Below are 57,133 nucleotides of genomic sequence, written 5' to 3' on the forward strand. Positions count from 1 at the left end.
AAGCGGGTGCGCTGCTCGCGCCGGGAGACCGAGAACCAGAACTTCACCAGCCGGATGCCGCTGTCGACGAGCATCCGCTCGAACTCCGGCGCCTGGCGCATGAAGCGCTCGTACTGCTCGTCGGTGCAGTAGCCCATCACCCGCTCGACGCCGGCGCGGTTGTACCAGGACCGGTCGAACAGGGCGATCTCCCCGGCGGCCGGCAGGTGCTGCACGTAGCGCTGGAAGTACCACTGGGTCTGCTCGCGCTCCGACGGCTTGTCCAGCGCGATCACCTTCGTGCCGCGGGGGTTGAGGTGCTCGGTGAAGCGCTTGATCGTGCCGCCCTTGCCCGCGGCGTCGCGGCCCTCGAAGAGGACGACGAGCTGCTGGCCGGTGTCCTTGACCCAGCCCTGCAGCCGCAGCAGCTGGATCTGCAGCCGGCGCTTCTCCCGCTCGTACTCCTTGCGCGGCATCCGCTCGGCGTAGGGGTAGCCCTCCCGCCAGGTCTCGATCCGCTCACCGTCGGGGCCGAACAGCTCGCCGTCGTCGTCCCAGTCCTCGTCGGAGTCGTCCTCGGGGAGGGCCTGCAACCGGTACTGGGACACGTCGATCTCGGACACGCACCGGGGGGTACCCCACCGGGCCGCTGCCATGCTGGCCGGGTGGCCGACCCGTTCGACACCGCCGGGCTGCGGCGGCGGGTGCTCGCCGCCTGGGCCGGCTCCCCGGCCCGCTTCCGCGAGGACGCCAACGCCGAGGAGGACCTCGTCCGCGGCGGCTACCGGGACCGGCTGCTGGTCGAGCTGGCGCAGAACGCCGCCGACGCCGCCGCCCGGGCCGGCGTGCCGGGCCGGCTGCGGCTCGAGCTCGCCGAGGACGGCGCCGGGGGAGAGGTGCTGCGCGCCGCCAACACCGGCGCCCCGCTCGACGCCGCCGGGGTGCAGGGCCTGGCCACGCTCCGCGCGTCGGGCAAGCGCGACGAGCCGACGTCGGTCGGGCGGTTCGGGGTCGGGTTCGCCGCGGTGCTCGCCGTCACCGACGAGCCCGCCGTGCACTCGACCACCGGCGGGGTGCGGTTCGCCGCCGACCGCACCCGCGCCGAGGTCGCCGCCCTCCCCGCGCTGGCCGACGAGGTGGCCCGCCGGGACGGCGCGGTGCCGGTGCTGCGGCTGCCCTGGCCGACAGACGGGACGCCCCCCGAGGGCTTCGCGACCGAGGTGGTGCTGCCGCTGCGCGCCGGGTCGCGGGCCGCCGTCCGGACCGCCTTGGAGGAGGTCGAGGCCGAGCTGCTGCTCGCCCTGCCCGGGCTGGCCGCGGTCGACGTCGTCCTCGACGGGGCGGTGCGGTCGCTGTCGGCGCGGTACGACAACACGGCAGAACGCCCACCCCGGGCGCAGCTGACCGACGGAGACCGGACGACGACCTGGCGGCTCCAGCGGCGCGACGGCGTGCTGCCCGAGGAGCTGCTGGCCGGCCGGCCGGTCGAGGAGCGGGAGGGCCGCGCCTGGACGCTCACCTGGGCGGTGCCACTGGACGAGGACGGGCGGCCGGCGTCCCTGCCGCTGCCGCAGCGGGTGCACGCGCCGACGCCCAGCGACGAGCCGCTGACCCTGCCCGCCCGGCTGATCGCGCCGTTCCCGCTGGGCCCCGACCGGCGGCACGTGCTGCCCGGGCCGGTCACCGACGAGCTGGTCGCCGCGGCGGCCGGCGGCTACGCCGACCTGGTCGCCGGGCTGGCCGACGACGGCGCGGTGCTCGCGCTGGTGCCGCGCATCGGGCTGGCCGGCGCCGAGCTCGACGCCGCGCTGTGCACCGCCGCGCTGGAGCGGCTGCGGGAGGCGGCGTGGCTGCCGGTGGCCGGTGCCGAGCGGGACCGGCAGACGCCGGGCCGGGCCGCGGTGCTCGCCGAGCCGACCGAGGAGCGGGTCGCCGCGCTGACCGGCGTCCTGCCCGGGCTGCTCCCGGCGGACTGGTCCGGCCGGGGCGACCAGCCCGCGCTTGCCGCGCTCGGGGTCCGCCGGGTGGGCACCGCCGAGGTCGTGGAGGCGGTGCGGGGCGTCACCCGGCCGCCGGGGTGGTGGGCGCGGCTCTACGCCGCCCTGGACGGCGCCGAGCGCGAGGAGCTGGCCGCGCTGCCGGTGCCGCTCGCCGACGGCCGCACCGCCCACGGGCCGGCCGGGGTGCTGCTGCCCGACGAGAGGCTGCCGGTGGCCCGGCTGGGGCCCCTGGGCCTGCGGGTCGCCGATCCGGACGCGGTCGCCCCGGCCACCGCCCGCCGGCTGCTGGAGCGCCTGGGCGCCCGCCCCGCGACCGCCGCCGCGGTGCTCGACGACCCAGGGGTGCGGGCGGCGGTCGAGGCCTCGGTCGACGCGGCCGACGACGACTGGAGCGCCGACCGCGACCCGGCCTCGGTCGCCGACGCCGTCCTGGCGCTCGTCGCCGCGGCCGGTCCCGGGCCGTCGGAGCTGCCGTGGCTGGCCGCGCTGGCGCTGCCCGACGCCGACGGCGGCTGGGCGCCGGCCGGCGAGCTGGTGCTGCCCGGGTCGCGGTTCGGCGCGGTGCTGGCCGAGGGTGCGCTGGGCGCCCTCGACCCCGCGTTGGACGCCGACCCGGACGTGCTGCGCGCGGTGGGCGTGCTCGACGGCTTCGCGCTGGTCGGCGCAGAGGACCCCGACGACCTCGACGTCGACGGCGCCCGGGAGTGGGCCGACGCCGTCCTCGACCGGCTGCCCGCCGACGCGCCCGCGCCGTCCTGGCCGCCGCTGACCGCCGTCCGCGACCTCGAGTTGGTCGACGACTGGGTGGGCGCGCTGCCGCTGCTGGCCGAGCTGCCCGCGGAGGCGTGGGCCGACGTCGTCCTCGGCGGGGTGCCGGTGCCCGGCTACCTGCGCTGGTGGCTGTGCACCCACCCGGTGCTCGGCGGGCGGCGTCCGGACCGGCTGCGGCACCCGGAGGCCGCGGAGTTGCAGGGACTGTACGAACCGGCCGACGCCCCGCCCGCCCTGCTCGACCTGCTGCGGCCGCCGGCCTCGGTGGCCGACGTGCTGGCCGACGTCGACGGCGCGCTGGACCTGCTCGACCGGCTCGGCGACCCGCGCCGGACCGTCGCTCCCGCGGTGCTGCGCACCGTGCACGCGCGGCTCGCCGCGGCGCTGGACGGCGTCGACGTGGAGCCGCCGGACCGGGTGCGCGTGGCCCCGGACCGCGTGGTGCCCGCCGGGGAGGCCGTCGTCCTCGACGCGCCGTGGTTACAGCCACTGGTCGACTCCCCGCTCGTGCCCGCCGGCGGGGCGCCGGGACCGGTCGCCGACCTGCTGGACCTGCCGCTGGCCGGTGAGGTGGTGCGGGCCCGCGTGGCGAGCCCTCCGGTGCGCGTCGTCCGCTGGGCCGACGTCCCGGGAGCGGGGCTGGCGGCCGCCCGGCTGGGGCTCGCGGAGCTGCCGGGTGAGGTCGCCGTCCACGAGCCGCTGCGCGCCGGCGGCCGGGCAGTGCCGTGGTGGCCGGGCGGGCGTGCGGGCCCCGACGCCGTCGACGGCACGCCGGTCGCGCTCGGGCGGGCGCTGGCCTGGCGCGCGGGGGCGTGGCCGCTGCGCCAGGCGCTGGCCGAGGCGTTCGCGCACCCCGACCAGGCCGCCGCGCTCGCCGCCGAGGACGCCGTCGGCCCGTAGTCGAAGGACTTCCTCCTCCCCACCCCTCGCGAGCTCGGGGCGGTGCCCGGGAGGAGGCCGACGCGAGGAGCAGGGGAGGGGTCCTCTCTCACTGGCCCCAGCGCGGGATGGCGTGCGCGCCCGAGGCACGACCGTGGGCGGAGTTGGGCCGTCCGCTCCGCCCGGCCGGCGCGCCGGGCACCGGGGCGTGCCCGGCCGCGGCGCAGCAGCGGTGCAGCGACAGCCACTGCTCGGCGGTCAGGTCGGCGGCCCGGGTGGTGGGTGGCAGGCCCTCCGAGCGCAGCCACCGCGCGCCGGTGGTGCCGGGCAGGACGGCGCGCAGCACGGCGCCGAGGGCGGCTCCGGGCCGGGCGAGGACGGCGTGCGCCAGCCGGTCGAGGTCGGCCGCCGCTGTCTCGGGGAGGGCGGCGCGGGCGATGGCGGCGGCGCCGTCGAGGGTGCGGTGCGGGCGTGACAAGGCGACCTCCGGGAGAGGACGGGGCTGCGCGACCGGCAGCCGGTCGGGGGAGCGGTGGGCGCGCCGGGGGGAAGCGCGGACGGCGGGGAGCAGGGCTCGACCCGCGGGGACTCGCGGAGGGATCGGTCAGGACCGCATGGCGACGACGCTACGGACGCGTCGCGGGCCCGTCGAGCGGATTACCGGCCGACCGGTCGGCCTTGCGCTGCTGGTGGGCCTCCCAGCGGGCGCGGTCGCGCGCCCGGGCGTCCTTGGTCCGCTCCCGGCGCGCCGCACGCCGACGGGCGCGGACCAGCTCGCGCTGCTCGAAGGAGGGGTGCTGCTCCCAGCCGCTGGCCAGCACCGCGACACCCCACAGGCAGAGGCCGACGATGGCCACGAACGCGGCGAGGATCGGGTCGAGCAGCAGGAAGGCCGCGACCGAGCCGGCCAGCCAGACCCCGCCCCACCCGATCAGTCGCCGCAACACGCCGACCAGTATCCCCGCCCGCGCCGCGGGCCGGTCGCCACGCCCCTCGCACCCCGCCCGCGGGCCCCGGCCACCCGGCGGACCTTGATTCCGGGGGCCCGGGTGCCTACGGTCGGGGGAGCGGTTCAACAGTCAGCCGCGGCACAGCTGCCGGACTCCGCGTCGTGCCACGGCTGACCCCGTGGTCCTCCGCACGGGTTCGCTTCCTCCAGAGAGAGGCGCACCGTGACCGCTGCCCCCATCGACGACCTGGTCTCCATCGACGTGGCCGGGTCGGCCGCCACCGGCGTCCTGCTCACCGTCACCGGTGAGGTCGACTCCTCCACCGCCCCCTCCCTGCGCGCCGCCGTCGACACGGCCTTCGCCGACGGCGTCCGGTCGCTCACCCTCGACCTCGAGGGCGTGACCTTCCTCGACTCCGCCGGCCTCTGCGTGCTGGCCGCCGCCCACCGGCGCGCGGCCGAGGACGGCGTCGTCCTCCGCGTGCACGCCTCCGGCCGGGCGGTCGTCCGGCCGCTGCAGATCACCGGGCTCTACGACCTGCTCGCCGTCGGGCAGCTGCGGCCAGGCGCCGGGGTCGCCTGAACAGGTCCCCGCTCCCCACCGACGGAGGGCCCCTCCTCCGCACCCTTCGGAGAAGGACCCCCCGCCACTCGCACGCTCGTGCCGGACCCTGCAGGGGGCCGGCGGGACCCGGGACGGGGCCGCGGTGGGCCCTATAGGGGGGCCACCGTCCCACCCCGACGGCGCCCGCCCGACCCCGCCCAGGCACCGTGAGGCCTCCGGCGAGCCGCCCACCTGCGGCGTTCCGTGCCGCTCCCGCAGCGGGTGGGGACCACACGGAACCCGCGGCCGGCGTGTGCCCCTGACACATTGCCCGTCCCCGTCTGCCCCGCTGCCGGCTCCGACGGCCGTCTCCAGATCACCTGCAGGTCACGATCCTCCGCGCCTGTGGGGGGTCGGCGCGCCGTCCCTTTACAGTTTCCGGCCATGTGCCCTGCATCACAGACCGATCCCGTTCCGCGAGAGGCGGGCCGGCGGACGCCGGCCTCCGCGCCGGGGACGACCGCGGAGCGGGCCGCGTGCTGAGCGTCGACTCGCTGCGCGTGACCTACGGCGGCGCCGTGGAGGCCGTGCGCGGCGTGACCATGGAGGTCCCCGACGGCAAGGTCGTCGCCGTCCTCGGCAGCAACGGAGCCGGGAAGTCCACGCTGCTCCGCACCATCTCGGGCACGCTGCGGCTGCACCGCGGGCGCGTCGACGAGGGCGCGGTGCACTTCGACGGCGAGGCGCTCACCGGCCGCGACCCCGGCCAGATCGTCCGGCGCGGCGTGGTCCAGGTGCCGGAGGGCCGGCGGATCTTCGGCCGGCTCACCGTCGAGGAGAACCTGCGCGCCGGCGGGATGGGCAACCGGGACCGAGCCGCCAAGGCGGCCGCGCACGCCCGGGTGCACGACCTGTTCCCCGTGCTCGCCGAGCGCAGCGGCCAGCGGGCGGGGCTGCTCTCCGGCGGTGAGCAGCAGATGCTGGCCATCGGGCGGGCGCTGATGGCCAGTCCTAAGCTGTTGCTGCTCGACGAGCCCTCGCTGGGGCTGGCCCCGCGGGTGATCGGCCAGATCGGCGAGGTGGTCGCCGAGATCAACCGGCAGGGCACCTCGGTGCTGCTGGTCGAGCAGAACGCCACCATGGCGCTGGGCGTGGCCGACCTCGCCTACGTCCTCGACGTCGGCAAGGTGTCCCTGTCCGGGCTTGCCGAGGAGCTCGCCCGCACCGACGAGGTGCAGCGGCTCTACCTCGGCCACGGCGACGCCGCGGCCACCGGGCCGGTCGGCCGCCACTCCCGGCGCACCCTCTCGCGGTGGACGGCGTGACCGCGGCCGCGGCCGACACCCGGTCCGACGTCCCTCCGGTCGAGGTCGAGCACATCAGCGTCCGCTTCGGCGCCATCCGGGCGCTCAACGACGTCTCCTTCACCGTCGCGCCCGGGACCATCCACGCGGTCATCGGGCCCAACGGCGCCGGCAAGTCGACGATGTTCAACGTCCTGTCGGGGGTCTACAAGGCCGCCGAGGGCGAGGTCCGCTTCGGCGACGCGCGGCTGGACCAGATGCGGCCGTTCCAGATCGCCGGGGTCGGCGTGGCCCGGGCGTTCCAGAACATCGCCCTCTCCGGCGCCCAGTCGGTGGCCGAGAACCTGATGCTCGGCCGCCACCACCTCACGAAGGCCGGGTTCCTCTCCTCCGGGCTGCGGCTGCCCCGGGCCACCCGCGAGGGCAAGGTGCACGGCGAGCGGATCCGGGAGATCGCCGAGTTCCTCGACCTCGGCGACAAGCTGCAGACCCCGGTCGGGGTGCTGTCCTACGGCGACCAGAAGCGGGTCGAGGTGGCCCGCGCGCTGTGCACCGAGCCGCGGCTGCTGCTGCTCGACGAGCCGGTGGCCGGCATGAACGCCGAGGAGACCGGCCGGATGGCCGAGGCGATCCGGGAGATCCGCTCGGCGCTCGGCATCTCGATCGTCCTCGTCGAGCACGACATGGGGATGGTCATGTCCCTCGCCGACCGGGTCACCGTCCTGGACTTCGGACGCCGGATCGCCGACGGGACGCCCGCCCAGGTGCAGGCCGACCCCGAGGTCATCCGCGCCTACCTCGGTTCGGGCGACGACGAGACGCCCGCCGAGGCCGCCGCACACCACACCACCGACACGCCAGGGACGTCCTCGTGACCCAGTTCCTCTCGCTCCTGCTCAACGGGCTGTCGCTCGGCGCCATCTACGCGCTGATCGCGCTCGGCTTCGTGATCATCTTCAAGGCCAGCGAGGTCGTGAGCTTCACCCACGGTTCGCTGCTGCTCCTCGGCGCGTATTCGATCGCGCGGCTGTCCGAGCCGCTGGGCTTCCTGCTCGCCGTGCTCGCCGGGCTGGCGATCACCGCGCTGGCCGCACTGCTCGTCGAGCGGTTCATCATCAACCGGCTCCGCGGCGCCCCCGTCATCAGCCTGGCGATCGTCACCATCGGCGTCGACATCATCCTGCTGACCGAGCTGATCCGGCGGATCGGCCCGGACATCCTCAACGTGCCGCACCCGTGGGGCGGGGAGTCGGTCCGCATCGGCGGCATCGGGATCACCCAGAACCGGCTGATCGCCATGATCGTCGCCGGCGTCCTCATCGCGCTGTTCTTCGTCGCGTTCAAGTACTCGAGCTGGGGCGTGGCCATGCGCGCGTCGGCCGAGGACGGCGAGACCGCGGCGCTGATGGGCATCCGGCAGGGCCGGGTCTCCGCGCTGGCCTGGGTCGTCGCCGGCGTCCTCGCCGGTGTGGCCGCCCTGTTCCTGGTGGGCAGCCCGACGCCCGGGGTCAGCTCGGCGGTGTACGCCACCGCGCTGCGGGCCTTCCCCGCGGCGATCCTCGGCGGCCTGGACTCCACCGGCGGCGCGCTGGTGGGCGGGCTGCTCATCGGGCTCGCCGAGTCCCTCGCCGCCGGCTACCAGGAGCAGCTGCTCTTCCTCGGCCGCGGCTTCGGCGAGGTCGTCCCCTACGTGGTGATGATCGCCGTCCTGCTCGTCCGGCCCTCGGGGCTCTTCGGCACCAAGGAGCTGACCCGTGTCTGAGCAGACCGTCTCGCGCCCGGCGGGGTCCTCCCGCGCAGGGTCCGACACCCCCGCCCGTTCGGGCCGGGCCGGCCGCGGTCCCGGCACCGTGGTCAAGTGGGTGCTGATCGCCGCACTGCTGGTCTTTCTGCTGGTCTTCCCGCTGTACTTCGACGAGTTCTGGCTGCGCACCGGCTTCGCGGTGTTCGGCGCGGCCATCGGCGCCATCGGGCTGAACCTGCTCGTGGGCACCACCGGCCAGCTGTCCCTGGCGCACGCCTTCTTCCTCGCCGTCGGGGCGGTCAGCTACACCTACATCTCGGGGGAGTCCGGCGGGCTCGGTACCCGGGCCGCCCTCGACGGGCTGGGCCTGCCGCCGATCGTCGGCATGGTCGTCGGCGTCCTGCTCGCCGGGCTGGCCGGGCTGGTCTTCAGCCCGATCGCGGCGCGGCTGCGGGGCATCTACCTCGGTGTCGCCTCCCTGGGGCTGGTCTTCATCGGCGTCCACGTGATCAACACCTGGACGCCGGTGACCGGTGGCTTCAACGGCCGCGCGGCGCCCGAGTTCTCGCTGTTCGGCTTCACCTTCGGCAACAGCGACCCGCAGCTGTGGGTGCTGGGCGTGCCGTTCCGGGAGGCCGAGCGGCTCTGGTACCTGGGCCTGGTCCTGGCGCTGGCCGCCTACGTGTTCGCCCGCAACCTGCTACGCAGCCGGCCCGGCCGGGCACTGCAGACGCTGCGCGACAGCGAGGTCGCCGCGTCGGTCATGGGCGTCAACGTGCAGGCCTACAAGGCCCGGGTGTTCCTGGTCAGCTCCATGTACGCCGGCCTCTCGGGAGTCCTCTACGCGCTGTCCATCGGGAGCATCGCGCCGGAGTCCTTCACCCTGGTGGTTTCGATCCAGTACCTGGCGATGATCGTCCTGGGCGGTCTCGGCTCGGTGGGCGGTGCGGCGCTGGGCGCGCTCTTCGTCACCGCGCTCCCCCTGCTCTTCCAGCAGTACGCCGACGTGCTGCCGCTGGTGAGCGCCCCGGGCCAGGGCGGCGTCTCCGCCGGCTTCGCCGCCCGGTTCCTCTACGGCGCGGCGATCATCCTCATCGTCCTGTTCGAGCCCGCCGGGCTGGCCGGCATCGCGCAGCGCCTCACCCAACGCTTCCGCCGGGGCCGTGCGCCCGCCCGCGGCGGAGTCGCCACACCACCCCCGGAGCAACCCGGCTCCGCACCGACCCCCTCCGACCGACCAGCACAAGGGAGCGACACCAGATGAGAACAGGCAAGGCTCTGCGCACGACCACCGCGGTCGCCGCGGCCGTCGTCGTGGCGACGGCCGGCTGCAGCACCAGGGCACCGGAGTCCAGCGGCGGGGGCGGAGGGGGAGAGGGCGGCTCGGGTGGCGAGGTCCTGACCGACGTCGGCGTCGAGGGGACCACGATCACCCTCGGCGTCCTCACCGACCTGACGGGCGTGTTCGCCGCGCTCGGCCAGGACATCACCAACGCCAATACGCTGTTCTGGCAGGACAACCAGGTCTGCGACACCTACACCGTCGAGCTGGACGTCCAGGACACCAACTACGTCCCGCAGAACGGCGTGCAGCTCTACAGCGGCATGGAGCCCAACATCCTGGCGATGCAGCAGACGATCGGCTCGCCGATCAACACCGCGCTGGCCCCGGAGTACGAGTCCGACCAGATCGTCAACTTCCCGTCGGCCTGGGCGCGGACGCTGACCGAGATCCCCGGCACCGGGGTCGTCGGCGCCACCTACGACGTCGAGCTGGCCAACGGGTACTCCTACCTGTTCGAGCAGGGCCTGCTGCAGGACGGCGCCACCGTCGGGCACATCTACTTCGAGGGCGAGTACGGCGAGAACGGCCTGGCCGGCAGCGAGGCGGTGGCCGAGGAGCGCGGGCTGACGATCATCCCCGCGCAGATCAAGTCGACCGACCAGGACATGACCGCGCAGATCACGCAGTTCGCCGCGGCCGGGGTCGACGCCATCGCCCTGACCGTCGCGCCGACGCAGACCGCGTCCGCGGCCGGCGTGGCGGCGGCCCAGGGGCTCAACGTGCCGATCATCGGCAGCAACCCGGTCTTCGCGCCGGGCCTGCTGCAGGGGCCGGCCGCGCAGGCGCTCAAGGACAACCTGTACGTCGCCAGCCCGGTGTCGGCCTTCGACGCCCAGCCCGAGCTGCTCGCGCAGTACCAGGAGGCCTACCCGAACGTGCAGCCGAGCCTCGGCGTGCTCGTCGGCTACGGCATGAGCGCGATCATGAAGCAGGTGCTCGACGCGGCCTGCGAGAACGGCGACCTGACCCGCGAGGGCGTGGTCACCGCCTTCTCCGAGCTGCAGGATGTCGACACCGGCGGCCTCGTCGTCCCGATCGACGGCTTCGAGACCGGCGTGTCGCCCAGCACGCAGAGCTTCATCCTGCGGCCGGCCGACGTCCCGGGCGGTGCCACCGTCGTCCAGCAGGCGTTCGAGGGCGAGTTCGCGGAGGGCCTGCGCTGACCTTCCGGTGACACCCTGGCGGCGCCCCCTCCCCGGTCGGGAGGGGGCGCCGTCGTCGTCCGTGGGCCCGCTCCTGGCTCTGGTCGGGTCGAGGAGTGGGGGCCGGAGGCCTCCGCGACGAGGCCCGGGATGGGCTCATCGCAGGTCAGGGACGGCCCCTGGCCGCGGTGTCGTCCGGAGGACGACGGTGTGACGGCCGCTCAGATCCGGCCGCGACGGGCGACCGGGACCAGGCGAAGCGCGAGCAGCGCGGTCAGCACCGCGGCCACCTGCATCGGCACCCAGGCCTGGGTCGAGCGGGCCGCGGTGGCCATGAGGAAGGGGACGGCGAAACCGAGGTAGGCGCAGGCCAGGAACACCGAGGTCAGCTCGCCCCGGCGGGTGGGCGCGGCCAGCCGGCCGGTCTCGGTGAGCCCGGCCGCCAGGCACAGCCCGCCGCCGGCACCGAGCAGCGGGGCGGCGGCCACCAGCCACGGCCAGTCGTCGGTGGCCACGAAGAGCGCCGCGCCGGCGTACCCGGCCGCACCGAGGGCGGCGCCGGTGACGGCGGTCCACGAGCCCAGCCGGCGCTGCAGGCCGGCCACGAGCGTCCCGGCGCCGAGGGTGACGCCGGCGAGGACGCCGGTGACCGCGACCCCGCCGGCCGGCAGGTCCCCGAGCAGGGGGACGGCGGAGATGACCGACGACGGGAACGCGTAGACGCAGACCGCGACCGGGGCGAGCACGGTGACCGCGAGGCCGAGGTTGCCCGGCGGCAGCAGCGGGACGGCGGGGTCGCCGGAGTTCCGCCGTCCGCCGGGCCGCGGCACGACGGTCTCCGGCAGCCGCACCGCCAGGGCCAGCCCCACGCCCACCAGAACCGTGTGCAGCAGGTAGGGCAGCACCGTGGGCGCCGGCGCGAACTGGCCGAGCAGGCCGCTGGTGAGCGGGCCGAGCGAGAAGCCCGCCGTCATCGCGACCGCGGCCCGCCGTCCCCCGGCGCCCTCCCCGGAGGCGGCCGACAGCTCGGCGACCCAGGCGCTCGCGACGCTGAACACCACGCCGCTGACCACGCCCTGCAGGAACCGAGCGGTGAACAGCAGCACCAGCGACCCGCCGGCCGCCGCGAAGGCCAGCGACGCCAGCCCGGCGAGGACGACGCCAGGGAGGGCGACGCGGCGGCGGCCCAGCCGGTCCGACAGCGGGCCGGCCAGGAACAGCGCCGGCACCAGGCCCGCGGCATAGCAGCCGAAGAGCGCGGTGAGCACCTCAGGGGAGAGGTCGAGCCGGTCTTGGTAGACCAGCAGGAGCGGTGTGGGGACGTTGGTGCCGGCCGCGACCGCGAACAACGTGAACACCGCTCGCCTCCAGGCCACCGCGGCACCCTACGGAGCCGGCGCGGACTCCGCGCGCGACGTGCGGGGAGGCCGCTGCCGCGCCGCCGTCCGCCGAGGGGCAGACTGCCTGTGCCGACGGCGACGAACGAGGAGGATCCCGTGCGCGATGCGGTCATCTGCGAGCCCCTGCGGACGCCGGTGGGCGGTTTCGGCGGCTCGCTGCGCGACGTCCCGGTGCAGGACCTGGCCTCGACGGTGATCCGGGCGCTCATGGAGCGCACCGGGCTGCCGCCGGAGTCTGTGGACGACGTGCTGCTGGGGCACTGCTACCCGACGATGGAGGCCCCGGCGCTGGGCCGGGTGGCGGCGCTGGACGCCGGGCTGCCGGTGACCGCCGCGGGCATCCAGCTCGACCGGCGCTGCGGCTCGGGGCTGCAGGCGGTGCTGTACGCGGCCATGCAGGTGCAGACCGGTGCGGCTGAGGTGGTGCTCGCCGGGGGCGCGGAGTCGATGAGCAACGCGCCGTTCTACACGCACGCCATGCGCTGGGGGGTCAAGGCCGGACCCGGGGTGCTGCTGGCCGACGGGCTGGCCCGCGGCCGGGTGACCGCCGGCGGGGAGCACCACCCGGTGCCCGGCGGGATGCTGGAGACCGCGGAGAACCTGCGCCGGGAGTACGCGATCTCCCGCGCCGAGCAGGACGAGTACGCCGTCCGCAGCCACCAGCGCGCCGCCGCCGCGGTCGAGGCCGGCCGGTTCGCCGACGAGATCGTGCCGGTGACGGTCAAGCAGCGGAAGGGCGAGACGGTGGTCGACCGCGACGAGCACATCCGCCCCGACTCCAGCGTGGAGACGCTGGCCAAGCTGCGCCCGATCATGGGCAAGGACGACCCGGAGGCCACGGTGACCGCCGGCAACGCCAGCGGGCAGAACGACGGCGCGGCGGTGTGCGTGGTCACCAGCCCGGAGAAGGCCGCCGAGCTGGGCCTGCGGCCGCTGGCGCGGCTGGTGTCGTGGGCGGTGGCCGGGGTGCCGCCGAAGACGATGGGCATCGGGCCGGTGCCGGCCACGGCCAAGGCGCTGGCCCTGGCCGACGTGAAGCTGGCCGAGGTGGACCTCATCGAGCTCAACGAGGCGTTCGCCAGCCAGGTGCTGGCCGTGACCCGGGAGTGGGGCTTCACCGACGCGGACTTCGAGCGGACCAACGTCAACGGCTCGGGCATCTCGCTGGGCCACCCGGTGGGCGCCACCGGCGGGCGGATCCTGGCCACCCTGACCCGGGAGATGGCCCGCCGCGACGCCCGCTACGGGCTGGAGACCATGTGCATCGGCGGCGGCCAGGGCCTCGCCGCCCTCTTCGGGCGCGTCTGAACAAGGACCCCCTGCCGCCACTGTGGAAGGACCCCGTCCTCCCCACCCCTCGCGAGCTCGGGGCGGAGCCCGGGACGGGGCCAGCGGCGGGACCTGCAGGGGGCCGGCCCTTGCCCCCAGCTGACAGGACCTGCCGCATGCCCACCCCCACCGACCAGCAGCGCGTCGCGATCGTCACCGGGGCGGCCCGGGGCATCGGCGCTGCCATCGCGCGGCGGCTGGCCGAGGACGGCTTCGCGGTGGCCGTGGTCGACCTCGACGAGGCCTCGACCGCCGACACCGTCCAGGCGATCGAGGCCGCCGGCGGGCGCGCGCTGGGGGTCGGCGCCGACGTGGGGGACGCCGACCGCGTGCCGGCCGCCGTCGCCCGGATCGCCGCCGAGCTCGGCCCGCCGGTCGTGCTGGTCAACAACGCCGGGGTCACCCGCGACAACCTGCTGTTCAAGATGACCGACGCCGACTGGGACGTCGTCATGCACGTGCACCTGCGCGGCTCGTTCCTCATGACCCGTGCGGTGCAGCAGCACATGGTCGCGGCCGGCTGGGGCCGGGTGGTCAACCTGTCGAGCACCTCGGCGCTGGGCAACCGCGGCCAGGCGAACTACGCCGCCGCCAAGTCCGGGCTGCAGGGCTTCACCAAGACCCTCGCCCTCGAGCTCGGCAAGTTCGGCGTCACCGCGAACGCAGTCGCCCCCGGCTTCATCCAGACCGAGATGACCCGGGCGACCGCCGAGCGCATCGGCCGCGACTGGGAGGAGTACGTGGCCGAGCGAGCCGCGGCGATCCCCGTCCAACGGGCTGGCGTCCCTGCGGACATCTCTCACACCGTCTCGTTCCTCGTCAGCGAGGGCGCCGGCTTCGTCTCCGGCCAGGTCGTCTACGTGGCCGGCGGCCCCCGCACCTGACGGCCCCCCTGCAGAAGCCCACCGCGAGCTCGCGAATGGCGGGGGCAGGGGGGTCCTTCTTCACGTCCGGAGCGGCTCCCACCGGCCGGTCAGCGCGCGCTCGACGGCGTCGGCCATCCGCCGCACGTCCTCCGCGGTCCGCCCGGCGGGCACGTCCTCGAGGGACTGGGCGGTCAGCGCCGCGCACTGAGTCCGCACCGCCTGCCGCTGCGGCTCGGTGCGTGCCTGCCAGCCCACCTCGGCCAGCAGTGCGAACAGCCGCTCGACGACGGTGGTGTCCTGCCGGCCGTAGCTGCGGACCTGGGTGACCGACAGGTCCAGCAACGCGGCGTGGTCCCACGACGGCAGCAGCAACCGCGGGACGCCGTCGTCACCGGACACGCGCCGGTGCCAGGTGTCGCGCAGGCTCAGCTGCGCCATGAGCGCCGAGACGTGCGAGAGGGCGTGGACGGCCGTCGTCGGGTCGTTGATGCCCGGCGACAGCGCGCGGGCGGCGATGTCGACGAGCTTGCGCAGCCCGTAACTCGGGTCGGCTGCGGCAGACCGCTCGACGGAGAGCTCGACGTACCGCTCCAGGGCCGTCGCTAGCTCCTCGACCGGGAGCGGCGCCACTCCGTCGTCGTCGACCCACGCCCAGGCCAGCGGCGTCCCGGCCACCACGGAGTCCCCGGGCCGGCGGTCCAGCCGCAGCACGGCACCACGCCGGGACAGCTCGGCCACCAACGGCTCCTCGGCGGTCCGGACGAGGAAGCCGCTGCGACGGGCACACACCGGCCAGGCGGACGCCGGCACGTCGGACAGCGGCTCGTCCGGGGAGTCGTCCGAGGCCAACTGCGTCCCCAGCCGCGTGATCGTGGCGGTGGCTTCGGTGGAGACGTCGCCCATCATCGTCTCGACGCGCAGTTGCCTGGTCTGGTGGGCGAGGAAGGTGACCAGCGCGGCGACCGAGGCGAGCGCGAGGACGAACCCGGCGGTCACCGACAGGCGGGGCACGAAGGCCGAGCCGCCGTCGGAGTCGCCGGCCGAGCGCACGCTGCGCAGCACGACCAGCGCGTAGACGAAGGTCCCGAGCAGCACGCCGAGGCAGACCTGCACGATGCGGTCGCGCACGAAGGTCTGCAGCAGCCGCGGGCTGTACTGACTGCTGGCCAGCTGCAGCGTCACGATGGTGAGCGAGAAGAGCAGCGTGGTCACCGAGATGACCGACCCGGCGATCGTCGAGAGGATGCCCCGCGCAGCCGACGGGCCGCCCTCGAAGACGTAGGCCAGCGGCTCCTCGCCGGAAGCCTGCAACGCCTCGTCGAGCAGTGGCAGTGCTCCGCCGAGGACGACCGCCAGCACCACGGCTGCCGCGGGCAGCGGCCAGAGGGCGCCGGTGACCGCGTCACGGACGCGGGACGGCCTGCTGGTCCGCCGCCTCACGACGACGGGTCACGGTCGGGGTAGCGGGCGCGGGCCAGGGCGTACACGCCGAAGGCGGCGAAACCGGCAGCGACCGCGCCCAGCAGCCACGGCCCGGCGCCGACCGCGGCGATGGCGGTCATCGCGCCGTCCAGCCCGGTGGCGGTGGAGACGTCGGCGGTGGTGCCCGCCCGCCACAGCAGCACGCCGACCAGCCCGAACGCGATGCCCTTGGCGACGTAGCCGATCCGCCCGACGGCCTCGATCAGCGGCTCCCACCGGTCGGGCGCGGTGGGCAGGTCGATGTCCCGCATGAAGCCGCCGGTCAGCCCGCGCACCAGCGTGTACAGCCCGACGGCGACCACCCCGGCGGCGACGGCCAGCACCAGCGCCGTGCCGCCGGGCAGCTCGAGGGTCTCGCCGGTCAGCTCGCGCAGCCGGTCGTCGGCCTGGTACTCCAAGCCCAGCGCGAACAGCAGCGCGGTTCCGCCGAGGACGGCGTAGACGGCGGCCTTGGCCAGGCACTTGGCGCAGACGACCGCCGTCCGGAGCCGGTGCTCGCGGTCGAGCAGTCCCCGCCACCACAGCAGCACCTCGCCGCCCTGCCACAGCGCGAGGGCGAGCATGCCCGCCCCGATCGACCAGAGCAGCACCGTGCCGCCGGGGGTGCCGGCGACCGCCTGCAGGGCCCCGGTCTGGTCGGCGTCGGTGCGGCTGCTGCCGCGGGCCAACTGCACCGCCAGCCAGCCGATGAGCAGGTGCAGGACGCCGTAGGCGACCAGGCCCACCCGGGCGACCGCCTCGAGCACCGGGTGGTCGGTGACCTCGCGGGCGTTCTCGACCAGCCGGTGGACGCGGTCGAGCAACGGGCGGGCGGAGGGCACGCAGACGATCGTGCGCGACGCGACTCAGGTGCGCTCGGGGTAGCGGGCGCGGACGAAGCAGTACGCACCGAACGCCGCGATGCCGATCGCGACCAGGGTGAGCAGCACCTTGCCGAAGGGGGCGTCGAGGATGGTGCGCAGGGCGCCGTCGAGGCCCGTGGCGCGGGCCGGGTCGAAGGTGGCGGCGGCGTAGACCAGCAGCCCACCGACCACCACGAGGGAGACGCCCTTGGCGGGGAAGCCCGCCTGCCCGAGGCGGGTGACCAGCCGGGTCGTCTGCGGCGAGGCCGAGCGCAGGTCGACCTCCTCGAGGAACTTCTTGGAGACGCCCTTGTTCACGAGGTAGACGCCCACGCCGATGACGACCAGGCCGATCAGCCCGACCAGCCAGCGCCCGGCCGGCCAGCCGAAGACGCCGGCCGCCTGTTGCTGACCCCCGCCGCCACCGCCGCCGGTGGCGGTGCGGACCGCCAGGACGGCCAGCGCGGCGTAGAGGACGGCCTTGGCGACCGCCTTGACGGTCTTCTCCACGGCCTTCTTCCGGGCGTCCCCGGACGACGACAGCCGGCTGCGCCAGCGCAGCACCTCGGCCGCCTGCCAGGCCGCCAGCGCGACCAGCCCGACGGCCAGCAGCCACAGCAGCGGCCGGCCCAGCGGCTGCTCGGCCAGCGTGGCCAGCGCGCCGGCCTGGTCGGCGGACTGGCCGCTGCCCCCGCCCCAGGCGAGCTGCAGCGCCAGCCAGGCGACCACCAGGTGGACCACGCCGTAGGCGATGAGGCCGATGCGCGCGAGGTGCTCGAGGGCGTCGCTGTCGCCCGCCCGGCCGGCCGCGCCCGCGGCCCGCCCCGTCGTCCCGCCCATGACCGGCTCCTCCCCGACCGCTGCACCGTCTGCCGCGGACTGATCAGCGTGGCACAGCGCGGGTCCCGCCGCTGGGGACGCCGTCCCACTGCCGCGGCGAGATCGGCGATCTCGCCGGTCACCCCTCCGCACGGACCCGCCGCGAGCCTGCGAGCGGCGGGGGGCAGCGGGGTCCTGCCTCAGCCCACCGGGTGGCGCGCGCGGGCCAGGCAGTACACCGAGAAGGCGGCCAGGCCGACCGCGACCACGACCAGGACCCAGGCGCCGTGCGGCTCGGCGGCGACCGCCCGCAGCGCGGCGTCCAGGCCGGTGGCCCGCGCCGGGTCGAAGGTCGCCGCCGCTCCGGCCACCACCGCGCCGACCAGCACGAACGCCACGCCCTTGAGCACGAACCCGGCCTGGCTGGCGCGGTGGGTGAGGGCGCACAGCGCCGGGGAGACGGTGGAGAGGTCGATCTCGTCGAGGAAGGCCGACCGCAGGCCCTTGCGCCCCTGGTAGACGCCGATGGCGACCACGACCAGGCCGACGACGACGACCAGCACCTGGCCCCCGGGCTAGGCGAGCACGCCGCGCACCGCCCGGGTGTCCTCACCCAGCCGGCCGCCGGAGCCGAGGGCGACGCGGGCCGCGGAGGACGCGAGGAAGCCGTAGACCACCGCCGTCCCGAGGGTCTTGCCCAGCTGCACGACGGCGCGGCGCCGGTCGGGGCCGGGGGCGGGGAGCCGGCGGTGGTGGCGGAGCACCTCGACGGCCTGCCAGAGGCACAGGCCGGCCAGCCCCGCGGCCAGCAGCCACAGCAGCGGACCCACGGGGGAGTCGGCGAGCAGCGCCATCGCGCCGCTCTCGTCGACGGCGGCGCCGCGGTCGGCCGGCCGCGGCCGGCCCGCTCGCCAGGCCAGCTGCACCGCCAGCCAGGCGACCAGCAGGTGCAGCAGCGCGTAGCCGACCAGGCCGACCCGGGCCACCGCGCGCAGTGTCGTGCTGTGCGCGGCTCGGTGCGCGAGCGAATCGCCCTCCGCCGGACCCGCCTCCGGTCGCCACCGCTCTCCCCGCTCCACCTGCCGCGCTGCTGCGGCACACCTCGCAGGGTGACACGGCTCGCGCCGGGACGCCGCGACGGTGGGGGACACTCTGTCCCGTGGCGAGTGGTGCAGCGGGAACGGCGGTGCAGCGGACGAGTCCGGAGCAGGCCCGGCGAGCGTGGCCCCGGTGGCTGGCCGGCGGGGTCGCGCTGCTGGTCGTCGCCGCGGTCGCCGTCGTCTGGGCCGACGGCGGAGCCCGGCTGCTGCTCGGTGTGGGCGGCGCGCTGCTGGCCTGGCGCGGTGGGCAGCTGGCGGCCGAGGGCGGCCGGCGCCGGGCGCAGGGTGCGGCGGTGGCCGGAGCCGGCGTGCTGGCCCTCGGCCTCGCCTCCGTCCCGGTGGCGCTGGCCGGCTGGGTGCTGCTGGTCGCCGTCCCGGCGGGGCTGCTGGGCGGGGCGCTGACGCTGCTGGGCCGCGGTGGGGCGGTGCGCCGCAGCGGCCAGGCCGCGCTCGTCTGGTGGGCGCTGGTCACCGGCCTGCTGGTCGTCACCGGACTGGCCGCGGGCTGGGAGCGCGCGGCCGCCGGCGCGACCGTCGTCGGGGCCCTCGGGCTGGGCCTGCTCGGCGTCGTCCTGCTGGTCGGCTCCTCGACCCTGCGCGCGATCGCCGCGCAGCCGGCACCGGTCCGGCCGGCGGCCTGCGCCGGCTGCGCCTGCGGCGCCGGAGGGTGCGGCATCCCGCGCTGACCGGCGGGGCAGCTCCGGCCGGTCCCGTACCGGTTCACCGCCCGTCCCGCGGGGCACCCCTCCGGGCGTGAGCGGACACGTCTTCGTCGTCGGGGCGGACCTCCGGCGGCTGGTGTGCGACGACGTCCTCGTGCCCACCGACCGGTCGCTGCGGGTCACCGCCGAGTGGGGCGAGCTGCTCCCCGCAGACGTCGTGCGCAGCGAGGACGACGACGGCCTCTGCCTCGGTCTCGACTGGGACGGCGACGAGCGGGTGCTCGGGGTGCCCGGCGGCCGGACGGGGGACACCGGGCGGCAGCTGTGGCTGGTCGACACCGTCGACGAGCGGGAGCGCGACCCCGAGGACGCGCTGCGCTGGCTGGTCGACGGGGCGCGGGAGGCGCTGGCCGCCGTCGCCCGTCGCAAGGTGCCGACGCCCGTGCACGGCCGGGCCCGCCGGCTGGTCGCGCTCCCGGCCCTGGGGACCGGCTGGGGCGCCGCCGCCGGGCAGCGCGGCACCCTGCTGGCCCGGCTGCTGCCCGTGCTGCACGAGGGCGCGGACGCGCACGGCTTCGACATCGCGCTGGTGCTGCGCGGCCCCAGCGACCTGGCCGCGGCGCAGCGGGTGCGCCGGGCGGAGCCCGACGGCTGGGACCTGCCCGAGCACCTCCAGCAGCTGGCCCGCGACCTCGGCGAGCGGGCCCGCCGGGGGCAGCTGGCCGCCTTCGTCGGCGCCGGCGTCAGTGCCGCCGCGGGTCTACCCACCTGGGAGCAGCTGCTCGACGAGCTGGCCGGGCGCTCCGGTCTGGACGACGGGCTGCGCGCCGGGCTGTCCCGGCTGCCGGCCCAGGACGCCGCGGCGCTGCTGGCCCGCGAGCTCGGGCGGCAGCAGCTGGAGTGCTTTGTCAAGGAGCGGTTCGGGCCGGGCCACTACGCGCTGGCGCACGCGCTGATCGCCGACCTGCCCGTGCAGGAGTTCGTGACCACCAACTACGACCCGCTGGTCGAGCTCGCCGCCGCCGACATCGGCCGCCGGCTGTCGGTGCTGCCCTTCGACGACGCCGTCCCGGGCCGGCCGTGGCTGCTCAAGCTGCACGGCGACGCCGCGCACCCGGAGAGCATCGTGCTCACCCGTGAGGAGTACCTGCAGTTCGGCGACTCGCGGGCCGCGCTGGCCGGGGTGCTGCACTCGCTGCTGCTCACCCGGCACGTGCTGTTCGTCGGCACCTCGATGCAGGACGACGACCTGATCCGCATCGCCCACCAGGTGCGCAGCGCCATCCAGGCCCCCGGCGCGGACCCGCGGCGGCGCAGCGGCACCGTGCTGGCGCTCCGCGATGACCCCGCCCGCGCCCGGCTGTGGGAGCAGGACGTGCAGACGGTGGCCATCGCGCCGGCCGACACCCCGCCTGCGGAGGCCGCCCGGGTGCTCGAGGTGCTGCTGGACTGCATCGGCTGCCTGTCCACCCCGCCGACGGGCTACCTGCTCGACCCGGCCTACCGCGGCATGCTCTCCGAGGAGGAGCGGGTCCTGGCCGCCGCGCTGGAGCAGGTGGAGCGCGCCGTGCCCGAGGAGGCGTCGTCCTCGGCGGTCGGGGAGGTCGCGGCGCTGCTGCGCCGGCTGGGCTCCCGGGCGTGCGCACCGAGCGGACTGCCGCCGGACGAGGCCAGTGACCCGCGCGACGACCGCCTGCAGCAGCAGCGCCCCGGCTGAAGCAGGACGGGGTCCTCCGTGTGAGGGGCAGGCGGCCTGGGCAACCAAGACACCCGTGCGCCGACCCCGACTCGAGAACAGCCACCTCCTGCTCGCCAGGGGCTACGGCTGGTTGCCCGACGCCCGCCGGGCGCGCGGCAGCCGCACCGTCGCCGCCCGGCTCGGCGGCCTGCCCGTGCTCGGCATCGAGGGGCCCGACGCCGCCCGGTTCCTCTACGACGAGGACCACGTGCGCCGCTCGCACGCCATCCCGGAGCCGGTGCAGGGGACGCTGTTCGGCAAGGGTGCGGTGCACACCCTCGACGGCGAGGCGCACCGCACGCGCAAGGCGCTGTTCGTGTCCCTGCTGACGGACGACGACCGGATCGCCGCCCTGGTCGACGCGGCCACCGCCGCCTGGGACGCCGCGGTCCCCGGCTGGGCGCGTCGCGGGGAGGTCGTGCTCTCCGACGAGGCCGCCGAGGTGATCACCCGCGCCGTGTGCGACTGGGCCGGAGTGCCCCTGGCCGACGACGAGGTGCCCTCGGCGGCCCGGGACCTGACCGCGATGGTCGACGGCTTCGCCACCGCCGGGCCCCGGCACTGGCGGGCCCGCCGGGCGCGCGGCCGCCGCGAGGCGTGGCTGGCCCGGCTGGTGGAGGACGTGCGCGGCGGCGCGGCTCCGGTCCCCGACGGCTCGGTGGTCGACGTCGTCGCCCGGCACCGCGACGCCGACGGGGAGCGGCTGGACCCGCGCACCGCCGCGGTGGAGGTGCTCAACGTCGTCCGCCCGACCGTGGCGATCAGCTGGTTCCTCGCCTTCTCCGGGCACGCGCTGGCGCGGTGGCCGCGGTATTGCGGGCGGCTGGCCACGGGCGAGCCCGCCTTCGCGGCGGCCTGGGCGCACGAGGTCCGCCGCTTCTACCCGTTCGCGCCGTTCATCGGCGGGCGTGCGCCGCGCGAGGTCGAGTGGGACGGCGAGCGGGTGCCGGCGAAGTCCATGGTGCTGCTGGACCTGTACGGGCAGAACCACGACCCCGAGCTGTGGGGCGACCCCTACACCTTCCGGCCCGAGCGCTTCCTCGCCCGGGAGGTCGGCGCGTTCGAGCTGGTGCCCCAGGGCGGCGGCGACCTGCGCACCGGCCACCGCTGCCCGGGCGAGCAGGTGACCGTGGCCGTCCTGTCGGCGCTGGCCGTGCGGCTGGCCCGGCTGCCGGCCGACGTCCCGGAGCAGGACCTGTCGATCTCGCTGCGGCGCATCCCGGCGAAGCCGGCCAGCGGCGTGGTGCTGCGGGTCCGCGGGACCGGCTGAACCGGGTCGGTCGCGCTGCGTCGCGGGCGCGCCGGAGGCGACGCCGGGCGTCGTCCCCGCGTGGTCTCATCGCCGCGACCGCACGGACGAGGGGGCCGACATGGGCAGGTGGCTGGCGCCGCTGGTGGGCGTGGTCGGGCTGCTGACGCTCGTCGCCGGCGTGGTCTGGGCCGAGCTGGACATGGACACCATGGGCGGCGTGCCCCTGGTCGGGGCCGGCGGCGTGCTGCTCCTGGCCGCGGCGGTCGTGGCCTACACCGTCGAGGGGACGACCCGCCGCCGCGACGCGCTGCCCCACCGCTGAGGCCCGATCGGCCCCTCTGCAGGGTCCCGCCGCGAGCTTGCGAGCGGTGGGGCAAAGGGGTCCTTCTTCAGGCGAGGCGGGTGAGCTCCGCGGGCAGGTCGCCGGGGGAGAGGACGCCGAGCCGCTGGGTGGCCCGGGTGAGCGCCACGTAGAGGTCGTTGTGCCCGCGCACCCCCTCGTCGAGGACCCGCCGCGGGTCGACGACGAGCACCGCGTCGAATTCCAGCCCCTTGGCCTCGCCGGGGGTGAGGACGACCGGACCCCGTGACGAGTCGGCCTCGGGTCCCGACGTCACGCCGTCCAGCCGGGCCGCGACCGCCGCGGCGACCTCGGCGAGCCGGCTCGCGGGGACGACCACCGCGGTGGTGCCCTCCGGCCCGGCCCACGCCTCGACCACCTCGGCCGCCCGCGCGGCCAGCCCGGCCTCGCCGGTCACCTCGGCCCAGGGCGCCGTGGTGCCGGGCCGGACCGAGCGCGGCGCGCTCGCCCGGGTGCCGCCGGCGGCGAGCACGTCGGCCGCGACGGCCATGATCTCGGCCGGCGTCCGGTAGTTGACCGTCAGCTCCTCGAGCCGCCAGGAGTCGCCGACGTGCGGCCGCAGCGTCTCGTCCCACGCGACGGCGCCGGCCAGGGTGCCGGTCTGGGCCAGGTCGCCGACGGCGGTCATCGACCGGGTCGGGCAGCGGCGCACCAGCAGCCGCCAGGCCATGGGGGAGAGCTCCTGGGCCTCGTCGACGACGACGTGCCCGAAGGTCCAGGTGCGGTCGGCGGCGGCGCGCTCCGCGGTGCTCCGGGTGTCGACGGTGCGCTGCCGCTCGGCCAGCTCCTCGGCGCCGATGAGGTCACCGGCGCTGAGCACCTCGGCCTCCAGGTGCTCGTCCTCGAGGTCGATGGACCGCGAGCCGTGCAGCACGTCGAGGGTCTCCTGCGCCTCGGCCAGCCGGCGGCGGCGGTCCCGCTCGGCGCGGGCCCGCTGCGCGCTGTCGTCGAAGCCGAGCAGCTCCTCGGCCTCCTCCAGCAGCGGGACGTCGGCCGGCGTCCACGCCGCTGGGTGGGTGGGAGAAGGACCAGGCCGGTGCAGCAGCGCGCGGGTCCCGTCGTCCCACCCCGGGGTGGCGGCGGCGACGCGGGCGGGGTCGGCGAACAGCTCGGTGAGCAGCCGCTCGGGGGTGAGCACCGGCCACAGGTCGTCGACCAGCAGCCGGACGGCGGGCTCCTCGGCGACCTCGCGGCGCAGCGCCGCGGTGTCCTCGCGGTCGAGCAGGTCGACGCCGCCGTCGATGCCCGTCCCGATGCGCTCGGCGTAGCGCCGGGTGAGCAGGTCGACCACCCGGCGGGCGAACACCGGCCGGGCCAGGTTGTGCAGCCGCTCGGCCTTGCGGGCGGCGTTCTGCGCCCGCTTCACGTCGACGGGGCGCAGCCGCAGCACGAACCCGTCGACGGTCACCTCGACGGGGGAGCCGGGCACCACCTGCCGGTCGGCGACGGCCCGCTCGAGCACCTGCACCATCTCCAGCCGGCCCTTGACCGCGGCGGTCTCCGGCGACTCGGTGCCGCGGGCGTCGAGGCCGGGGCGCAGCTGTCCCAGCCCGGCGAGCAGCACGCCGGTCTCGCCGAGCGAGGGCAGCACGTCGGCGATGTAGCGCAGGAACGTCGGGGTGGGGCCGACGACGAGCAGGCCGCGGCGGGCCAGCCGCTCGCGGTACGTGTAGAGCAGGTAGGCCGCGCGGTGCAGCGCGACGGCGGTCTTGCCGGTGCCCGGCCCGCCCTGGACGACGAGCACGCCCCGGTCGTCGGCCCGGATGATGCGGTCCTGCTCGGCCTGGATGGTGCGGACGATGTCGGTCATCCGGCCGGTGCGCGCGGTGTCCAGCGCGGCCATGAGCGCGGCCTCACCGGTCAGGCCGGAGGTGGCGAGCCCGTCGGTGAGCACCTCGTCGTCGAGCCGGACGACGGTGCGGCCGCGGGTGCGGATGTGCCGGCGGCGGGCCACGCCGAGCGGATGCACCGGGGTGGCGGTGTAGAACGGCCGCGCCGCGGGCGCCCGCCAGTCCACCAGCGCCGGGTCGCCGCCGGCGTCGTCGGCGGCCAGCCCGATGCGGCCGATGTAGAGCGGACCGTCGTCCGTGCGGTCGATCCGGCCGACGCACAGGCCGGCTTCGGCGGCGTCGAGGGCGGTGACCCGCTCGGTCTGGAAGCGCACCGTGGCGTCACGCTCCTGCAGCGCCTGCGGGTCGACCGCCGGCCAGGCGATCGCCTGCTTCAGCCGCCGCTCGGCCAGGTCGCGGGCGGCGTCCAGGCGGCCGTAGAGCTCCTTGACGTACTGCTGTTCGGCGTCGATCTCGGGGTGGGGTACGACCTCGGGCTGCGTCGTCGGCACTGCGCGTCTCTCTGTCGGCACTCGTCTCCGGGAAACGGACGAACGTCCATGGTGCCCACACATTCCCGGCGCGGGGTCCAGGCGCCGCCGTGCGGTCGGCCACGGGCGAGGCGTGCCCGTCAGGGGGCGGGCAGCGCGGCCAGGGAGCCGACCAGCCGGTCGGCGAGCTCCACCGGGCGGCTGAGCGCCACCAGGTGGCCGCCGGGCAGCTCCTCGACCGGCAGGCCCAGCCGCTCCGCGGCCACCCGACGCTGGAACCCCACGGGGAAGAACCGGTCGTCCCGGCCGGCCAGGACCCGGGTGGGGACGTCGGGCCAGCCGGGCATCGGCCACGGCTCGGTGAACGGCGTGCCCGACTGGGCGAACGGGACAGGGGCGGTGGCCAGCACCTCGGGCGGCACGTCGTGGATGAAGGCGTCCTCGTCCAGCGGCCAGCCGTGCGCCCGCGCGGCCTCCGCCCGGGCCGCCTCGTGCCCGGTCGCCGCCCACCACTCGCCGCCGGTCTCGCCCGGCCGCGGGACCATCGCGTTCAGCAGGACCAGCAGGTCGACGGGCCTGCGGGTGCAGACCAGCGGCGCGGTGAGCCCGCCCATCGACTGGCCGACGACGACCAGCGGCCCACCGGGCGAGCCGGCGGCGGCGTCGAGGACGGTCTGCGTGTACCGCTCGAGTCCGGCGGTGTCGTCGCCGGCGGGCAGGTCGACGGCGACCGCAGTACCGCCCCGCCGCTCCAGCTCGGGCACCAGCCGGTGCCAGTACCAGGCCTGGCCACCGGCTCCGGGGACGAGGACGAACGTCGCGCGCACGTCGTCCTGACCGTCGGTGCGGGCCGGACTCATCGCCGGGCGGACGGGCGCACCGGGACGGGGGACGGCGGCTTCACGGACTCCAGGCGCAGCAGGGTGGTCACGCGGGACGCGCTGATGCGGGGCAGCGTGCGCAGCACCTCCTGCAGCTCCCGGGTGTCGGCGGCGGCGACATGCACCCCGGTGAGCACGCCGTGCTGGGCGACCACTGACCGGTCGGGTCGACGTCGAGTGGCGGCTGGTCGTGGTCTCCGCGCCCCGGAGACCACGACGACCCGCGACTCGACGACGGGACGGGTGGGAACCGAAACCCCGAGGTCATCTCCGTGACACGTCGGCTACCTACCGTCGGCGGTGCGACCCCAGGAGGTGCCCCATGAGCCCGACGACCACCGATCCCCGGACCGACCCCCGGCTCCGGCGCAGCGCGCGCACGCGCCGCCCGCTCATCGACCGCAGCGCCTGGACCTGCCCGAACTGCCAGCGGGAGACCCTGCCGCCGCGCAAGCGCTGCGCGGACTGCGGCACGTCTCGCTACTGAGGAAGGACCACCCTTCCCCCCACGCCTCGCAGGCTCGGGCGGAGGGTCCCTGGAGGGCGGTCGTTCCGGCACCCCACCAGGCTCGGGCCGAGCCCCGGGAGGGGGCCGACTCGGCAGGGAGGCCTCAGCGGGCGGGGGGTGCGCCGCGCAGCCGGACGACGGCGGCGCGGTGACGCCGCCGGCCGGCCAGCCGCCAGGCCAGCCGCGTCGACGCCGGCAGCCCGGCGAGCAGCCGCGCCCGGTCGGCGGCGGACGCGTCCTCGAGCGCCAGGCCGAGGACCAGCGACCGCTCGCGCCGTGACAGCGGGCAGCGCGCCGCCCGCGTGACCTCCGCCCACGCCGCGGGGGACAGGTGCGCGGCGAGCAGCGGCAGCAGGTCGCGCTCCTCCTCGGCGGTCTGCGCGTCGACGGCGTCGGCGAGGTCCAGGCAGGCCAGCGTGAAGGTGTCGCGGGCCCGGTCCGAGGCGGCGACCGCCCACTGCCGCGCGGCGGTGGACAGGCCGCGCAGCCGGACGTCGAGACCGGCGACTGCCGCGGTCCACCGCTGCACCGGGGGCAGGGCGGCGGGCGCCGCGCGCACCAGGGCCGGCCAGAGCAGCTCGCGCTCGACCGCGTGGTGGTGCAGCAGCAGGCGGCCCAGCAGGTCGGCGTGCCGGGTCAGGGCGCGGGTGCGGTCGGCGTCGTCGGCGGGGGCCCACGCGGACAGCTCGGCCAGCAGCCGCAGCTCCCGGCGCACCAGCCGGTGCAGCAACAGCTCGGAGGCGACCGCGCGGCAGGCCGGGACGCCGCCCGGGGGACCGCCGGGGGCCGTCCGGAGGGGGAAGCGGGGGAGCGCCGCGGCGGCGGGCATGGGGCACCTCGGGGGAACTGGGTCCGGGACCCCGCGAGCGTAGGGACGGCCGGTGCCCGCCCGACAGGGCTCTCGGTCCCTGTCCGGTCCGGCAGCGGATCACGACTCGCGGAGGGAGGAGGGACAGGAGGCCCCCCGGACGGTTACGTTTCGGCGGTGAGCGTGATCGCCCGCAACCGGGTCCGCGTGAGCGGGGTCGACGACGGGCGGCCGATGGTCTTCGCGCACGGGTTCGGGTGTGACCAGGAGATGTGGCGCCTGGTCGTCCCGGACTTCGAGGTGGACCACCGCGTCGTCCTGTTCGACCACGTCGGCTCGGGCCGGTCGGACCTGTCGGCCTACCAGCCGGAGAAGTACGGATCGCTGCACGGCTACGCCGCCGACGTCGTGGAGATCTGCCGGGAGCTCGAGCTCGACGACGTCGTCTTCGTCGGGCACTCGGTGAGCGCGATGATCGGCGTCCTGGCCGCGGCCTGCGCCCCGGAGCTCTTCGGTGCGCTGGTGATGGTCGGGCCCAACCCGCGCTACGTGGACGACGGCGACTACACCGGGGGCTTCTCGCGGGAGGACGTCGCCGCGCTGCTGGAGTCGCTCGACAGCAACCACCTGGGCTGGTCGGCGGCGATGGCGCCGGTGATCATGGGCAACCCCGACCGGCCGGAGCTGACTGCCGAGCTGACCAACAGCTTCTGCCGCACCGACCCGGACATCGCCCGGCAGTTCGCCCGGGTCACCTTCCTGTCCGACAACCGCGCCGACCTGCCCGGCGTCCGCGTGCCCACCCTCGTCCTGCAGTGCAGCGTCGACGCGATCGCCCCCGAAGTGGTCGGCCGGTACGTGCACGAGCAGGTCCCGGGCAGCGTCCTCACCCGGCTGGCCGCCACCGGGCACTGCCCGCACCTGTCGGCGCCGGAGGAGACGACGGCGGCGATCCGGGCCTTCCTCGGGTAGTGCGCTTCGTGGACGAGCCGCGGCGACCGGACCCCCGGGAGGGTCCCGCCGGGCTGCGCCGGCTGCTCGAGGACGACCCGGCCGACCTGTACGAGAATGCCCCGTGCGGCTACTTCTCCGCGCTCCCCGACGGGCAGATGGTCAAGGCCAACCGCACCTTCTGCGAGTGGACGGGGCGGCCGGTCGGCGAACTGACCGGCCAGCGCTTCCAGGAGCTGTTGAGCATCGGCAGCCGGGTGTTCTACGAGACCCACCTGGCGCCGCTGCTGCGGATGCAGGGGATGGTGCGCGAGGTCGCGCTCGACGTCGTCCGCGCCGACGGGTCGGTGCTGCCGTGCCTGCTCAACGCGGTCGAGGTGCGCGACGAGGTGGGCGCGCCGCTGCTGGTCCGGGCGACGGTGTTCGAGGCGACGTCCCGGCGGCGGTACGAGCGGGCGCTGCTGGCCGCGCAGCGGGCCGCGGCCGAGTCCGAGCGCCGGGCGCACACGCTGCAGCAGGTGGTGTCGGAGGTCTCGGTGGCCGTCTCGGCGCGCGACGTGGCCGAGGTGATCGTGCGCCGCAGCCGGGAGGCGGTCGGGGCCAGCGGCGCCGCGCTGTGGCTGGCCGGCGAGCGGCGGGCCAGCCCACGACCCGAGCCGTCGGTGCCGCCGCTGGAGCTGGTCGCCGTCGACGGCATCGCCCCCGAGCTGCTGGAGGCGATGGAGGCCGCCGCGCTGGGCGGCGCGGAGCTGGTGCGCGACGGCGGGGTGCACACGGTGCCGCTGGGCGCGGGGCTGCGGGCGGTGTGGCCGGGACTGGCCGTCGCCATGGAGGAGGCCGGGCAGGAGGCGCTCGTCGTCGTCCCGGTGGACGCCGACCACCGGCACCTCGGTGCGCTGGTGCTGCTCCTCGGGGTGACGGGGGACAGCGGGCTGATCGATCTGACCGCCCCCGGGGAGCGGGGGCACCTGATCCAGGCCGACGCCGACCTGCTGGCCACCGTCGGCCGCCAGGCGGGGCAGGCGATCGAGCGGGTGCGGCTGTTCGAGGAGACCACGCGGCAGGCGGAGCGCTCGGCCTTCCTGCTCGACGCGGCCCGGCTCATGGCCTCCGCCGGCGACGTGCCCGAGACCGCGGAGCGGCTCGCCGAGCTGGCGGTGCCGCGGCTGGCCGACGTCTGTGTCATCGACCTGGCCGTCGAGCACGGGCTGGTCCGCGCGGCCGCCCGGCACGGCGACCCGGCCCGCCAGCACCTCGCCGTCGGCCTGCAGGAACGCCACCTGCCGCACTCCGGGTCGCCGCACCCGGCCGTGCAGGCCGTGGAGCTGGGCCGGACGGTGTGGATCCGCGAGGTGACCGACCGGTGGCTCGCGCAGATCACCGCCGGCGAGGAGCACCTGGGGGTCGCCCGCGCCCTCGAGCTGGTCAACCTCGTCTGCGTCCCGCTGCTCGCCGACGGGCGGGCGCTCGGCGTCCTCAGCCTGGGCAGCGACCGGCGGCGCGGGCCGTTCACGCCGGCCGACGTCGAGGTCGCCGAGCAGCTGGCGCTGCAGGTGTCGCAGGTGGTGGACAAGGCGCAGCGGCTGGAGCTGGAGACCCGCACGTCGCACACGCTGCAGGACAACCTGCTGCCCCCCGCGCCGCCGCCGGTGCCCGGGCTGGCGGCCGCCGTCCGCTACCTGCCGGCCAGCCGCGGCGCGGACGTGGGCGGGGACTTCTACGACGTCGTCCCGCTGCCCGGCGGGCAGGTGGCGCTCGCCGTGGGGGACGTCGTCGGGCACGACATCACCGCGGCCGCCGTCATGGGGCAGCTGCGCAGCGTCTACCGGGCGCTGCTGGCCGACCGGCCGCCGCCGAGCGCGGTCATCGACCGGCTGCAGGCGAGCTGGTCGCTGATGGGCCTGCAGCGGATGGCCACCGCGCTGTTCGGGGTGCTCGACCCCGGCACCGGCCGGCTGCGGATGGCGTCGGCCGGGCACCTGTCCCCGCTGCTGGTCGGCTGCGGGACGGCGGAGCTGCTCGACGTGCGGCCCAGCCGGATGCTCGGCGCGCCACCGGCGCCGGGCCCCGCGGTGGAGTGGGCCGGGGTGCTCGCGCCGGGGGCGACGCTGCTGCTCTACACCGACGGGCTGGTGGAGAGCCGGGACGCCGACATCGACCAGGGCCTGGCCGCGTTGATCGAGGCCGCGCGGGCCGCGGGCACCACCGACCCCGACGAGCTGTGCGACCGGGTGCTGGCCGAGCTCGCGAGCGGGGTGCGCGCCGACGACGTGGCGCTGCTGGCCATCGGCCGACGCCCCTAGCGCCTGCCCCCTCCGCGGGCCACCATCAGGACAGGCACGTGCGGCGCGGGAGGCGGCCATGGAGCGTCGACCCAACCCGGTGACCGAGTCGATCGACGGGGCCACCGGCGACATCACGATGTCCGGCGACGCGATGCGCTGGTCGCCGGAGCTGGCCGAGGGGCAGGCGCGCGGGGTCGCGGCGCCCGGTGCCCTCCCGGGGGTGGACGTGGCCGCCGGCTTCGGTGCGCTGCTCGGCCTGGACGGCCCGGGCGTGCGGCGGCTGGTGTCCGGCGCGGTGACCTCGCTGGCGACCGTGGCCGGGGACGTCGTCGCCGAGCTGCGGCAGCTCACCCGCGGCCCCGAGGAGGGCGAGGACGACGACGCCGTGCCGGGCGCCCCGCCGTCGTCGTCCCCCGGCTGACCGGGGCTCCCGGAGGCCGCCGCGCTGCCCACGCTGACGCCCTGTACAACCGAGGGGGCACAGCCACACCGACGTGGGGAGTCGCACCGCATGAGCAGTCCGCTGACCCTGGCGCCCGCGCCGCCGTCCGAGGCCGCCGAGGAGGTCCGCGCGCAGGTGCGGGAGTTCCTCGCCGGGGAGCTGGCCGCGGGCTCCTTCACCACGCACGTCGACACCTGGTTGTCCGGCGTCGACCCGGCGTTCTCCCGCAAGCTCGGTGAGCGCGGCTGGCTGGGGATGACGTGGCCGAAGCAGTACGGCGGGCACGAGCGCTCGGCGATGGAGCGCTACGCGGTGACCGAGGAGCTGCTGGCCGCCGGCGCCCCCGTGGCGGCGCACTGGATCGCCGACCGGCAGTCCGGCCCGAACCTGCTCCGCTACGGCACCGAGGCGCAGCGGCAGGCGATCCTGCCGCGGATCGCCGCGGGGGAGTGCTACTTCGTCATCGGCATGTCCGAGCCGGACTCCGGCTCCGACCTCGCCTCGATCCGCACCCGCGCGGCCCGCAACGGCGACGGTGACTGGGTGGTCAACGGCGCCAAGGTGTGGACGTCGAACGCGCACCACTCGCACTACGCGATCACGCTCGTGCGCACGGGCCCGCCCGGGGAGGGCCCGCGCGGCAAGCACCAGGGCCTGACCCAGCTGCTGGTCGACCTGTCCCTGCCGGGGATCAGCATCAACCCGATCCGCATCCTCGACGGCGGCCACCACTTCAACGAGGTCGTGTTCGACGACGCCGTCGTCCCCGGCGACATGCTGCTCGGCGAGGAGGGCGCCGGCTGGCACCAGGTGACCGCGGAGCTGGCGTTCGAGCGGTCGGGACCGGAGCGGTTCCTGTCGACCTACCCGCTCCTGGCGGAGTTCGGCCGACGGGCCTGCGACACCGGCGACGGCGCGCAGCTGGCCGCGCTCGGCCGGCTCTCGGCGCGGCTGCTGGCGCTGCGCCAGCTCTCGCTGCGGATCGCGGCGGCGCTGGACCGCGGCGAGCTGCCCGACATCCCCGCGGCACTGGTCAAGGACGTCGGGACGACGTTCGAGGCCGACGTGGTCGACGAGGTCCGCCGGGTGGTCGACGTGACGCCCTCGCTGGACTCCCCCGACCCGCTGGGGCGGGCGCTGGCCGAGGCGCAGCTGCACGCGCCTGGCTACACGCTGCGGGGCGGGACCAACGAGATCCTCAGGGGCATCGTGGCGCGCGGGCTTGGACTGCGCTGATGGCCTCCGACCAGGACCTGGTGATCGAGACCGTCCGCGACATCCTCTCGGCTCACGAGCCGTTCGCGCTCACCGCGGACACCGCCTGGGACGCCGGGTTGTGGGCCGACCTGGCGGAGGCGGGGCTGACCGGGGTGGGGCTGCCCGAGGAGGCCGGCGGCTCGGGCGGTGAGCTGGCCGACGCGGTGGCCGTCGTCCGCACGCTCGCCGCGGGGGCCGGGGCGGTGCCGGTGGCCGAGCAGCTGCTCGCCGCGGGCCCCGCGCTGCTGGCCGCGGACCTCGACCTGCCCGACCCGGCGCAGCCGCTGACGCTGGCGGTCGCCGGGGCGGTGCACGCCGAGCCGTCGGACGACGGCGACGGGCCGGGGCGCTGGACGCTCACCGGCACCGCGACCGACGTCGCGTGGGCCGGGGTCGCGCGGCACGTCGTCGTCCTGGCGCAGCCGCCCGAGGGCATCGAGGGCGCGGTGCTCGCGCTGGTGGACGCCGAGGGGTTGGCGACCAGCGACGCGCGCAACCTGGCGGGGGAGCCGCGCGGGTCGCTGGTCCTCGGGGGTGCCCCGGCGTCCGGCGCGCTGCTGACCCCCGCGTACGCCGGCGAGGTGCGGGCCCGCTACGCGCTGGCGCGGGCGGTGCAGCTGGCCGCGGCGCTGGAGCAGGTGCTGGCCTGGACGGTGCAGTACGCCGGGGAGCGGCACCAGTTCGGCCGGCCGCTGGGCAGGTTCCAGGCGGTGCAGATGGAACTCGCCGAGATGGCCGGCGAGGTCTCCGCGGTGACGGCGTTGGTCGACGCCGCCGTCCAGGCGCTCGAGCGGGGGGAGGACGTCGTGCTCCCCGCGGCGGCGGCGAAGGTGCGGGCGGGGGCGGCGGTCGAGGTCGTGGCGCGGCTGGCGCACCAGGTGCACGGCGCGATCGGGTTCACCCAGGAGCACAAGCTGCACCACCTCACCCGCCGGCTGTGGTCCTGGCGCGACGAGGCCGGCTCGGAGCTGACCTGGTCGCAGGTGCTCGGCGTGGGGCTGCTCGCCGAGGGCGGCGACGGGCTCTGGCCGGCGCTGACCCGGGTGGTGTGAGGACGGCCCTCCCGAGCGCGCGGCGGGACCGTGCACGGGGCCGCGGTCTGCCCTGCGCCCCTCCGTGCCGGGGGCCGACCCGCGGTCTCCGCGTGGTCGCTGCGACCTCGGTCGGACGGGACCGGGCGGTGACACCCGCTCGTCCGGGGGCCGCTGCGCTCACCCGGTCTCGGGTACCCGCAGGTGGGCGAGCACGAGGTCGAACTCGGCCACCTCGAGGATCTGGCTGTCCATCGTGGCGGCGAACTCCTCCCGGACGGCCGTGGCGTCGGTCCGGGAGCGTTCCAGGGTCATCCGGTCGGCGTAGGTCACCGAGCCGGCGGCCCGCCCGACCCGGCGGTCGACGAGCAGGCTGGCGCTGCAGAAGCCGCCGAGCTCCTCGAGCCGCGGCAGCAGGCTCACCCGGTACGCGTCGAGGGCCTGCTCCACCCGGCTCGGGTCGGTCCGGGTCCAGGTGACCCGGGTGCAGGCGCCGTCGGGTGCCTCGTGCACCCGGTGCAGGACGGCGATCTCCCACGTGCGCAGCTCCACCTCGCCGCCGAGCATCTCGGCGAACCGGGTCCGCAGCGGCCGCAGCTGCTCGCCGGTGCCGGCCATGGCCGCCTCGTCCTTCCAGGACGTGGTGGCGATGCAGCGCCCGGTGTCGCGGTCGGCGAGCATCGACAGGCCGACGTAGCCGGGCAGGCCCTCGACCGCGGGCATGACCCTGTCCCGCAGGAAGGCGACGCCGTCGTCGATCGCCTCCGGGTCGCCGTGGACGGTGGCGGTGCGTGCGTACACGTGCTCTCTCCTCTCCCGGCGGGCCGGCCGGGACGGTCCCGGCCGACCCCGCTGGGGTCACGCGGTCTCGGGTACCCGCAGGTGGGCGAGGACCAGGTCGAACTCCCGGACGTCGGTGACGGCCAGGCCCATCCCCGTCGCGAAGTCCTCCCGCAGCGCGCGGGCGCTCTCGCGGTTCTCGACCATGTCCTCCCGGCTGTCGTAGGTGACTGCCGATACGGCCATGCCCTCGGCCGGGTGGGTCATGAGGCTGACGCTGCAGAAGCCGGCGAGGTCGTCCAGCCGCGGCATCAAGCTGATCCGGAAGGCGTCGATGGCGCGCTCCATGGCGTCGGGCTCGCCGCGGATCCACGTCACGCGGGCGCACGCGCCGTGGTGGGCCTCGTGACGGCGGTGCATGGCCGACACCTCCCACTCGTGCACCTCGTACTCGGCGCCGCCGAAGACCTGGATCGCGCGGTCCCGCATCGGCCGCACCCCCTCGGCGCTGGCCTGCATCGACTCCCGGTCACGCCACGACGTCGTGACGATGCACGTCCCGGACTCCCGGTCGGCGAGCATGGACAGGCCGACGCAGCCGTCCATGCCGCGGACGGCGGGCATCATCTCGTCGCGCACGTAGTCGGTCCCCGCGTCGATCGACTGGGGGTTGCCGCGGATGGTGGTCGAGCGTGCGTACACGGCACCGCTCCTCTCCGTTGCGCTGGAGTTACCGGACGGCGGTGCTCGCGCGGCATCGCCGCGCCGCCCAGCGTCCTCGCGCGGGCAGCCGGTGGCAACGACCCGGCGCGTCCGACCGGCACCGGCCCGTCCGCTGAGAGGGTCACGGTCCTGCCGGTGGCCGCCGTCCGCCCGGAGGGGGCAGCATGCCGGGGTGACCACCTCCGGCGACCTCCACGGGCACACCCACCGCCTCGACCTGGCCGACGCCACCGTCCGCGAGTGGGACGCGACGGTGGTGGCGGCCGACCCGGAACAGGGCATCGTGCTCGACCGCAGCGCCTTCTACCCCGGTGGCGGCGGGCAGCCGCCGGACGAGGGCGTGCTGCTGTGGGGTGGCGTCCGCACCCGCATCGCCGGCACCCGCAAGGGCGACGAGCTGTACCTGGTGCCGGTGGAGGGCGACCCGGTGCCGCCGCCGGGCACCGCGGTCCGCGGTGCGCTGGACGACGAGCGGCGGACGGCGCTGATGCGCACCCACTCCGGCCTGCACGTGCTGACCGGCGTCGTGCTGCGCGACTTCGGCGCGAAGGTCACCGGCGGCAACATGGAGCCGCTGACCGCGCGCATGGACTTCGACCTCGCCGAGGTGCCGGCCGACTTCAAGGACCGCGTCGCCGAAGCGGTCAACGCCGAGATCGCCGCCGACCGCCGCATCGAGGTGCGGACGCTGCCGCGCGAGGAGGCCTACGCGATCCCCGACCTGATCCGGACGGCGACCGACCTGCTGCCGCCCGACATCGAGCAGGTCCGGATCGTCGACATCGTCGGCCTGGACCTGCAGGCCGACGGCGGCACGCACGTGGCCTCCACCGCGATGGTCGGCCGGGTCGAGGTGGTCAAGATGGAGAACAAGGGCCGCGGGTTCCGCCGGCTGCGCATCCGCGTCGTCTGAGCAGGCGCCGCGGGCGGCCCCGACGGCTCGCACGGGCGATGCCCGGCGCCGACACGGGCGAGGCGCGGTTCATGCCTCTCCCGACCAGTCGGTGCGGATGTCAAGAGTCCCGCGACATCTGTGGACGGCCGCCTGAGCTGGGGATTCGTCTGGCCGGGCACTCGCGGATCGGTTAGACTTCGAACGTCTGATCGATCCGGTGGGAGGTGTCGTGGAGGAGCTGACCGCCGCCCTCGACGGCCTCGCCGCCGAGGACCTCAGCCCGCTGTTCGGCCCGGCGCTGCTGGAGCGGCTGCGGCCGCTGCTGGCCGCGCAGAACCGGCTGGCCGCCGAGATTGCGCGCACCGTGCGGGAGGCCGAGCTGTCCGGTGCCGCCGAGGTCGACGGGCTCACGACCATGACCTCGTGGCTGCGCGGCCACGGGCACCTGTCCACGGCGGAGGCGGCGCGGGTGGTGCGCACCGGCCGGGCGCTGGCCCACCTGCCGGCCCTGGCGCAGGCGTTCGCCGCCGGGGCGGTGACCGGCGAGCAGGCCGGCGTGATCGCCCGGGTGGCCGAGCCCGGACCGCTCGCGCTGGCCGCCGAGCAGGGCGTCGACCTCGAGGTGGTGAACCGGCTGCTGACCGGCGTGGCCTGCGAGCGGCCGCACGCCGATGTGGCGAAGGCGGTGCACCACTACCTCGACCGGCTGGACGCCGACGGCCCGGAGCCCGACCCGACCGAGGGCCGCCGGCTGGTGCTCACCACGCACGCCGACGGGTCGCTCACCGGCCGGTTCGACCTCGATCCGGTCGGCGGGGAGAAGCTGCAGACCGCGCTGGAGGCACTCGTGCAGGGCGGCCGGTCCGCCGGCGACGAGCGCACCCCGGCCCAGCAGCAGGCCGACGCCCTGGTGCAGCTGGCCGACAACGCCCTCGCCTCGGGGAGCCTGCCCGTCCTGCGCGGCCACAAGCCCCAGCTCCTCGTCAAAGTCGCCCTCGACGACCTGGCCGACCCCGCGGTCGGCCGCGGTACCGCGCAGCTGGGCTTCGGCGCCACCATCTCCGCCGCCCGGGCCCGCTGGCTGGCCTGCGACGGGCAGATCACCCGCATCGTGCTGGGCCCCGACGGGCTGCCGCTGGAGCACGGCCGCACGCTGCGGCTGTTCCCGCCGCACGTCCGCCGCGCCGCCGAGGTCCGCGACGGCGGCTGCGTGTTCGCCGGCTGCGCCGCCCCCACCTGGTGGTGCGACGTGCACCACCTGCTGGCCTGGATCGACGGCGGCGCCACCGACCTGGCCAACGCCGCGCTGCTGTGCGAGCGGCACCACACCAAGGTCCACCACGGCTTCCGGGTCGAACGACAACCCGACGGCCGCTGGCGCACCTGGCGCCCCGACGGCACCGAGATCCTGACCGGACCACAGCGCACCGGACCGCCCCTGGTCACCGCCGCTTGACCTGATCACCTGCCTCAGCCGGCAGCCTGCCGATGCCCACCTCCGGGCACCGGCCGGCTGCCCGTGTGCGCGGGCGGTCGCGGTGCCCCGCCGCCTTCGTCAGGGCCGAGGGTGGCCGTGGGCCGGTCCGGGGCCCTCGACACAGCTCAGGCCCGCAGCGTCGTCCACTCCGGGCTCTGCGTGCCGACGGCGACGGCGTGTGCCAGCCGGAGGCTGCCGCTGAGCCAGACGAGGACGTCGTGCAGCCGCAGCCTTGTGAGCGGGACGCCCCCGGTCGCGGTCAGCAGTCCGGACGCCACGGTCTCGAGCGCACCGAAGGCCTCGGCGTTGGCCCGCAGTTCCCGGTGCACGACCGCCTCGAGACCGCTGTCGCCCTCCTCGACGTGGGACAGCAACTGGCGGCGGGTGGTGCTGCTGACCAGCGGCACGAGGTCCGGACGCCGGTGGTGCAGCGCCGCGGAGAGGTGGTCACGGTGCCGCCCGGGACCGTGTCGATCGACCGCCCGCAGACCGGCGCCGACCGTGCCCGGCTCCTCCAGCACCGACAGCTCCCCGGGCGGGAGCTCCCAGAACGCCCGCCCGTCCGCCCGCACGGCCACGGCCTCGGCGAGCGGGCCGACCTCGTCGAGCGCGGAGCGGACCGCGGCCCAACCGGCCGGGTCGAGGCGGCCGTGCAGCCCCTCGGCGACGAGGACGTCGTCGTCGCCCAGCGGTCCGGCCACCCGCGGGCGGCAGTCGAAGCGCTCGTAGCCGAAGGCCGTGACCCGCACCCACCGACCCTCGGGGGAGCCCGGGGAGCGGAACCACAGCGCCCGCCGCCCCCGCGCGTACCCGAGCACCGCTGCGAGCGCGGTGTCCCAGGAGATCGGCTCCGGTCCGGCGCTGGGCAGGGACAGAGGCGGACCGGTGACCACCTCCCCAGCCTGCTCGACGCCGAGCCGAGCCGCGCCGTCGAGGAGACATGCGCCGGCGTGGCGTGCGCCGCGGTCGTGCGGACGACCCTCGGAACGGGGGCCGGCGGTCGTAGACGTCCGCCTCACCCGGTCGGTGGCCGCCACGTCGTCGGCTCGACGACCGGGACGACCCGGCCGCCCGCGGCCAGATGCAGGCTCCAGCCGCCCGCGATTGCGTCGTCGAGGACCGTGTGCAGCCCCTCGGCCCACTCGTCGTCTCCCGCGGTGACCGCGGCGTGCCCGGGGCGGCACAGCGCCATCGCCAGGTGGGTGATGCCGGCGGAGTGCTCGGTCACGGCCTCGTGCAGGTGCACCAGCCCGCGCAGCGTGGACAGGTCCGGCACCCGTGGCACGTCGTCCACCGGCATGACCACCGGCAGTGCGGTGCCGTCCTCGTACAGCCACGACAGCCAGAGACTGCGGGCGGCGAAGACCGGCGGGTCGAGCAGGTCGGCCCAGCGCTGGGTCAGCTCGGCGGCCGAGCGGACGGGGACCTGGGCGAGCGGGGGCGTCGTCATGCCCGGGACCCTCGCCGATCCTCCGACGCTGCGGTTCGCCGTCCACAGGAGGGCGCCCGTCCACACGGTGGACGACGCCGGTCGCCTGCCTCTGCTACCGGCTCAGCTGCACCACCCGCACCAGCCGTCGCGGCTCTGGCCAGCCAGCACACCGAGGGCCCGGCGCGCACGTACGGTGCCCGTGTACTTCTCAGAACGGGGGACCAGCAATGTGGCCGACCAAGGCGGGCACACAGCTCGCACAGACGATGGAGCTGCCCGCGCCGCCGCCCGCCGAGGTCCCCAGGAAGCAGCGGAAGTGGCTGCGCTGGGGCATCCCGCTGGTGGCCTTCCTGCTGGGCATCGGCGTCGGCGGTGCCGGCGACCAGCCCGATGTGACGACCACCCCGCAGTACCAGTCCCTGCAGGCGGAGATGGACACGGCGCAGGACGAAGCCGACGAGCTCAGCGACGAGGTGGCCGCGGCCGAAGAGCGGGTCCAAACGGCAGCCGCGGCGGCGCAGGCCCGGATAGAACAGCAGAGCCTGACGATCACTCAGCGCGCCACGGACCTCGACCAGCGGGAGCAAGACCTCATCGCACGGGAGAGCGCCGTGCGAGCGGCCGAGCAGGCGGCCACCAGCCGCACCGGAACCAGCAGCTCGTCGTCCTCGTCGTCCTCGTCGTCCGGCTCCGTCTCGTCCGGCGCGGGTAACGCGTCGGTGGCCGAGCCGGAGCCGCAGGTCTCGGCCATCGCCTCCTACGCCAACTGCACCGAGGCCCGCGCCGCCGGCGCCGCCCCCGTCCGCGTCGGCGACCCCGGCTACGGCCGGCACCTCGACCGCGACGGCGACGGGGTCGGCTGCGAGTGACCGCACGGGGCCGGTCCGGACGACGTCCGGACCGGCCCCGCGTCAGTCGTGGGACCCGCCGTCGTCGGGGAGGACCTCGATGCCCGCGTCCGGCGCCAGGCCGAGGAGCGTGTGCGTGGCCGCCAACGTCGTCGCCGGGACATCGGCGTGGGCGCGGTCGGCGGTCAGCTGGAACGGGGTCACCGGTGGCCGAGACCGCCGGGGCCGTGGTCGGCGGGCACCCGCTCGTCCTCGGGCGGCGGCCCGGGCGGGGTCCCGTCGCCGAAGGGCCGGCCGCCGAGCTCCTCGCGGCCGTGCGGGGTCAGCCAGTTCGCGGTGTCGGGGCCGACCGGGATCACCTGGGTGGGGTTGATGTCGGCGTGGACGACGTAGTAGTGCTCCTTGATCTGCGGGAAGTCGATCGTGTCGCCGAACCCCGGGGTCTGGAACAGGTCGCGCGCGTAGCCCCACAGCGCCGGCAGCTCGGTCAGCTTCTGCCGGTTGGCCTTGAAGTGGCCGTGGTAGACGGGGTCGAAGCGGGCCAGCGTGGTGAACAGCCGGACGTCGGCCTCGGTGATCGACTCGCCCATCAGGTAGCGCTGCCCGGCCAGCCGCTCCTCGAGCCAGTCCAGCGCCGTCCACAGCCGCTCGTACGCCTCGTCGTAGGCCCGCTGCGAGCCGGCGAAGCCGCACCGGTACACGCCGTTGTTGACCTCGGTGTAGACGCGCTGCATGACCTCGTCCATCTCGTCCCGCAGCTTCTCCGGGTAGAGGTCCGGCGCGCCGTCGCGGTGGAACCCGGTCCACTCGGTGGAGAGGTCCAGCGTCATCTGCAGGAAGTCGTTGGTGACGACCTGCTTGGTGGGGACGTCCACCATCGCCGGCACCGTGATGCCGCGGTCGTAGTCGGGGAACCGGGCGAGGAAGGCCTGCTGCAGCCGCTCGTGGCCCAGCACCGGGTCGCGGCCGCCGGGGTCGAGGTCGAAGGTCCAGGAGCGCTCGTCGTGGGTCGGTCCGCACAGGCCCATGGAGATGGCGTCCTCCAGGCCGAGCAGCCGGCGCACGATGACCGCCCGGTTCGCCCACGGGCACGCCCGCGCGACGACGAGCCGGTAGCGCCCGGCCTCCACCGGCCACCCGCCCGAGCCGTCGGCGGTGATCCGGTCGGGGATGTAGGCGGTGTCCCGCTGGAACTCCCCGGAGGTGACGTAGCCCGACCCGCTGTTGTCTTCGCTCACGCCCCCAGCGTGATCGACTCCGCGCCGGCCCGCTCGTCAGAGCCGCGTGGTCGTCGCCTTGTCGCGCCGGCCGCCGTAGAACCGCTCGAGCACCTCGCCGAACACCGGCTCGCCGGTCGCGGCGGCCTCGAACAGCGTCATCGACGAGCGGAGCTTGAGCGCGTCCACCGGGCCGAGCACCCGCACCGGGTCGTCGCCGGTCATTGCCAGCAGCGCCCGCGCGCACTCGACCAGCCGCGGCCCGAGCACCGGGTGCGCCAGGTACGCCCGGGCCTCGTCCAGCCCGCCGATCGCGTACCGCTGCGCCATCGGGCTGTGCCCGAGGCCGGCCACCTGCGGGAAGACGAACCACATCCAGTGGCCGCGCTTGGCCCCGGCCCGCAGCTCGCGCAGCGCCTGGTCGTACACGCCGCCGTCCTGGGCCCGGACGAACCGCTCGAGGTCGAAGGGGTCGCTCATCCGCCTCTTCATGACCGGCTGTGCTGCTCGCTACTCCTCCGGGGTCAGTGACGGCGGATGTCGGTGCGCCGTCCCCGGGGCGGGTGGACGCCCGCCGCCATCGCGAGCCGCAGGACGCGGTACCGGTGCGGCCGGTGGGGCTCGAGCAGGGCGAGCATCCGGTCGTCGTTAGCCCGCTCCTCCCGGGCGAGGAGCCAGCCGATGATCGAGGGGATCCCCGAGTCGCCGACGACCACCGCGTCGCGGTCACCCCAGGTCTGGGCGCAGGCAGCTCGCCGTCCAGGGCCCGACGCCCTGCACCGCTCGCAGCCCGTGCGCCTCGACCCGGGCCTCGGGCCCGCCGGGCTGCCAGGTGACCGAGACGGTGCCCGGACCGTCCGGGGTCCAGGTGGCCCGCGCGAAGCGACCCGGGGCGGCGGCCACGGTCGGGTCCCCGGGGAGCATGCGCAGGCTGCCCAGCGTGGACCCGAGGTCGATGTCCCCGACCGGGACCGTCCTGGGCGAACAGGGTCACCGCGGGAGGGCGCCCGCCGGCACGGCGTCCGACCCGGTGCCGGGTACCCCTGCCGGCCGCCGGCCGGCGCCGTTGAGCGCGGCGGTGAGGAACCCCAGGATCGTGCGGGTCAGCCGCTTGCGAGAGTGCGCCCGGCGGTAATCGTGGCCCTCACCGGGCAGCTCCAGGTACTCGACCGGCCGGTCGAGCGCCCGCAGCGCGGCCACGATCTGGTGCGCCTCGCCGATCGGCACGTTGGTGTCGTGCTCGCCGTGCACCACCAGGAGCGGGACGTCGATGAGGTTGGCCGAGGCCAGCGGCGAGATGTCCTCGAGCAGGGCGCGGTCGCGCTCGGGGTGGCCGTACTTGGACACCGCCGCCGCGGCGATCCACGGTTCGCTGTCCCGGTAGAAGGTCACCAGGTCCGACATGCCGCAGACGTCCACACCGGCCGCGAACACCCCCGGCGAGAACGCCAGGGAGGCCAGCGTCAGGTAGCCGCCGTAGGAGCGGCCGGTCACCGCGATCCGCTCCGGGTCGGCGACCCCGGTCGCCACGAGGTGGTCGGCCGCGGCGAGGACGTCGGCGAACGCCGCGTAGCGCCCCGTGAGGTCGTCTGCGTGCACGAACTCCCGCCCGAAGCCGGACGAGCCCCGGATGTTCGGCGCGAACACGGTGAGCCCAGCGGCGGCCAGGGCCTGGTGCTGGGGCGAGAAGGCGGGCCGCTCCTGCGCCTCCGGACCGCCGTGCAGGTAGACCGCCACCGGCCCGGGCTCCTTGAGGTGGCCCGGCGCCCGGTACAGCCAGCCGGTCAACGGCAGCCCGTCGCGGCCGGCGAAGGTCTCCAGCCGGGGGACGACGAGCCGCTGCCGGGGCAGGGGCGGTGCGGAGGTGACCCGGGTCCAGGCGTGGGTGGTGGTGTCCAGGTGCCACAGCTCCCGCGGGCGGGTGGGCCCCTGCACGCCGAGCACCACGCTGGAGCCGTCGCGGCTGAGCACCGGGTCGGCGGCGACCAGCCCGGGCAGCCCGGTGATCGGGGTGCGCCCGCCCGTGGCGGTGTCCATCAGCTCCAGCTCGCTGCGGCCGGCGACGTTCCACACCAGCAGGAGCAGCCGCCCGGCGTCGTCGGCGTCGACGAACTCCAGCTCCGCGTCGTCGCGGGCGGCGAGCGTCCGCGGCTCGCCGCGCCAACCGTTGGGGCCGAACGGGACGCCGATCAGCTGCCGGCGGGGCAGCCCCACGTCGGAGGCGAGGTAGACGTAGACCGGCCCGGAGTGATCCTCCGGCGCCGGCCGGATCAACGCGACGTCGGTGGAGCCGGTCGCGCCGGGCGGCAGGACGCTGAGGTCCTCGTCGGTGAGCCGGTCGACGACGACGACGAACTGCTGCCCGCGCTCGCCGTCGCGGACGACGATGAAGCGCTCCTCCAGCGACACGTCGAGCACGTGGATCAGGTCGCCCTCGGCCAGCGGGTCGAGCCGGCCGGTCGCCGGGTCAGCCAGGTAGGAGCGGGTCGGCGCCCCTTCGGCAGTGCCGGGGAAGGTGATGACGAAGCGGTGCCCGCTGCGCGTCCACGGGCCGAGCTCGGCGTGGGTCTCGGCGTCCCCGGCGACCCGGCGGACGTCGGTGCCGTCGGGCCGCACCACCCACACCGCCGTCCGGACACCGCCGTCGGTAGCGACCTCACAGGTCAGCCAGCGGCTGTCAGCCGCCCACCGGACCTTGACGACCGGGTCGTCGGAGAGCCGGATGTGCCGCGCCTCGGGCTGCTGCCCGTCGAGCACGACGTCCTGGATGTAGACCTGCGGGACGCCGGAGCGGTCGCTGATGAACGCGACGCACCTGGCGTCCGGGGTCATGTTGGGGCCCCAGCTGCCCCAGGCGTCGACGAGCGCATCGGCCAGCGCGGCCGCGGCCTCGACGTCCGCCGGGGCCGCGTCCACGTGCGTCGTCACCGTGCCAGGTCCTCCACCTTCTGCAGCCACATCTCGAGCAGCGCCAGCTGCCACAGCGCGTTGGAGCCGAGCGTCGTCCTGATGGCGTTCGGCTCGCGCAGCATGCGCTCCACCGTCTCCGACCGGAACAGGCCACGCCGTTTGGCGGCCGGGTCGCTCAGCGCATCGCGTACCCGTTCAAGGTACGGCCCGCCGAGCTGCCGGATCGCGGGCACCGGGAAGTAGCCCTTGGTGCGGTCGATCACCGCGTCGGGCACGAGCCCGCGGGCGGCCCGCTTGAGCACGCCCTTCCCGCCGTCGGCCAGCTTGAGCTCCGGCGGGATGCGCCCGGCCAGCTCGACCAGCTCGTGGTCGAGGAACGGGACGCGCGCCTCCAGACCCCAGGCCATCGTCATGTTGTCGACCCGCTTCACGGGGTCGTCCACGAGCATGATCGTGGTGTCATTGCGCAGCGCGGCGTCCACGGCCGTCTCCGCGCCGGGTGCGGCGAACTGCTGGGTGACGAACGCGGTCGGCGCGTTGGCGTCGGGGATCCACTCCGGCTCGAGCACCTCGCCCATCGCCGTCCACCGGCGATCGAAGAACACGCGGGAGTATGCCTCCACCGCGTCGTCCCGCGGGACGCCGGCCAACGGCGGGTACCAGTCGTAGCCGCCGAGCACCTCGTCGGCGCCCTGGCCGGACTGCACCACCTTCACGTGCCGCGACACCTCCTGGGCCAGCAGGTAGAAGGCGACGCAGTCGTGGCTGACCATCGGCTCGCTCATCGCCGCGACGGCGGCGTCGATGCCGGGCAGCAGCCGGGAGTCGTCGATCGGGATGCGGTGGTGGTCGGTGCTGAACCGCTCGGCGACCAGGGTCGAGTACTCGAACTCGTCGCCGGACTCTCCGCCGGCGGACTCGAAGCCGATGCTGAACGTGGCCAGCCCGGTCTGCCCCTGCTCGGCGAGCAGCGCGACCACCAGGCTGGAGTCGATGCCGCCGGAGAGGAGCACGCCGACCGGGACATCGGAGACCATCCGCCGCTCGACCGCGGTGCGCAGCGCGCCGAGCAGCGCCTCCTCCCAGTCGCGGGAGGTCCAGTCGGCGCGGCCGGGGTCGCGGGTGAACTCCGGCCGCCAGTAGACGGTGTCGCGGCTGGTGCCGTCGGCGTCGACGACCCGCACCGTGGCCGGCGGCAGCTTCCGCACGCCGCTGAGGATGGTCAGCGGCGCGGGCACGACGGAGTGGAAGGTCATGTAGTGCGCCAGCGCAGTGCGGTCGATCGAGGTGTCGACGCCGCCGGCGGACACCAGCGCCTGCAGCGTCGAGGCGAACCGCAGCCGGTCGGGCCGGCTGTCGACGTACAGCGGCTTGATGCCGAGCCGGTCGCGGCCGAGCACCACCCGGCCGGTCGCGTGCTCGACGACGGCGAAGGCGAACATGCCCAGGAAGTGCTCGACGCAGGCGGTGCCCCACTGGGCGTGGGCCTTGAGGACCACCTCGGTGTCGGACGTCGAGAAGAAGCGGTGGCCGGCCCGCTCCAGCTCGGCGCGCAACTGCCGGTGGTTGTAGACGATGCCGTTGAAGACGACGGTCAGCCCGAGGTGCGGGTCGGTCATCGGCTGGGCGCCCCGCTCGGACAGGTCGATGATCGACAGCCGGCAGTGGCCGAGGCCCACGGGACCACGCACCCACAGCCCGTCGCCGTCCGGGCCCCGGTGCCGCTGACAGGCGGTCATACGGTCCAACGCGGCGACGTCCGCCCGTCTCCCGTCGAACCGGACCTCACCGGCGAGTCCGCACATGGCCGGATCCCCTCTCCTCGACCACGATCCAGGTGTCCTTGGCGCCGCCGCCCTGGGAGCTGTTGACCACCAGGCTGCCGGGCGCGGCGACGCGGGTGAGGCCGACGTCGGCGAGCCGGCAGTCCTCGGCGCGGGTGCCGGTCAGCAGGACGAACGCCCGCAGGTCGATCAGTCGCGGGTGCAGGCCGTCAGCGGCGAGGGCGGGCGCCGAGGACAGCGGCACCACCTCCTGCGCGACCCACGCCGCCGGGTCCTGGGCCAGCTCGGCGCGCCGCCGCGCGACCTCGGCCGCGGTGGCCGCCGAGCCGATGAGCACGCCTCGCCCGCCGAAGCCGTCGACCGGCTTGGTGACCAGCTCGCCGATCCGCTCGATGACCGCCCGGCGCTCGACCTCGTCGACCGGGCGGTAGGTGGGCACCGACTCCAGCAGCGGCCGCTCGTCGAGGTAGTAGCCGACCAGCTCGGGCACCGCGGCGTACATGGCCTTGTCGTCGGCCACGCCGTTGCCCGGCGCATTGGCCAGCACCACGGCGCCCTCGGCGGCCACGTCGAGCACCTCGGCGCCGACCGGCCGGCCATCGACGTCGGTGAGGTCGGCCAGCTCGCCGTCGATGCGCAGGTAGAGGCAGCCGATCGGCCGGCCACCGGTGCGGTGCACGACCCGGCCGCCTGCGACGTCGAGGTCGTCGGCACCGACCAGCAGCAGCCCGGAGCCCTCGGCCAGCCGGCGGTGCTCGAACCAGGCCGAGCTGGCGGGGCCGCTGGACAGCAGCGCCGCGAAGGTGCCCGGCTCGGCGCGAGCCAGCAGCGTGGAGCGCAGCAGCTCGTAGGCGGATGCCGGGTTGGCCAGTCCGGGCGGGCGCGGCAGGTCCGGCATGACCGCGTCGAGCAGCCGGCGGGCAGCGATGGCGTAGCCGAGGCCGCTGGGGGAGCGGACGTTGTCCTCGAGCACCCGCCAGCCGCCGTACTCGGTGCGCACGATGTCGAAGCCCATGACCGGCGCTCGGACGGCGTCGCCGGGGAGCCGGGCCGCTTCCGGGCGGTACCCGGGGCAGTCGAGGACGACGTCACGCGGCACCACCCCGTCGGCGAGCGCCCGCTGTTCCCCGTACACGTCGCGGAGGAACGACTCCAGTGCGCGGGCGCGCTGGACCAGACCGGCGCCCAGCTCCTGCCACTCGTGCCTGGTGATCACCCGGGGGACCAGGTCGACGCCGAAGAGCCGCTCCTCGCCGTCCACCCGGAAGGTCACCCCCTGCTCGGTGAGCCAGGTGTCGCGCAGCTCGAACCGGCGGGTGACCTCGCCGGGGGAGAGCGTCGAGACGACCTCCAGCATCCCGCGGTAGGCCGGCCGCGGCACCGACCCGGCGCCGATCGCCTCGTCGCCGGCGCGGGCGCGGTAGCGGCGCAGCACCGGTCCGGCCGGCGCGGGTCCGCCGGCCGGACCTTGCGTCTCCTCGACCACCAGGCGCATCACGTCGGTGAGGTCGCCGCGCCCGGCGAGGGCGGTGCGCTGCCGGTCGGCGGAGTTGCCGCGGGCCAGCGCGGTCTCTGCCAGCTCCGTGACGGCGTCCCAGTCGCCGAGCTCCTCCAGCTGCGGGCGCAGCCGGGCGACCAGGCCGCGCACCACTTCGGCCGCCGGCCGCGGGCGCGGGTGGGTGGCGCCGTCGAGCAACTCGCGGGTCAGCCCGCCGCGCGCAGCCTGCCAGACGGCGGCCCGGTGCAGCGGCGCCGGGGCGGGGGTGTGCGGGCCGCCGGCCTCGACGTCGAGCTCGGCGGCCCGGACCATCGCGCGGAACAGGCCGGCGATGAGCACCGCGTCGTCCACCAGCGGGCAGGCGTCGCAGACCCGCAGCTCCAGGGTCGGCGCGTGCGATGACGGGCGGACGTCGAAGTAGGCCATCCTGGCGTCGGCGATGACACCGGAGCCGATGAGGTCGGCGAGCAGCTCGTCGTACTCGGCAGCCGAGGCGAGCGGGCCGGTCGACCCGGAGGTGGGCCATCGCTGCCAGATGATCGTCCGGATGCTGGCGTAGCCGGTGTCGTGGCCGTTCCAGAACGGCGAGCTGGCGGAGAGGGCGAGCAGCACCGGCAGGTCACGGGCGACCCGCTGGGCGATCTCCACGGCGAGGTCACGGTCGGAGACGCCGACGTGCACCTGCGTGCCGCAGATCAGCTGCTCGTCGACGAGGAGGCGGTACTGCTCCTGCATGCGGCCGTAGCGGCCGGTGCTGGTCAGCTCGAAGTCGGCGAAGGTGGAGCGCGGCGCAGTCCCGACGGCGGCGACGCCGAGGCCCTCCCGACCGGCGACGGCGATCAGCTCCTTGCGCAGCCGCAGCAGTTCCTCGCGGAGCTCGCCGAGCGAGCGGACGACGGCGGTGTTGGTCTCGACCGTGGTGCGCTGCAGCTCGGCCGAGTAGGACGTGCTGGGCAGGCGGCTGAGCAGCAGCGGCGCCCGCGCCGACAGCTCCCACCGGTCGAGGGCGATGAGGTGGAGTTCCTCCTCGGCGCCGAGCGTCAGCTCTGCGGCCACTCTGGGACGGTAGCGAGACGCGCGTCACTTCCGGGTATCGCGGGTGTTCCCATCGCGTCAACTCGCGGGGCCGCGTGTCCGGGGGTACGGGTCGTCGGGCGGCCGCGGGTCGGGGCGCCCCTGCGGGAGCTCGTGCCGGCGTGCTCCCTGGACACAGCGGCCACCTGCACTCGGGGTGCTGCGGTCCGACCCAGCCCTGGCCGCCCTCGGAGGTAGGACCGCCGGGAGCGACGTGGACCCCGCGACGTCGAGCAGGTACTGCGGCCGGGAGAACGGCTGCTCGGGGTCGAGCACGTGGTGGTGTCGCACCACGGCGCCCCGGCCCGCGACGCGCGCGCATCGCCGTCGTCTCGCCGGTGCGGGGTCGCCGTGCCAGAGCAGCAGCCGGCCCTGCCGGGTCGGGACGTCGCGGCGCTCCACCGGTCCGGCCAGCCGGGCGGCCGTCGCCCGCGGGTGGTTGCCGGCCAGTTCGGCCCGGTCGGCGCCTCGATCCGCCGGGCGGCCATGTCGCCGCCCGGGTGCGCCCGGCACCACCCCGCTCTGCCAGGCTGCGACCACCGTCGCCGACCCGAGAGGACACACCGTGTCGCAGTCGCCGGGCCCGCTCGCGGGGCTGACCGTCGTGGAGCTGACGTCGACGTTCCTCGGCCCGTACTGCGCGGTGCTCCTAGCCCAGCTGGGGGCGCGGGTCGTCAAGGTCGAGCCGCCGGCGGGCGACATCATCCGCGGCGTCGGCGACGAGCACGGCTCCGGGCTCGGTCCGGCGTTCCTCACCTTCAACCGCGGCAAGGAGTCCGTCGTCCTCGACCTGACGACGCCGGCCGGCCGGGAGGCGCTCGACCGGCTGGTGGACGAGGCCGACGTGGTGCTGCACAACATGCGGCCGCGCGCCGCCGCCCGGCTGGGGATCGACGCCGCGACGGTGCTGGCCCGCAACCCCCGCGTCGTGCACTGCGCCGCCGTCGGCTACGGCTCCGCCGGCCCCTACCGCGACGAGCCCGCCTACGACGACGTCGTGCAGGGCGTCTCCGGGCTGGCCGCGGTGCAGGGCGGCACGGGGGAGCCGCAGTACGTGCGCACCCAGGTCGTCGACAAGACCGTCGGGGTGATGGCGCTGGCCGCCGTCCTCGCCGCCCTGCACGAGCGGTCGGTCTCCGGCCGCGGGCAGGCCGTCGAGGTGCCGATGTTCGAGTCGATGGCGAGCTACCTGCTCATGGAGCAGCAGGGCGGGCGGGTGTACGCCGGCCGCACCGGCGGCACCGGCTACGCCCGGACGGCCTCGCCCTACCGCCGCCCGCACCGCACGGCGGACGGCGTCATCGCGGTGCTGCTCTACACGGACGCGCACTGGCGCGACTTCTTCCGGCTCGTCGGCCGTGACGACCTCGCCGACGACCCGGAGCTGACCTCCATCCGCGGGCGCACCCGGCGCATCGACGAGCTCTACCGGCTGGTCGACGAGGAGCTCGCCCGCCGTCCCACCGCCCACTGGCTGCGGGTGCTGCGCGAGCGGCACGTCCCGGCCATGCCGGTGAACACCGTCGAGGACCTCTTCGACGACGAGCACCTGGCCGCGGTCGGGTTCTTCGAGACCGTCGAGCACCCCACCGAGGGCACGCTGGTGCACGCCCGGCTGCCGTGGACCTTCGGCCGCAGCGGCGCCCCGACGCTCGCGGGCGCACCCGCCCTCGGCCAACACACGGAGGCGGTCCTGCGCGCCGCCGGACTGGACGACGATGCCATCCGGGCCGCGCACGGACGACCGAGCCACCCGGCCGGCGAGCCGCGGTCCGGCCCCCCAGCCTGACGCGCCGTCGTGCCGGTCGAGGCCCCCGGATGTGCACGTGTCGGTCAGGGACCTCGTCGGATCACGTCCGCCAAGCGGCGCGCTCCGACGCGACGAGCAGGATCGCCGCCGCCAGCGCGCACCCGGCGCTGAACGTGAACCCCGGGCCGTAGCCGAACGCGGTGATCAGCGCCCCGGCGGCGAGGGGGGCCACGACCCGCCCGAACTGGACGGCCAGCGCCTGCTGCCCCGACACCGCCGCGAAGACCGGCCCCGGCACGTACTCCCCGAGCAGCGCCGGCCGAGCGATGTTGAGGACGCCGAAGCCGATGCCGAAGAGCAGCACGAACACCACGGTGGCCGCGGGCTGGGGGAGCGCGAACAGCATGGCCACGCCGACCGCCTGCCCGACGACCATCGCCGCGGTGACGGTGCCGATGCCCACCCGCGCGGCCAGCACGGTGAGCACCACGCGCCCGGTCACCGACAGCGCACCGAGCCCGCCGGCCGCCACCGCGGCCAGTCCCGCCGGTGCCCCGGCCTCGAGCAGGTAGGCGACGAGGAACACCGCCACGGTCGCGTTCGCCACCATCTGCAGCGCCGCGGCCAGGGTCAGCCAGCGCACCGCGGGTCGCCGCCACGCCCCGCCCGCGCCGCGGTACGGGGACAGGTCGGCCTCGGGCACCGCCGACGCGGGGGCCGACGACGTGCCGTCGTCGGGGCGGCCGTCGGGCACCAGCCCCATGTCGGCCGGTGACCGCCGCAGCACGAGCGCGTGCGGCAGGGCGCAGGCCGCTACCACGCCGGCGAGGACGAGCAGCGCCGACCGCCAGCCGAGGCCGTCGATGAGCAACTGCGATGCGGGCAGGAAGACCGTCGAGGCGAACCCGGCGACCACGGTGAGGGTCAGCAGCGCCCGGGGACGGTCGCGGCGGAACCACATGTTGATCACCGCATACGCCGGCTCGTACAGGACCGCAGCGCTCGCCAGGCCGATGCCCACGAACGCCAGGTAGAGCTGGGGGAGGTCCTGCGCCTGCGACCACGCCACCACCGACGCCCCGCCGAGCAGGCTCCCGCCTGCCATGACCCAGCGGGCGCCGAACCGGTCGAGCCACCGGCCGACCACGACGGCGCCGAGCCCACTGAGCGCGAGGGAGAGCGTGAGCGCTCCCGACACCTGCGCCGTCGAGGCCTCGAGCTCCTCGCGCATCGGCACGAGGAAGACGGCGAACGAGTAGTAGAGGACGCCGTAGGAGACGATCTCGGTGACCGACAGCGCCCACACCATCCGCCAGCCGGGGAAGTCCCGGCGCCGCCGGGCCGCCGCCGCCCGCGCGGGTCCCACGCTCAGCGGGACCTCACGAGCCGCGGCGGGCGACCCTGCCGGAGCCGGCCTGGTCGACCGGGTAGACGAGGACGTCGGCGACGACGACGTGCGGCGGCCGGCTCGCGATCCAGGTGACGACCTCGGCGACGTCCGCGGGCGACAGCGGCGTCATCCCCTCGTAGACGGCCTTCGCCGGGGCCTCGTCCCCGTCGAAGCGGACGAGGGAGAACTCGGTCTCCACCATGCCCGGGTCGACCTGGCTGACCCGCACCCCGCTGCCGAGGACGTCCATCCGCATGCCGCGGGTGATCCGCTCGACCGCGGCCTTGGTCGCGCAGTACACGGCACCGCCGGGGTAGACCTCGCGCCCGGCGTTCGAGCCGATGTTGACCACGTGCCCGGCGCCGCGCTCGACCATGCCGGGCAGCACGCAGGCGGAGACGTTGAGCAGACCGCGGACGTTCGTGTCCAGCATCCGGTCCCAGTCGTCGGGGTCGTCGGTGTGGATGGGACCGCGGCCGGCCGCCAGCCCGGCGTTGTTGACCAGGACGTCGATCGGCGTCCACTCGGCGGGCAGCGAGGTCAGCGCGGCCGACACCGCGGCGCGGTCCCGGACGTCGAGGGTCAGCGGCAGGACCGCGTCCCCGTGCCGGGCACGGAGGTCGGCCAGCCGCTCGGTGCGGCGGGCGGCGGCGACCACGCGGGCGCCCTCGGCCAGGAAGGCCTCGACGCACGCCCGGCCGATGCCGCTCGAGGCTCCGGTCACCAGCACGATCCGTCCAGCGCTCACAGGGTCTCCGATGCTCGTGGGTGGGAGGTCAGCGGCGGGCCGGCGCGCCGGCCCGGGAGCCCGACGGCGCCCGGGTACGGCGGAAGGCGACCGGCTCGGCACCGCCGTCGCCGACGAGCTGGGTGTCGAGGTAGGAGTCGCGGGACTCCTGCACGTGCACCCGCATCGCCGTCGCCGCCGCCTCGGCCCGGCCGGTCGCGATGAGCTCGGCGACCTCGCGGTGCTCGGCCCACGCGCGCGGGGCGATGGTGCCGACCAGCGGCGCGAAGAACCAGCGGCTGCGCTGGGAGAGCTGCTCGCCGAACCGCAGCAGGAGGTGGTTGCGCGCGCACAGCAGCACGGCGCGGTGGAAGCGCGCGGTGTGCCCGGCCATCTGCTGGGTCGGGACGCCGCGCGCCCAGTCGGCGTCGGCCTCGTCGCAGATGGCGAGCAGCGCCGCGGCGTCCTCAGGGGTGCAGCGCTGGGCGGCGAGCTCCGCGGCGGAGCGCTCCACCAGCTCGCGGGCCTCGAAGAACTCCTCGACCTGCTGCCGGGTCGGCTGGTTGACGAAGGCCCCGTGGCGCGGCCGCAGCGTGATCCAGCCGTCGTGGTGCAGGCGCTGCAGGGCCTCGCGCACCGGCCCGCGGCTCACCCCGAGCTCGGCGGCGAGGCGTTCCTCGACGAGGTGGTCACCGGGCGCGAGCGTGCGCGAGATGAGCAGCTCCTGCAGCCGTCCGTAGACGTGCTCGCGCAGCGGGACGGCGTGGATGTGGTCGGCGCCGGACACCTGCCTCACCGCCCTCCCGCCTGGTGTGCGCTCGCAGCGTCACACAAGTGTAAACAGTAGACAAGAGCTGATGTGACCTGCTTCACTCGGCCCTCGACCGCACGGCTCCGCCCCGAGCCCGCCCGGACTAGGAGCCCGACCGGGGGAGCCGACGACCCGCACCGACCAGGAAGGCCAACGATGACCTCCACCCCGACCCCCGCCCGGCCGGCCCCCCGTCTCCTCGGCACGGCCCTGGCCGCGGCCCTCCTGCTCAGCGCCTGCGGCGGGGGCGACTCCGGCGGCGGCGGCGAGACGAGCGGGGAGGGCGCGCAGCCCGGCGGCCCCCTGACCTTCGCCACGGGTGGCACCGGCGGCGTCTACTACCCCTACGGCGGCGGCATCGCCAATCTGCTCAGCTCCGAGCTGGAGGGGACGACGGTCACCGTCCAGGAGACCAACGCCTCGGTCGACAACATGCAGCTGCTGGCCTCCGGTCAGGCGCAGCTCGCCTTCGGTCTCGGTGACGTCGTCTCCGACGCGGCCAACGGCGAGAACACCTTCTCCGAGGCGCTGCCGCTCTGCTCGCTGGGCAACATCTACAACAACTTCACGCACGTCTTCACGACCGCGGACACCGGGATCACCTCGATCGAGGACCTCCGCGGCAAGCGCGTCTCGCCCGGGGCCGTCGGCTCGGCCTCGGAGGTCACCGCCGACCGGATCATGCAGGCGGCCGGCCTCGACCCGCAGGCCGACATCGAGCGCGCCCAGCTGGGGGTCGCGGAGACCGTCGCGGCGATCCAGGACGGCAGCGTCGATGCGGGCTTCTGGTCCGGCGGTCTGCCCACCGGTGCCATCGTCGAGCTGGCCAACAACGCCGACCTGGTCCTCATCCCGACCGCGGAGTACACCGACGCGATGGCCGAGCAGTACGGCGACTACTACTTCGCCGACGAGATCCCGGCCGGCACCTACGAGGGGCAGACCGAGGCCTCGCCGCAAGTCGTCTCGCCGAACATCCTCGTCGTCCGCGACGACATGGACGAGCAGCTGCAGGAGGACATCACGCGGACGATCTTCGAGAACAAGGAGCAGCTGCTCACCGTCCACCCGGCGGCCGAGGAGCTGGACCCGGCCACGGCCGGCGAGGTCGGCTTCATCGAGACCTGTCCCGGCGCGCAGGCCTACTTCGACTCCGTGGGCTGACCGGGCAGCGAGCGCAGGAGGTACCGGTCGTGGGAGTGCCGTCGGGATCCGGGGCTCGCGCCGCGGGCCCCGGCGGCACGTCGGCCCACCGCCGCACGCTCCGGTGGGCGGCCGCCGCCGCGCTGGTGGTGGCCGCCGTGGTCACGGCGACCACGGCCGCGCTGGCGGGGGCTGACGGCCGGGCGGTCGTCGTCCGGACGCCGGACGGCGAGGTGCTCGCCAGCGTCCCGCTGACCGGGGACCGGTTCGCCGTCGGCTACCGCAACAGCGTCTACACCACCCTGGCCGAGGAGCGGTACCGAGTCCTCCCCGACGGCCGCTTCGAGCTCGTCGAGCTGGCCGCCGACCAGGTGGCCGTGCTCGAGGAGTACTACGCCGTCCCCGGCGCCCCCCGGCCGGCACCGTCCGGCGACCGCCGGGCGCACGTGGCCGAGCCCGACCCGGCCCGGCGCGGCGTCTTCGACGTCCTGAACATCGCCGCGACCGAGCTGGGCGAGCGCACCCTGTACGTCCCGGGCGCCGCCCCCGTCCCGATCTGGCGGCTCGTGACCGGGCAGGACCCCACCGTGCTACTGGAGATCGAGCGATGAAGATGAAGCTGCCGGGCCGCTCTCGGACACCCGAGCCCGAGGACGAGCAGACCCGCGAGCACCTGCGGCACGACAGCGCCCACAAGGCCGCCCACCACGCCGCGCACCGGCAGGGCGGCATCGTGGACGTCGCCACCCTGGACAAGCGCCCCGGCGCCGACCCGCTCGACGATCCCGACCGGATCGACGAGGAGGCGCTGATCGCCGAGTTCGAGGCCGAGAAGCCCGCGCGCCACCTCACCGGCTGGCCGAGCTGGGTCACCGCGGTGGTCGGTGTCGGGCTGTCCCTCTTCGCCCTCTACTGGGTCTTCAACCCGATCCCGCGGCAGGTGTACCTGCCGATGTTCCTCTCCGTCGGCCTGTTCCTGACCTTCCTCACCTACCGCGGTTGGCCGCGGTCGGCCAAAGCCAAGGAGGCCGGGAAGCGGGACTCCCCGAACGTCCTCGACTGGCTGCTGGCGATCGCCGCGCTCGTGCCCGGGATCTACATGGTGGCCGACTGGCAGGGCTTCTTCCGGCGGGCGATCCTGCCGACCGACACCGACCTGATCATCGGCACGCTGCTCATCCTGCTGTGCCTGGAGGCCGCCCGGCGCACCGTCGGCGTCCTCGTCCCGATCGTCGTCCTCCTCTTCATCGCCTCGGCGTACTGGGGCTCGTTCATGCCGGCGCCGTTCACCACGGCGAACTTCGGCTGGCCGCGGCTGGTCGGGCACAACGTCATGGGCCTGCAGGGAATCTTCGGCACGCCGCTGGAGGTCGCCGCCACCTACATCATCCTGTTCACCATCTACGGCGCCGTCCTCGCCGCGTCGGGTGCCACCCGGTTCTTCATCGACCTGTCCTTCGCCGCCTTCGGGCAGTCCCCGGCCGGCCCCGGTCGCACGGTGACCCTGTCGGGCTTCCTGCTGGGCACGGTGTCGGGCTCGGGCGTCGCCACGACCGTCACCCTCGGTGGCATTTCCTGGCCGTTGTTGAAGAAGGCCGGCTACCCCAAGGAGGCCGGCGGCGGTGTGCTGGCGGCCGCGGGCATCGGCGCGATCATGTCACCGCCGACCCTCGGCGCGGCGGCGTTCATCATCGCCGAGCTGCTGCAGGTCTCCTACCTCGAGGTGCTGATCTGGGCGACGATCCCGACGATCCTGTACTACCTCGGGATCATCCTGGCGATCGAGATGGACGCCCGGCGGCACAAGACCCACACCGTCGCCATCGAGACCCAGTCGCCGTGGAAGCTGCTGCTGCGCTTCGGCTACCACTTCTCGTCGCTGGCCTCGATCGTCTTCTTCCTGGTGCTGGGGTTCACGCCGTTCCGCGCGGTCGTCTACGCCACCGTGCTGGCGTTCCTGCTGAGCTTCCTGGAGCGCCGGTCGTGGATCACGCCGCGGCGGTTGTGGGACGCGCTGGCCCAGGGCGCGACCGGTGCGCTGTCGGTCATCCCGGTCATGGCCGTCGCCGGCATCATCGTCGGCGTCATGACCCTGACCGGGCTGGCGCTGCGGCTGGCCGGGATCATCGTCGACTTCTCGAACGGCAACGTCGTCCTCACCGCGCTGTTCTCCGCGGTGGTGGTCGTGCTGCTGGGGCTGGCGGTGCCGGTGACGGCGAGCTTCATCATCTCGTTCGTCGTCATCTCGCCGGCGCTGCAGCAGGTCGGCGTCGAGCCGTTCGCCGCGGCGATGTTCATCTTCTACTACGCGGTGCTCAGCGAGGTCTCGCCGCCGACGGCGCTCTCGCCGTTCGCCGCCGCGGCCATCACCGGCGGCAAGCCGGTCAAGACGATGTGGCTGACGTGGAAGTACACGCTGCCGGCGTTCCTGGTGCCGTTCATCTTCGTGCTGTCCCCGCGCGGCGTCGGGCTGCTCTTCGAGGGCGGCGCGGCCACGGTGGCGATCGCCTTCGTCACCTCGGTCGTCGCCGTCGCCTCGCTGGCGGTGGTCACCGGGGCCTGGCTGTTCGGGCCGGCGCGGGTCCCCGAGCGGCTGCTGTTCCTGGTCGCCGCCATCGCGCTGCTGGTGATGACGCCCACGTTCATCGCCGTCGGCGCGGGCTTCGCCGTCGCCGGCCTGCTGGTGCACCTGGTCACCCGCCGCCGGGCCGGGACGGACGACCGTGCGCAGCCCGGCACGGCGGATGCGCCGGGCGGCCCGGCGGACACCCGACCGGTTCCCGCGCCACCGACCCCGCCCGTGGCCAGCACCGCGGCACCCGTGGACCAGCCGCGGACGGAGCGGTGAGCTCCCGGCTCATCAGCGGCGTCGCCGACCTGCACGTGCACGGGGCCCCGAGCCTCGTGCCCCGGCACGGCCTGGACCACGAGGTGGTCGGCGCGCACGCGCAGGTCGGGGTCGACCTCGCCGTGCTCAAGGCGCACGAGGGGTCGACGGCGGAGCGCGCGGTGCTGGCCCGCGATCGGGCGGGGGCCGACGGTGTCCAGGTCCTGGGCGGCATCGTGCTCAACTCGCCGGTCGGCGGGGCCAACCCCGACGCGGTCGAGGTGGCCGCCCGGCTCGGCGGGCGCGTGGTGTGGATGCCGACGGTGTCCGCGCCCGCGCACGTCGCGTCGGCCGCCGCCCCCGAGCTGTCGGTGCACCGGACGCTGTCCTTCCGGCGGGTGGACGTCGTCGGCGAGGACGGCGCGCTGCTGCCCGCGTGGCAGGAGGTGCTGGACGTGGTGGCCGAGCACGACCTGGTGCTGGCCTCGGGGCACCTCACCTGTGCGGAGGCGCTGGTGCTCTTCCGCGCCGCCCGCGCCGCCGGGGTGCGCCGGATGCTGCTCAACCACCCGCGCATGCCGTTCCTGCAGTGGGACGACGCCGCCGCGCCGGAGCTCGCCCGGCTCGGCGTGGTGCTGGAGCTGGGCATCCTCCCCGACCTGCTCACTCCCGACGGACCGCGCTCCACCACGCTCGGCGAGGTCTACCCGCACGACCAGCTGGCCTTCGGCGGCGACCTGGGCCACGCCGACCACCCGACGATGGCCGAGGCGCTGCCCGGCTGGCTGGCCGAGCTGGAGGCCTGCCTGGGCGAGGCGGGCACCGAGCGGGCGCTCACCACCGTCGGCCGCGAGCT

55 protein-coding genes (2 of these 55 only partly in view) are annotated in these 57,133 nt (G+C 75.6%); 27 read left to right on the forward strand and 28 right to left on the reverse strand.

Annotated features, from left to right (window positions below):
* A protein-coding gene (ppk2, locus tag BLW63_RS03175) for a polyphosphate kinase 2 (protein ID WP_091151424.1) crosses the window boundary here: on the reverse strand, window positions 1-602 show its 5' portion. Its footprint begins 331 nt before the window's first position; 602 of the gene's 933 nt are visible here — the first part of the coding sequence; it begins with the start codon at window positions 600-602; its stop codon lies off the left edge, out of view.
* A 42-nt stretch (window positions 603-644) separates the two neighbouring features.
* Between ppk2 and BLW63_RS03180 the strand changes: the two genes are divergently transcribed.
* Entirely contained in the window at window positions 645-3,650 is a 3,006-nt protein-coding gene (locus BLW63_RS03180; protein ID WP_091151425.1) for a sacsin N-terminal ATP-binding-like domain-containing protein, read from the forward strand.
* Window positions 3,651-3,738: 88 nt separating this feature from the next.
* Here the strand turns inward: BLW63_RS03180 and BLW63_RS03185 are convergent, their stop codons facing one another.
* Window positions 3,739-4,107, reverse strand: a complete 369-nt coding sequence (locus BLW63_RS03185) for a hypothetical protein (RefSeq protein ID WP_091151427.1) — start codon at window positions 4,105-4,107, stop codon at window positions 3,739-3,741.
* A 148-nt stretch (window positions 4,108-4,255) separates the two neighbouring features.
* On the reverse strand, window positions 4,256-4,576 hold the full coding sequence (locus BLW63_RS03190) for a hypothetical protein (protein ID WP_091151429.1): 321 nt from the start codon (window positions 4,574-4,576) through the stop codon (window positions 4,256-4,258).
* A gap of 225 nt (window positions 4,577-4,801) precedes the next feature.
* Between BLW63_RS03190 and BLW63_RS03195 the strand changes: the two genes are divergently transcribed.
* The 6 genes from BLW63_RS03195 to BLW63_RS03220 all read left to right on the forward strand — a co-directional run bounded on the left by BLW63_RS03195 (window position 4,802) and on the right by BLW63_RS03220 (window position 10,678).
* On the forward strand, window positions 4,802-5,161 hold the full coding sequence (locus BLW63_RS03195) for an STAS domain-containing protein (RefSeq protein WP_091151431.1): 360 nt from the start codon (window positions 4,802-4,804) through the stop codon (window positions 5,159-5,161).
* 497 nt (window positions 5,162-5,658) lie between these two features.
* On the forward strand, window positions 5,659-6,447 hold the full coding sequence (locus BLW63_RS03200; RefSeq protein WP_091151433.1) for an ABC transporter ATP-binding protein: 789 nt from the start codon (window positions 5,659-5,661) through the stop codon (window positions 6,445-6,447).
* A complete protein-coding gene (locus BLW63_RS03205) occupies window positions 6,435-7,301 on the forward strand; it encodes an ABC transporter ATP-binding protein (protein WP_244522323.1) in 867 nt (288 codons plus the stop codon). Before BLW63_RS03200 ends, BLW63_RS03205 begins: the two co-directional genes overlap by 13 nt.
* Window positions 7,298-8,188: a branched-chain amino acid ABC transporter permease gene (locus BLW63_RS03210; protein WP_091151435.1), complete on the forward strand. Its 891-nt coding sequence runs from the start codon at window positions 7,298-7,300 to the stop codon at window positions 8,186-8,188. The genes BLW63_RS03205 and BLW63_RS03210 overlap by 4 nt, the downstream gene beginning before the upstream one ends.
* Window positions 8,181-9,434, forward strand: coding sequence for a branched-chain amino acid ABC transporter permease (locus BLW63_RS03215; RefSeq protein ID WP_091151437.1), 1,254 nt, complete (start codon window positions 8,181-8,183; stop codon window positions 9,432-9,434). Before BLW63_RS03210 ends, BLW63_RS03215 begins: the two co-directional genes overlap by 8 nt.
* Complete coding sequence (locus BLW63_RS03220; protein WP_091151439.1) at window positions 9,431-10,678, forward strand: ABC transporter substrate-binding protein; 1,248 nt, start codon at window positions 9,431-9,433, stop codon at window positions 10,676-10,678. The genes BLW63_RS03215 and BLW63_RS03220 overlap by 4 nt, the downstream gene beginning before the upstream one ends.
* A gap of 200 nt (window positions 10,679-10,878) precedes the next feature.
* Here the strand turns inward: BLW63_RS03220 and BLW63_RS03225 are convergent, their stop codons facing one another.
* On the reverse strand, window positions 10,879-12,015 hold the full coding sequence (locus BLW63_RS03225) for an MFS transporter (protein WP_091151441.1): 1,137 nt from the start codon (window positions 12,013-12,015) through the stop codon (window positions 10,879-10,881).
* A 138-nt stretch (window positions 12,016-12,153) separates the two neighbouring features.
* Between BLW63_RS03225 and BLW63_RS03230 the strand changes: the two genes are divergently transcribed.
* Complete coding sequence (locus BLW63_RS03230) at window positions 12,154-13,365, forward strand: acetyl-CoA C-acetyltransferase (RefSeq protein WP_091151443.1); 1,212 nt, start codon at window positions 12,154-12,156, stop codon at window positions 13,363-13,365.
* Between the two features lie 137 nt (window positions 13,366-13,502).
* Complete coding sequence (locus tag BLW63_RS03235; RefSeq protein ID WP_091151445.1) at window positions 13,503-14,270, forward strand: SDR family oxidoreductase; 768 nt, start codon at window positions 13,503-13,505, stop codon at window positions 14,268-14,270.
* Between the two features lie 60 nt (window positions 14,271-14,330).
* Here BLW63_RS03235 and BLW63_RS03240 read toward each other — a convergent pair whose 3' ends face one another.
* From BLW63_RS03240 to BLW63_RS03260, 5 genes are all read right to left on the reverse strand, one after another.
* Window positions 14,331-15,692: a DUF2254 domain-containing protein gene (locus BLW63_RS03240; protein ID WP_091151447.1), complete on the reverse strand. Its 1,362-nt coding sequence runs from the start codon at window positions 15,690-15,692 to the stop codon at window positions 14,331-14,333.
* Window positions 15,689-16,555, reverse strand: coding sequence for a DUF1206 domain-containing protein (locus BLW63_RS03245; RefSeq protein WP_091151449.1), 867 nt, complete (start codon window positions 16,553-16,555; stop codon window positions 15,689-15,691). Before BLW63_RS03245 ends, BLW63_RS03240 begins: the two co-directional genes overlap by 4 nt.
* A 24-nt stretch (window positions 16,556-16,579) precedes the next feature.
* Complete coding sequence (locus BLW63_RS03250) at window positions 16,580-17,416, reverse strand: DUF1206 domain-containing protein (RefSeq protein ID WP_091151452.1); 837 nt, start codon at window positions 17,414-17,416, stop codon at window positions 16,580-16,582.
* 179 nt (window positions 17,417-17,595) lie between these two features.
* Window positions 17,596-17,958: a DUF1206 domain-containing protein gene (locus tag BLW63_RS03255; protein WP_091151454.1), complete on the reverse strand. Its 363-nt coding sequence runs from the start codon at window positions 17,956-17,958 to the stop codon at window positions 17,596-17,598.
* A gap of 12 nt (window positions 17,959-17,970) precedes the next feature.
* Window positions 17,971-18,381, reverse strand: coding sequence for a DUF1206 domain-containing protein (locus BLW63_RS03260; protein ID WP_170856622.1), 411 nt, complete (start codon window positions 18,379-18,381; stop codon window positions 17,971-17,973).
* 173 nt (window positions 18,382-18,554) lie between these two features.
* Between BLW63_RS03260 and BLW63_RS03265 the strand changes: the two genes are divergently transcribed.
* From BLW63_RS03265 to BLW63_RS03280, 4 genes are all read left to right on the forward strand, one after another.
* Window positions 18,555-19,181 carry a hypothetical protein gene (locus tag BLW63_RS03265; protein WP_139263461.1) on the forward strand — a complete coding sequence of 209 codons (627 nt, stop codon included), beginning with the start codon at window positions 18,555-18,557 and terminating at the stop codon, window positions 19,179-19,181.
* A gap of 67 nt (window positions 19,182-19,248) precedes the next feature.
* Complete coding sequence (locus tag BLW63_RS03270; protein ID WP_091151461.1) at window positions 19,249-20,874, forward strand: SIR2 family NAD-dependent protein deacylase; 1,626 nt, start codon at window positions 19,249-19,251, stop codon at window positions 20,872-20,874.
* A 55-nt stretch (window positions 20,875-20,929) separates the two neighbouring features.
* Window positions 20,930-22,165 (forward strand): cytochrome P450, encoded by a 1,236-nt coding sequence (locus BLW63_RS03275; protein ID WP_091151463.1) that lies wholly within the window; start codon window positions 20,930-20,932, stop codon window positions 22,163-22,165.
* 100 nt (window positions 22,166-22,265) lie between these two features.
* Window positions 22,266-22,469 (forward strand): hypothetical protein, encoded by a 204-nt coding sequence (locus BLW63_RS03280; protein WP_091151466.1) that lies wholly within the window; start codon window positions 22,266-22,268, stop codon window positions 22,467-22,469.
* 67 nt (window positions 22,470-22,536) lie between these two features.
* On the opposite strand, the gene BLW63_RS03285 is transcribed toward BLW63_RS03280, so the two are convergent.
* The 3 genes from BLW63_RS03285 to BLW63_RS03295 form a co-directional block, all read right to left on the reverse strand.
* A complete protein-coding gene (locus BLW63_RS03285) occupies window positions 22,537-24,849 on the reverse strand; it encodes a HelD family protein (RefSeq protein WP_091151469.1) in 2,313 nt (770 codons plus the stop codon).
* Window positions 24,850-24,968: 119 nt separating this feature from the next.
* A complete protein-coding gene (locus BLW63_RS03290; protein ID WP_170856623.1) occupies window positions 24,969-25,688 on the reverse strand; it encodes an alpha/beta fold hydrolase in 720 nt (239 codons plus the stop codon).
* Window positions 25,685-25,864: a hypothetical protein gene (locus BLW63_RS03295; RefSeq protein ID WP_091151471.1), complete on the reverse strand. Its 180-nt coding sequence runs from the start codon at window positions 25,862-25,864 to the stop codon at window positions 25,685-25,687. Before BLW63_RS03295 ends, BLW63_RS03290 begins: the two co-directional genes overlap by 4 nt.
* Before the next feature lie 167 nt (window positions 25,865-26,031).
* Between BLW63_RS03295 and BLW63_RS26610 the strand changes: the two genes are divergently transcribed.
* Window positions 26,032-26,196, forward strand: a complete 165-nt coding sequence (locus BLW63_RS26610) for a hypothetical protein (RefSeq protein WP_170856624.1) — start codon at window positions 26,032-26,034, stop codon at window positions 26,194-26,196.
* Between the two features lie 124 nt (window positions 26,197-26,320).
* On the opposite strand, the gene BLW63_RS03300 is transcribed toward BLW63_RS26610, so the two are convergent.
* Complete coding sequence (locus BLW63_RS03300; RefSeq protein ID WP_091151473.1) at window positions 26,321-27,046, reverse strand: hemerythrin domain-containing protein; 726 nt, start codon at window positions 27,044-27,046, stop codon at window positions 26,321-26,323.
* Window positions 27,047-27,202: 156 nt separating this feature from the next.
* Here BLW63_RS03300 and BLW63_RS03305 point away from each other — a divergent pair, with 156 nt between their 5' ends.
* The 5 genes from BLW63_RS03305 to BLW63_RS03325 all read left to right on the forward strand — a co-directional run bounded on the left by BLW63_RS03305 (window position 27,203) and on the right by BLW63_RS03325 (window position 33,012).
* Window positions 27,203-27,997 carry an alpha/beta fold hydrolase gene (locus BLW63_RS03305; RefSeq protein ID WP_091151475.1) on the forward strand — a complete coding sequence of 265 codons (795 nt, stop codon included), beginning with the start codon at window positions 27,203-27,205 and terminating at the stop codon, window positions 27,995-27,997.
* A complete protein-coding gene (locus BLW63_RS03310) occupies window positions 27,997-30,279 on the forward strand; it encodes a SpoIIE family protein phosphatase (RefSeq protein WP_244522324.1) in 2,283 nt (760 codons plus the stop codon). The genes BLW63_RS03305 and BLW63_RS03310 overlap by 1 nt, the downstream gene beginning before the upstream one ends.
* 58 nt (window positions 30,280-30,337) lie before the next feature.
* A complete protein-coding gene (locus BLW63_RS03315; protein WP_091151477.1) occupies window positions 30,338-30,682 on the forward strand; it encodes a hypothetical protein in 345 nt (114 codons plus the stop codon).
* A 90-nt stretch (window positions 30,683-30,772) separates the two neighbouring features.
* A complete protein-coding gene (locus tag BLW63_RS03320) occupies window positions 30,773-31,939 on the forward strand; it encodes an acyl-CoA dehydrogenase family protein (RefSeq protein ID WP_091151478.1) in 1,167 nt (388 codons plus the stop codon).
* Window positions 31,939-33,012, forward strand: coding sequence for an acyl-CoA dehydrogenase family protein (locus BLW63_RS03325; protein ID WP_091151481.1), 1,074 nt, complete (start codon window positions 31,939-31,941; stop codon window positions 33,010-33,012). The genes BLW63_RS03320 and BLW63_RS03325 overlap by 1 nt, the downstream gene beginning before the upstream one ends.
* Before the next feature lie 159 nt (window positions 33,013-33,171).
* Here BLW63_RS03325 and BLW63_RS03330 read toward each other — a convergent pair whose 3' ends face one another.
* Together BLW63_RS03330 and BLW63_RS03335 are read right to left on the reverse strand one after the other, a co-directional pair.
* A complete protein-coding gene (locus BLW63_RS03330) occupies window positions 33,172-33,792 on the reverse strand; it encodes a hypothetical protein (RefSeq protein ID WP_091151483.1) in 621 nt (206 codons plus the stop codon).
* 57 nt (window positions 33,793-33,849) lie between these two features.
* Window positions 33,850-34,473, reverse strand: coding sequence for a hypothetical protein (locus BLW63_RS03335; RefSeq protein ID WP_091151485.1), 624 nt, complete (start codon window positions 34,471-34,473; stop codon window positions 33,850-33,852).
* A 193-nt stretch (window positions 34,474-34,666) separates the two neighbouring features.
* Here BLW63_RS03335 and BLW63_RS03340 point away from each other — a divergent pair, with 193 nt between their 5' ends.
* Together BLW63_RS03340 and BLW63_RS03345 are read left to right on the forward strand one after the other, a co-directional pair.
* On the forward strand, window positions 34,667-35,407 hold the full coding sequence (locus BLW63_RS03340; RefSeq protein ID WP_091151487.1) for an alanyl-tRNA editing protein: 741 nt from the start codon (window positions 34,667-34,669) through the stop codon (window positions 35,405-35,407).
* 211 nt (window positions 35,408-35,618) lie between these two features.
* Window positions 35,619-36,845, forward strand: coding sequence for an HNH endonuclease signature motif containing protein (locus BLW63_RS03345; protein ID WP_091151490.1), 1,227 nt, complete (start codon window positions 35,619-35,621; stop codon window positions 36,843-36,845).
* Between the two features lie 146 nt (window positions 36,846-36,991).
* On the opposite strand, the gene BLW63_RS03350 is transcribed toward BLW63_RS03345, so the two are convergent.
* Both BLW63_RS03350 and BLW63_RS03355 read right to left on the reverse strand, forming a co-directional pair.
* Complete coding sequence (locus tag BLW63_RS03350; protein ID WP_091152206.1) at window positions 36,992-37,759, reverse strand: DUF6308 family protein; 768 nt, start codon at window positions 37,757-37,759, stop codon at window positions 36,992-36,994.
* 122 nt (window positions 37,760-37,881) lie between these two features.
* Entirely contained in the window at window positions 37,882-38,316 is a 435-nt protein-coding gene (locus BLW63_RS03355) for a hypothetical protein (protein ID WP_091151492.1), read from the reverse strand.
* Window positions 38,317-38,525: 209 nt separating this feature from the next.
* Here BLW63_RS03355 and BLW63_RS27260 point away from each other — a divergent pair, with 209 nt between their 5' ends.
* On the forward strand, window positions 38,526-39,167 hold the full coding sequence (locus BLW63_RS27260) for an excalibur calcium-binding domain-containing protein (RefSeq protein ID WP_211516980.1): 642 nt from the start codon (window positions 38,526-38,528) through the stop codon (window positions 39,165-39,167).
* A gap of 42 nt (window positions 39,168-39,209) precedes the next feature.
* Here BLW63_RS27260 and BLW63_RS26615 read toward each other — a convergent pair whose 3' ends face one another.
* From BLW63_RS26615 to BLW63_RS03395, 8 genes are all read right to left on the reverse strand, one after another.
* Complete coding sequence (locus BLW63_RS26615) at window positions 39,210-39,350, reverse strand: hypothetical protein (protein WP_170856625.1); 141 nt, start codon at window positions 39,348-39,350, stop codon at window positions 39,210-39,212.
* Window positions 39,347-40,384, reverse strand: coding sequence for a glutathione S-transferase family protein (locus BLW63_RS03365; RefSeq protein WP_091151494.1), 1,038 nt, complete (start codon window positions 40,382-40,384; stop codon window positions 39,347-39,349). The genes BLW63_RS26615 and BLW63_RS03365 overlap by 4 nt, the downstream gene beginning before the upstream one ends.
* Window positions 40,385-40,420: 36 nt before the next feature.
* On the reverse strand, window positions 40,421-40,843 hold the full coding sequence (locus BLW63_RS03370; protein WP_091151497.1) for a DUF1810 domain-containing protein: 423 nt from the start codon (window positions 40,841-40,843) through the stop codon (window positions 40,421-40,423).
* A 44-nt stretch (window positions 40,844-40,887) separates the two neighbouring features.
* Window positions 40,888-41,079, reverse strand: coding sequence for a hypothetical protein (locus tag BLW63_RS03375; protein WP_091151499.1), 192 nt, complete (start codon window positions 41,077-41,079; stop codon window positions 40,888-40,890).
* A gap of 10 nt (window positions 41,080-41,089) precedes the next feature.
* Window positions 41,090-41,266, reverse strand: coding sequence for a hypothetical protein (locus BLW63_RS26620; RefSeq protein ID WP_170856626.1), 177 nt, complete (start codon window positions 41,264-41,266; stop codon window positions 41,090-41,092).
* An 87-nt stretch (window positions 41,267-41,353) separates the two neighbouring features.
* On the reverse strand, window positions 41,354-43,291 hold the full coding sequence (locus tag BLW63_RS03385; RefSeq protein WP_091151501.1) for a S9 family peptidase: 1,938 nt from the start codon (window positions 43,289-43,291) through the stop codon (window positions 41,354-41,356).
* On the reverse strand, window positions 43,288-45,078 hold the full coding sequence (locus BLW63_RS03390) for an N-acetylglutaminylglutamine amidotransferase (protein WP_091151503.1): 1,791 nt from the start codon (window positions 45,076-45,078) through the stop codon (window positions 43,288-43,290). Before BLW63_RS03390 ends, BLW63_RS03385 begins: the two co-directional genes overlap by 4 nt.
* Window positions 45,059-47,611: a carboxylate--amine ligase/circularly permuted type 2 ATP-grasp protein gene (locus BLW63_RS03395; RefSeq protein WP_211516981.1), complete on the reverse strand. Its 2,553-nt coding sequence runs from the start codon at window positions 47,609-47,611 to the stop codon at window positions 45,059-45,061. The genes BLW63_RS03390 and BLW63_RS03395 overlap by 20 nt, the downstream gene beginning before the upstream one ends.
* Window positions 47,612-48,194: 583 nt before the next feature.
* Here BLW63_RS03395 and BLW63_RS03400 point away from each other — a divergent pair.
* Complete coding sequence (locus BLW63_RS03400; protein WP_091151504.1) at window positions 48,195-49,418, forward strand: CaiB/BaiF CoA transferase family protein; 1,224 nt, start codon at window positions 48,195-48,197, stop codon at window positions 49,416-49,418.
* A 61-nt stretch (window positions 49,419-49,479) separates the two neighbouring features.
* Here BLW63_RS03400 and BLW63_RS03405 read toward each other — a convergent pair whose 3' ends face one another.
* Genes BLW63_RS03405 through BLW63_RS03415 form a run of 3 tightly spaced genes read right to left on the reverse strand, consistent with a single transcriptional unit; the run spans window position 49,480 to window position 52,292 of the window.
* Window positions 49,480-50,745 carry an MFS transporter gene (locus tag BLW63_RS03405; RefSeq protein ID WP_244522325.1) on the reverse strand — a complete coding sequence of 422 codons (1,266 nt, stop codon included), beginning with the start codon at window positions 50,743-50,745 and terminating at the stop codon, window positions 49,480-49,482.
* A 13-nt stretch (window positions 50,746-50,758) separates the two neighbouring features.
* The gene (locus tag BLW63_RS03410; protein WP_091151506.1) at window positions 50,759-51,517 is read right to left on the reverse strand and encodes an SDR family NAD(P)-dependent oxidoreductase; all 759 of its coding nucleotides are present in this window, start codon (window positions 51,515-51,517) and stop codon (window positions 50,759-50,761) included.
* A gap of 28 nt (window positions 51,518-51,545) precedes the next feature.
* Window positions 51,546-52,292 carry a GntR family transcriptional regulator gene (locus BLW63_RS03415; RefSeq protein ID WP_244522326.1) on the reverse strand — a complete coding sequence of 249 codons (747 nt, stop codon included), beginning with the start codon at window positions 52,290-52,292 and terminating at the stop codon, window positions 51,546-51,548.
* A gap of 171 nt (window positions 52,293-52,463) precedes the next feature.
* On the opposite strand from BLW63_RS03415, the gene BLW63_RS03420 reads away from it, so the two are divergent.
* The 4 genes in view from BLW63_RS03420 to BLW63_RS03435 are tightly spaced (at most 29 nt apart) and all read left to right on the forward strand, a layout consistent with a single transcriptional unit that may run on beyond the window.
* On the forward strand, window positions 52,464-53,471 hold the full coding sequence (locus BLW63_RS03420) for a TAXI family TRAP transporter solute-binding subunit (RefSeq protein ID WP_091151510.1): 1,008 nt from the start codon (window positions 52,464-52,466) through the stop codon (window positions 53,469-53,471).
* A gap of 29 nt (window positions 53,472-53,500) precedes the next feature.
* Window positions 53,501-54,061, forward strand: a complete 561-nt coding sequence (locus BLW63_RS03425) for a hypothetical protein (protein ID WP_091151513.1) — start codon at window positions 53,501-53,503, stop codon at window positions 54,059-54,061.
* Window positions 54,058-56,298 (forward strand): TRAP transporter permease, encoded by a 2,241-nt coding sequence (locus tag BLW63_RS03430; RefSeq protein WP_244522327.1) that lies wholly within the window; start codon window positions 54,058-54,060, stop codon window positions 56,296-56,298. The genes BLW63_RS03425 and BLW63_RS03430 overlap by 4 nt, the downstream gene beginning before the upstream one ends.
* Window positions 56,295-57,133: the 5' portion of a DUF6282 family protein gene (locus BLW63_RS03435; RefSeq protein WP_091151517.1), read on the forward strand. The gene runs 13 nt beyond the window's last position; 839 of the gene's 852 nt are visible here — the first part of the coding sequence; it begins with the start codon at window positions 56,295-56,297; the stop codon falls past the right edge of the window. The genes BLW63_RS03430 and BLW63_RS03435 overlap by 4 nt, the downstream gene beginning before the upstream one ends.

The sequence above is a fragment of the Geodermatophilus africanus genome, from assembly GCF_900107105.1.
GTDB lineage: Bacteria > Actinomycetota > Actinomycetes > Mycobacteriales > Geodermatophilaceae > Geodermatophilus > Geodermatophilus africanus.

Bases quoted from the DNA above. Each gene is read 5' to 3' on its own strand.
- BLW63_RS03220 (WP_091151439.1), top strand. From the start codon at position 9,431: ATGAGAACAGGCAAGGCTCTGCGCACGACCACCGCGGTCGCCGCGGCC.
- BLW63_RS03235 (WP_091151445.1), top strand. From the start codon at position 13,503: ATGCCCACCCCCACCGACCAGCAGCGCGTCGCGATCGTCACCGGGGCG.
- BLW63_RS03250 (WP_091151452.1), bottom strand. From the start codon at position 17,416: ATGGGCGGGACGACGGGGCGGGCCGCGGGCGCGGCCGGCCGGGCGGGC.
- BLW63_RS03280 (WP_091151466.1), top strand. From the start codon at position 22,266: ATGGGCAGGTGGCTGGCGCCGCTGGTGGGCGTGGTCGGGCTGCTGACG.
- BLW63_RS03290 (WP_170856623.1), bottom strand. From the start codon at position 25,688: ATGAGTCCGGCCCGCACCGACGGTCAGGACGACGTGCGCGCGACGTTC.
- BLW63_RS26610 (WP_170856624.1), top strand. From the start codon at position 26,032: ATGAGCCCGACGACCACCGATCCCCGGACCGACCCCCGGCTCCGGCGC.
- BLW63_RS03300 (WP_091151473.1), bottom strand. From the start codon at position 27,046: ATGCCCGCCGCCGCGGCGCTCCCCCGCTTCCCCCTCCGGACGGCCCCC.
- BLW63_RS03315 (WP_091151477.1), top strand. From the start codon at position 30,338: ATGGAGCGTCGACCCAACCCGGTGACCGAGTCGATCGACGGGGCCACC.
- BLW63_RS03320 (WP_091151478.1), top strand. From the start codon at position 30,773: ATGAGCAGTCCGCTGACCCTGGCGCCCGCGCCGCCGTCCGAGGCCGCC.
- BLW63_RS03325 (WP_091151481.1), top strand. From the start codon at position 31,939: ATGGCCTCCGACCAGGACCTGGTGATCGAGACCGTCCGCGACATCCTC.
- BLW63_RS03355 (WP_091151492.1), bottom strand. From the start codon at position 38,316: ATGACGACGCCCCCGCTCGCCCAGGTCCCCGTCCGCTCGGCCGCCGAG.
- BLW63_RS27260 (WP_211516980.1), top strand. From the start codon at position 38,526: ATGTGGCCGACCAAGGCGGGCACACAGCTCGCACAGACGATGGAGCTG.
- BLW63_RS03370 (WP_091151497.1), bottom strand. From the start codon at position 40,843: ATGAGCGACCCCTTCGACCTCGAGCGGTTCGTCCGGGCCCAGGACGGC.
- BLW63_RS03390 (WP_091151503.1), bottom strand. From the start codon at position 45,078: ATGTGCGGACTCGCCGGTGAGGTCCGGTTCGACGGGAGACGGGCGGAC.
- BLW63_RS03420 (WP_091151510.1), top strand. From the start codon at position 52,464: ATGACCTCCACCCCGACCCCCGCCCGGCCGGCCCCCCGTCTCCTCGGC.
- BLW63_RS03430 (WP_244522327.1), top strand. From the start codon at position 54,058: ATGAAGATGAAGCTGCCGGGCCGCTCTCGGACACCCGAGCCCGAGGAC.